The organism is Citrobacter amalonaticus, assembly GCF_018252635.1.
GTDB lineage: Bacteria > Pseudomonadota > Gammaproteobacteria > Enterobacterales > Enterobacteriaceae > Citrobacter_A > Citrobacter_A amalonaticus_E.
This window is the reverse complement of the sequence record NZ_JAGTXM010000005.1, coordinates 57672-115342: the sequence shown is the minus strand read 5'-3', so window position 1 is coordinate 115342 and position 57671 is coordinate 57672. Positions and strand designations below refer to the sequence as shown.

General features: G+C 53.2%; 57 protein-coding genes, 1 pseudogene and 1 other annotated feature (2 of these 59 cut by a window edge). Of the genes and pseudogenes, 19 read left to right on the top strand and 39 right to left on the bottom strand.

Annotated features, from left to right (window positions below):
• The 12 genes from KE671_RS16120 to KE671_RS16065 form a co-directional block, all read right to left on the bottom strand.
• Window positions 1–693, bottom strand: the start of a protein-coding gene (locus tag KE671_RS16120) for a fimbria/pilus outer membrane usher protein (RefSeq protein WP_206163791.1). 1869 nt of this gene lie to the left of the window's left edge; only the first 693 of its 2562 coding nucleotides appear in the window; its start codon is at window positions 691–693; the stop codon falls past the left edge of the window.
• Window positions 665–1411, bottom strand: coding sequence for a fimbrial biogenesis chaperone (locus KE671_RS16115; RefSeq protein ID WP_206163790.1), 747 nt, complete (start codon window positions 1409–1411; stop codon window positions 665–667). The genes KE671_RS16120 and KE671_RS16115 overlap by 29 nt, the downstream gene beginning before the upstream one ends.
• Window positions 1412–1463: 52 nt before the next feature.
• Window positions 1464–2021 (bottom strand): fimbrial protein, encoded by a 558-nt coding sequence (locus KE671_RS16110; RefSeq protein WP_206163789.1) that lies wholly within the window; start codon window positions 2019–2021, stop codon window positions 1464–1466.
• An 897-nt stretch (window positions 2022–2918) separates the two neighbouring features.
• A complete protein-coding gene (nlpA, locus tag KE671_RS16105) occupies window positions 2919–3737 on the bottom strand; it encodes a lipoprotein NlpA (RefSeq protein WP_206163788.1) in 819 nt (272 codons plus the stop codon).
• 167 nt (window positions 3738–3904) lie between these two features.
• The gene (gene dagF, locus KE671_RS16100) at window positions 3905–4648 is read right to left on the bottom strand and encodes a 2-dehydro-3-deoxy-phosphogluconate aldolase (RefSeq protein ID WP_206163787.1); all 744 of its coding nucleotides are present in this window, start codon (window positions 4646–4648) and stop codon (window positions 3905–3907) included.
• Complete coding sequence (gene dgaE / locus KE671_RS16095; RefSeq protein ID WP_206163786.1) at window positions 4635–5744, bottom strand: D-glucosaminate-6-phosphate ammonia lyase; 1110 nt, start codon at window positions 5742–5744, stop codon at window positions 4635–4637. Before dgaE ends, dagF begins: the two co-directional genes overlap by 14 nt.
• Before the next feature lie 3 nt (window positions 5745–5747).
• Window positions 5748–6608: a PTS system mannose/fructose/sorbose family transporter subunit IID gene (locus KE671_RS16090; RefSeq protein ID WP_161215577.1), complete on the bottom strand. Its 861-nt coding sequence runs from the start codon at window positions 6606–6608 to the stop codon at window positions 5748–5750.
• Complete coding sequence (locus KE671_RS16085; protein ID WP_042323417.1) at window positions 6605–7354, bottom strand: PTS mannose/fructose/sorbose/N-acetylgalactosamine transporter subunit IIC; 750 nt, start codon at window positions 7352–7354, stop codon at window positions 6605–6607. Before KE671_RS16085 ends, KE671_RS16090 begins: the two co-directional genes overlap by 4 nt.
• A 23-nt stretch (window positions 7355–7377) precedes the next feature.
• Entirely contained in the window at window positions 7378–7863 is a 486-nt protein-coding gene (locus KE671_RS16080; protein ID WP_042323421.1) for a PTS system mannose/fructose/N-acetylgalactosamine-transporter subunit IIB, read from the bottom strand.
• A gap of 11 nt (window positions 7864–7874) precedes the next feature.
• A complete protein-coding gene (locus KE671_RS16075) occupies window positions 7875–8300 on the bottom strand; it encodes a PTS sugar transporter subunit IIA (RefSeq protein WP_206163785.1) in 426 nt (141 codons plus the stop codon).
• 218 nt (window positions 8301–8518) lie between these two features.
• Window positions 8519–11317, bottom strand: coding sequence for a transcriptional regulator DagR (gene dagR, locus KE671_RS16070; RefSeq protein ID WP_206163784.1), 2799 nt, complete (start codon window positions 11315–11317; stop codon window positions 8519–8521).
• Window positions 11318–11420: 103 nt separating this feature from the next.
• Window positions 11421–11837 (bottom strand): GNAT family N-acetyltransferase, encoded by a 417-nt coding sequence (locus tag KE671_RS16065; RefSeq protein ID WP_206163783.1) that lies wholly within the window; start codon window positions 11835–11837, stop codon window positions 11421–11423.
• Window positions 11838–11966: 129 nt separating this feature from the next.
• On the opposite strand from KE671_RS16065, the gene KE671_RS16060 reads away from it, so the two are divergent.
• Window positions 11967–12260, top strand: coding sequence for a YicS family protein (locus tag KE671_RS16060; protein ID WP_206163782.1), 294 nt, complete (start codon window positions 11967–11969; stop codon window positions 12258–12260).
• A 35-nt stretch (window positions 12261–12295) separates the two neighbouring features.
• On the opposite strand, the gene KE671_RS16055 is transcribed toward KE671_RS16060, so the two are convergent.
• Window positions 12296–13252, bottom strand: a complete 957-nt coding sequence (locus KE671_RS16055) for a LacI family DNA-binding transcriptional regulator (RefSeq protein WP_206164036.1) — start codon at window positions 13250–13252, stop codon at window positions 12296–12298.
• 292 nt (window positions 13253–13544) lie between these two features.
• Between KE671_RS16055 and KE671_RS16050 the strand changes: the two genes are divergently transcribed.
• From KE671_RS16050 to KE671_RS16030, 5 genes are all read left to right on the top strand, one after another.
• The gene (locus tag KE671_RS16050; RefSeq protein ID WP_042323435.1) at window positions 13545–13859 is read left to right on the top strand and encodes a PTS sugar transporter subunit IIB; all 315 of its coding nucleotides are present in this window, start codon (window positions 13545–13547) and stop codon (window positions 13857–13859) included.
• A gap of 12 nt (window positions 13860–13871) precedes the next feature.
• Complete coding sequence (locus KE671_RS16045; RefSeq protein WP_206163781.1) at window positions 13872–15203, top strand: PTS sugar transporter subunit IIC; 1332 nt, start codon at window positions 13872–13874, stop codon at window positions 15201–15203.
• A 20-nt stretch (window positions 15204–15223) separates the two neighbouring features.
• A complete protein-coding gene (locus tag KE671_RS16040; protein ID WP_206163780.1) occupies window positions 15224–16606 on the top strand; it encodes a glycoside hydrolase family 1 protein in 1383 nt (460 codons plus the stop codon).
• Window positions 16607–16618: 12 nt separating this feature from the next.
• Window positions 16619–16921: a PTS lactose/cellobiose transporter subunit IIA gene (locus tag KE671_RS16035; protein ID WP_206163779.1), complete on the top strand. Its 303-nt coding sequence runs from the start codon at window positions 16619–16621 to the stop codon at window positions 16919–16921.
• A gap of 202 nt (window positions 16922–17123) precedes the next feature.
• Complete coding sequence (locus KE671_RS16030) at window positions 17124–18503, top strand: carbohydrate porin (RefSeq protein ID WP_206163778.1); 1380 nt, start codon at window positions 17124–17126, stop codon at window positions 18501–18503.
• A gap of 157 nt (window positions 18504–18660) precedes the next feature.
• On the opposite strand, the gene nepI is transcribed toward KE671_RS16030, so the two are convergent.
• Window positions 18661–19854, bottom strand: coding sequence for a purine ribonucleoside efflux pump NepI (nepI, locus tag KE671_RS16025; RefSeq protein ID WP_206163777.1), 1194 nt, complete (start codon window positions 19852–19854; stop codon window positions 18661–18663).
• 213 nt (window positions 19855–20067) lie between these two features.
• Here nepI and KE671_RS16020 point away from each other — a divergent pair, with 213 nt between their 5' ends.
• Both KE671_RS16020 and KE671_RS16015 read left to right on the top strand, forming a co-directional pair.
• Entirely contained in the window at window positions 20068–20427 is a 360-nt protein-coding gene (locus KE671_RS16020) for a type II toxin-antitoxin system RelE/ParE family toxin (RefSeq protein ID WP_206163776.1), read from the top strand.
• Window positions 20411–20734 carry a helix-turn-helix domain-containing protein gene (locus tag KE671_RS16015; protein ID WP_206163775.1) on the top strand — a complete coding sequence of 108 codons (324 nt, stop codon included), beginning with the start codon at window positions 20411–20413 and terminating at the stop codon, window positions 20732–20734. Before KE671_RS16020 ends, KE671_RS16015 begins: the two co-directional genes overlap by 17 nt.
• A gap of 68 nt (window positions 20735–20802) precedes the next feature.
• Here the strand turns inward: KE671_RS16015 and KE671_RS16010 are convergent, their stop codons facing one another.
• Together KE671_RS16010 and KE671_RS16005 are read right to left on the bottom strand one after the other, a co-directional pair.
• Window positions 20803–21255 carry a DUF1198 domain-containing protein gene (locus KE671_RS16010; RefSeq protein ID WP_206163774.1) on the bottom strand — a complete coding sequence of 151 codons (453 nt, stop codon included), beginning with the start codon at window positions 21253–21255 and terminating at the stop codon, window positions 20803–20805.
• 52 nt (window positions 21256–21307) lie between these two features.
• Entirely contained in the window at window positions 21308–22642 is a 1335-nt protein-coding gene (locus KE671_RS16005; RefSeq protein ID WP_206163773.1) for an NCS2 family permease, read from the bottom strand.
• 175 nt (window positions 22643–22817) lie between these two features.
• Here KE671_RS16005 and adeD point away from each other — a divergent pair, with 175 nt between their 5' ends.
• On the top strand, window positions 22818–24584 hold the full coding sequence (adeD, locus tag KE671_RS16000) for an adenine deaminase (protein ID WP_206163772.1): 1767 nt from the start codon (window positions 22818–22820) through the stop codon (window positions 24582–24584).
• Between the two features lie 77 nt (window positions 24585–24661).
• Here adeD and uhpT read toward each other — a convergent pair whose 3' ends face one another.
• From uhpT to uhpA, 4 genes are all read right to left on the bottom strand, one after another.
• The gene (uhpT, locus tag KE671_RS15995) at window positions 24662–26053 is read right to left on the bottom strand and encodes a hexose-6-phosphate:phosphate antiporter (RefSeq protein WP_206163771.1); all 1392 of its coding nucleotides are present in this window, start codon (window positions 26051–26053) and stop codon (window positions 24662–24664) included.
• A 142-nt stretch (window positions 26054–26195) separates the two neighbouring features.
• Window positions 26196–27524, bottom strand: a complete 1329-nt coding sequence (locus tag KE671_RS15990; protein WP_206163770.1) for an MFS transporter — start codon at window positions 27522–27524, stop codon at window positions 26196–26198.
• A 9-nt stretch (window positions 27525–27533) separates the two neighbouring features.
• Window positions 27534–29036: a signal transduction histidine-protein kinase/phosphatase UhpB gene (gene uhpB, locus KE671_RS15985; protein ID WP_206163769.1), complete on the bottom strand. Its 1503-nt coding sequence runs from the start codon at window positions 29034–29036 to the stop codon at window positions 27534–27536.
• Entirely contained in the window at window positions 29036–29626 is a 591-nt protein-coding gene (gene uhpA, locus KE671_RS15980) for a transcriptional regulator UhpA (RefSeq protein ID WP_206163768.1), read from the bottom strand. Before uhpA ends, uhpB begins: the two co-directional genes overlap by 1 nt.
• A 25-nt stretch (window positions 29627–29651) precedes the next feature.
• Between uhpA and KE671_RS22850 the strand changes: the two are divergent.
• Window positions 29652–29822 (top strand): annotated as a pseudogene (locus tag KE671_RS22850) (hypothetical protein); the annotation flags it as partial.
• On the opposite strand, the gene KE671_RS15975 reads toward KE671_RS22850, so the two are convergent.
• The 3 genes from KE671_RS15975 to rbsK are packed head-to-tail and all read right to left on the bottom strand — an operon-like array spanning window position 29780 to window position 33066.
• On the bottom strand, window positions 29780–30793 hold the full coding sequence (locus tag KE671_RS15975; protein ID WP_206163767.1) for an aldose 1-epimerase family protein: 1014 nt from the start codon (window positions 30791–30793) through the stop codon (window positions 29780–29782). The pseudogene KE671_RS22850 and the gene KE671_RS15975 overlap by 43 nt on opposite strands.
• An 11-nt stretch (window positions 30794–30804) precedes the next feature.
• Window positions 30805–32118: an L-fucose:H+ symporter permease gene (fucP, locus tag KE671_RS15970; RefSeq protein ID WP_195505778.1), complete on the bottom strand. Its 1314-nt coding sequence runs from the start codon at window positions 32116–32118 to the stop codon at window positions 30805–30807.
• A gap of 27 nt (window positions 32119–32145) precedes the next feature.
• On the bottom strand, window positions 32146–33066 hold the full coding sequence (gene rbsK / locus KE671_RS15965; RefSeq protein WP_206163766.1) for a ribokinase: 921 nt from the start codon (window positions 33064–33066) through the stop codon (window positions 32146–32148).
• Between the two features lie 326 nt (window positions 33067–33392).
• On the opposite strand from rbsK, the gene KE671_RS15960 reads away from it, so the two are divergent.
• The gene (locus KE671_RS15960) at window positions 33393–34178 is read left to right on the top strand and encodes a DeoR family transcriptional regulator (RefSeq protein WP_206163765.1); all 786 of its coding nucleotides are present in this window, start codon (window positions 33393–33395) and stop codon (window positions 34176–34178) included.
• 1 nt (window position 34179) lies between these two features.
• On the opposite strand, the gene ilvN is transcribed toward KE671_RS15960, so the two are convergent.
• From ilvN to ivbL, 3 genes are all read right to left on the bottom strand, one after another.
• Window positions 34180–34470, bottom strand: a complete 291-nt coding sequence (gene ilvN, locus KE671_RS15955; RefSeq protein WP_046492343.1) for an acetolactate synthase small subunit — start codon at window positions 34468–34470, stop codon at window positions 34180–34182.
• 3 nt (window positions 34471–34473) lie between these two features.
• On the bottom strand, window positions 34474–36168 hold the full coding sequence (gene ilvB, locus KE671_RS15950) for an acetolactate synthase large subunit (protein WP_206163764.1): 1695 nt from the start codon (window positions 36166–36168) through the stop codon (window positions 34474–34476).
• Window positions 36169–36275: 107 nt separating this feature from the next.
• Window positions 36276–36374: an ilvB operon leader peptide IvbL gene (gene ivbL, locus KE671_RS15945; RefSeq protein ID WP_061075844.1), complete on the bottom strand. Its 99-nt coding sequence runs from the start codon at window positions 36372–36374 to the stop codon at window positions 36276–36278.
• A 523-nt stretch (window positions 36375–36897) separates the two neighbouring features.
• Between ivbL and tisB the strand changes: the two genes are divergently transcribed.
• The 3 genes from tisB (at window position 36898) to emrD (ending at window position 39300) form a co-directional block, all read left to right on the top strand.
• Window positions 36898–36987 carry a type I toxin-antitoxin system toxin TisB gene (gene tisB / locus KE671_RS15940; RefSeq protein ID WP_042323479.1) on the top strand — a complete coding sequence of 30 codons (90 nt, stop codon included), beginning with the start codon at window positions 36898–36900 and terminating at the stop codon, window positions 36985–36987.
• Window positions 36988–37103: 116 nt separating this feature from the next.
• Window positions 37104–37937, top strand: a complete 834-nt coding sequence (locus KE671_RS15935; protein WP_206163763.1) for a DMT family transporter — start codon at window positions 37104–37106, stop codon at window positions 37935–37937.
• A 178-nt stretch (window positions 37938–38115) separates the two neighbouring features.
• Window positions 38116–39300, top strand: coding sequence for a multidrug efflux MFS transporter EmrD (gene emrD / locus KE671_RS15930; RefSeq protein ID WP_206163762.1), 1185 nt, complete (start codon window positions 38116–38118; stop codon window positions 39298–39300).
• Here the strand turns inward: emrD and KE671_RS15925 are convergent.
• Window positions 39227–40276 (bottom strand): cellulase family glycosylhydrolase, encoded by a 1050-nt coding sequence (locus tag KE671_RS15925; RefSeq protein WP_206163761.1) that lies wholly within the window; start codon window positions 40274–40276, stop codon window positions 39227–39229. The genes emrD and KE671_RS15925 overlap by 74 nt on opposite strands.
• A 56-nt stretch (window positions 40277–40332) precedes the next feature.
• On the bottom strand, window positions 40333–41289 hold the full coding sequence (gene dsdC / locus KE671_RS15920) for a DNA-binding transcriptional regulator DsdC (protein WP_206163760.1): 957 nt from the start codon (window positions 41287–41289) through the stop codon (window positions 40333–40335).
• A gap of 229 nt (window positions 41290–41518) precedes the next feature.
• Here dsdC and dsdX point away from each other — a divergent pair, with 229 nt between their 5' ends.
• Together dsdX and dsdA are read left to right on the top strand one after the other, a co-directional pair.
• A complete protein-coding gene (gene dsdX / locus KE671_RS15915; protein ID WP_206163759.1) occupies window positions 41519–42856 on the top strand; it encodes a D-serine transporter DsdX in 1338 nt (445 codons plus the stop codon).
• A gap of 17 nt (window positions 42857–42873) precedes the next feature.
• Window positions 42874–44196, top strand: coding sequence for a D-serine ammonia-lyase (gene dsdA, locus KE671_RS15910; protein WP_206163758.1), 1323 nt, complete (start codon window positions 42874–42876; stop codon window positions 44194–44196).
• On the opposite strand, the gene KE671_RS15905 is transcribed toward dsdA, so the two are convergent.
• From KE671_RS15905 to KE671_RS15885, 5 genes are all read right to left on the bottom strand, one after another.
• Window positions 44193–44678: a radical SAM protein gene (locus tag KE671_RS15905; protein WP_283093116.1), complete on the bottom strand. Its 486-nt coding sequence runs from the start codon at window positions 44676–44678 to the stop codon at window positions 44193–44195. The two genes, dsdA and KE671_RS15905, sit on opposite strands and share 4 nt — an antisense overlap.
• 89 nt (window positions 44679–44767) lie before the next feature.
• Window positions 44768–45130 (bottom strand): DUF202 domain-containing protein, encoded by a 363-nt coding sequence (locus tag KE671_RS15900; protein WP_206163757.1) that lies wholly within the window; start codon window positions 45128–45130, stop codon window positions 44768–44770.
• Window positions 45120–45467, bottom strand: a complete 348-nt coding sequence (locus tag KE671_RS15895) for a YidH family protein (RefSeq protein ID WP_206163756.1) — start codon at window positions 45465–45467, stop codon at window positions 45120–45122. Before KE671_RS15895 ends, KE671_RS15900 begins: the two co-directional genes overlap by 11 nt.
• Before the next feature lie 92 nt (window positions 45468–45559).
• Window positions 45560–46882, bottom strand: coding sequence for a 6-phospho-alpha-glucosidase (locus KE671_RS15890; protein ID WP_206163755.1), 1323 nt, complete (start codon window positions 46880–46882; stop codon window positions 45560–45562).
• The gene (locus KE671_RS15885) at window positions 46879–48501 is read right to left on the bottom strand and encodes an alpha-glucoside-specific PTS transporter subunit IIBC (RefSeq protein WP_206163754.1); all 1623 of its coding nucleotides are present in this window, start codon (window positions 48499–48501) and stop codon (window positions 46879–46881) included. Before KE671_RS15885 ends, KE671_RS15890 begins: the two co-directional genes overlap by 4 nt.
• Window positions 48502–48723: 222 nt before the next feature.
• On the opposite strand from KE671_RS15885, the gene KE671_RS15880 reads away from it, so the two are divergent.
• Window positions 48724–49440, top strand: coding sequence for a GntR family transcriptional regulator (locus KE671_RS15880; RefSeq protein ID WP_206163753.1), 717 nt, complete (start codon window positions 48724–48726; stop codon window positions 49438–49440).
• A 2-nt stretch (window positions 49441–49442) separates the two neighbouring features.
• Here the strand turns inward: KE671_RS15880 and KE671_RS15875 are convergent, their stop codons facing one another.
• The 3 genes from KE671_RS15875 to ibpA all read right to left on the bottom strand — a co-directional run bounded on the left by KE671_RS15875 (window position 49443) and on the right by ibpA (window position 52319).
• Window positions 49443–51104 carry a putative transporter gene (locus KE671_RS15875; RefSeq protein WP_206163752.1) on the bottom strand — a complete coding sequence of 554 codons (1662 nt, stop codon included), beginning with the start codon at window positions 51102–51104 and terminating at the stop codon, window positions 49443–49445.
• A 262-nt stretch (window positions 51105–51366) separates the two neighbouring features.
• The gene (gene ibpB, locus KE671_RS15870) at window positions 51367–51795 is read right to left on the bottom strand and encodes a small heat shock chaperone IbpB (protein ID WP_206163751.1); all 429 of its coding nucleotides are present in this window, start codon (window positions 51793–51795) and stop codon (window positions 51367–51369) included.
• 110 nt (window positions 51796–51905) lie between these two features.
• A complete protein-coding gene (gene ibpA, locus KE671_RS15865; RefSeq protein ID WP_042998723.1) occupies window positions 51906–52319 on the bottom strand; it encodes a small heat shock chaperone IbpA in 414 nt (137 codons plus the stop codon).
• Window positions 52313–52387 (bottom strand) — a sequence feature (ROSE (Repression Of Heat Shock gene Expression) occurs in the 5'-region of heat shock genes and acts as an RNA thermometer to modulate expression.). Its footprint overlaps the gene before it by 7 nt.
• A 242-nt stretch (window positions 52388–52629) precedes the next feature.
• Between ibpA and KE671_RS15860 the strand changes: the two genes are divergently transcribed.
• Window positions 52630–52962: a YceK/YidQ family lipoprotein gene (locus tag KE671_RS15860; protein ID WP_206163750.1), complete on the top strand. Its 333-nt coding sequence runs from the start codon at window positions 52630–52632 to the stop codon at window positions 52960–52962.
• On the opposite strand, the gene KE671_RS15855 is transcribed toward KE671_RS15860, so the two are convergent.
• Entirely contained in the window at window positions 52963–54189 is a 1227-nt protein-coding gene (locus tag KE671_RS15855) for a DUF3748 domain-containing protein (RefSeq protein WP_206163749.1), read from the bottom strand.
• A 100-nt stretch (window positions 54190–54289) separates the two neighbouring features.
• Here KE671_RS15855 and cbrA point away from each other — a divergent pair, with 100 nt between their 5' ends.
• Complete coding sequence (cbrA, locus tag KE671_RS15850) at window positions 54290–55396, top strand: colicin M resistance lipid reductase CbrA (RefSeq protein ID WP_206163748.1); 1107 nt, start codon at window positions 54290–54292, stop codon at window positions 55394–55396.
• Here the strand turns inward: cbrA and KE671_RS15845 are convergent.
• Together KE671_RS15845 and dgoD are read right to left on the bottom strand one after the other, a co-directional pair.
• Window positions 55393–56730, bottom strand: a complete 1338-nt coding sequence (locus tag KE671_RS15845) for an MFS transporter (protein WP_206163747.1) — start codon at window positions 56728–56730, stop codon at window positions 55393–55395. The genes cbrA and KE671_RS15845 overlap by 4 nt on opposite strands.
• 181 nt (window positions 56731–56911) lie before the next feature.
• Window positions 56912–57671 carry the 3' portion of a galactonate dehydratase gene (gene dgoD / locus KE671_RS15840; RefSeq protein ID WP_206163746.1) on the bottom strand. It continues 389 nt past the right edge of the window, so only the last 760 of its 1149 coding nucleotides appear in the window; its start codon lies beyond the right edge, outside the window; it ends in the stop codon at window positions 56912–56914.

Genomic DNA, 57671 nt, shown 5'->3' with positions numbered 1-57671 from the left:
CCAGCCCTTATCATTGTTCCAGTTAAAAATACCGCGATAGCGTAGGCGCCACGCATCCCAATTGAGCCCCCCCATCAAACCTAAATATTGGGCAGATGTGGAATCTGCCCCCGATCTATCGGCATGCCATGCGTTGTAATCATATTGCAGCGTCGCAGCAGGAATGCCGTTATCCCATAATTCCGGATTCACATAGCCGCGAACCTGACGAAGTAGCCATATCTGAGGCGCCTGCACATTAATACGCTGCGATGTTACATCGTAATAGGCTGTTAAATCGGGAGAAATATCATTTATTCTCACGCAGCCGTCATCATTTTTAAGCAACTGACGCAGTGCTGGATCAATTTTATCAATATCAATACCCAGCATGGATACTAACTTTAACGTAAAGCAGGGTCTGGCGACGAGAGTGTTACTTTTGTCATTTTCAAATTTAACTTCGCCGCGCCCTTTCCACCTGTCATTCACATAAAGATCAACATAATATTGTCCCTGCGGGACAGGATTCCCCCGTGAATAATTACTCACATCAATCGCTGAGCGCAAAAAATCACTATTAAATTGCACGTCATCAGTGTCAGCAAAGGCAACCTGAACAGATACGAAAGAAAAGATAATGAATTGAGCAACGCGGGTTAATCTCAGAGAACAAGAAATAGCATTATGGGCTATTTTGTAATTTATGCTCATTTGTTGTTTCTCCACCATAATCATTTATTACACTGTAAAAAAATGAAGCATCACTTAACCTCGCTGACTTTTTATTAGCGAGAGGGAAGACTATTTCACTTTTAGGATTGACCATCCGTTGCGGAAAGTTCTCTACAGATGCTAAGACTTCGGACTCTTTTGTCTTACGAATCTCAACTTTGCTAAAGGTGATGTAATAAGGAGAGTCGTTGACAACTTTAATATTGTTCCCTTGCAGGGATAGTTTTAGTTCTTTATATGACTGTAATGGTGTTGGCTGCAGATTATCCGGACGGTAGAACAATTTAATACGGGTACGAAATGCCAACTGCATATGTGTATTCCCCGATATCGCAGCCTGTGCTTTTGGCGGAATCTCCAGCATGTTAAACCAGAAGAGAGACTCTCTGTCCCGCGGCAATGCAGGATTTGTCGCCATGATTCGCACAGCCTGTCCTTTCGCTGGGTCAATCCGAACCACAGGCGGCGTAATGAGAAATGGAACCCTGGCTTCGCCAGGATTTGCCCGTGGGTCACCATCGTCCATCCATATTTGTAAAAGATAAGGATTATTCCCCCGGTTTTTTAGCTGTACTGTCGACTCCTTGTCTTTTGCATTAAAGACAATGCGTGTCCCATTAATAACAACATCAGCCATGACGTTCTGTGAGAACATAGAAAATAATAAAACCATTCCGGAAGATAATATCTTTAACATCTCGTTACCTCATAATCAGGAGTAAAGGATGTCCCCTTTACTCCTGTTTCTGTTACTCGTATACCATGGTGTAATCGACCTGAGTCGTTACAGAACCGGCAGTAGCTGTACCTGTTGCATAATATTGTGCAAAGTAATTCAGTGAACCGCTGCCAGACGAGATATCAACCGGGATATCATTCTGACCCGCCGTTACAGAAGCCCCTGCCACAATAGCATTACGATCGGCATTTAATAATTGAACCTGAACGAAAGTTGCTGCATCAGCCGCTGCAGTATCAATATTCAGACGACCGGTTGTGCTATCAACATAGGTACCGGGTTCAAAATAGGTGCTGGCATTATTCAACGCCGTACCTGAACAGTTGCTCAGTGAGATCGTAAATGGCGTCGCACCGGCTGTTGCCCCTGGTGTTGCGAGGGTAGAAGCAGAAACAGTTGGCAATGTAACCGTTGCATCATTACTGCCGCCATCGACAGAAATAGTACAAGTGGTATCAGTAATTTGTCCGTTAATTGTAATAGTACCATCAACTGCAAATGCCGAAGCAGTAAATGCAGAAGTGAAAACCATTGCTAATGCGGACAACGCAAAATTATACTTACGCATAATAAATTCCCTGTTGTGGTTGATATAAATGAACAGCCCATAGAATGTGATATTAAGATAAAACGATTACCGCCCCATTATGAATACGGGTACTTAATAACACTTTTCGGTTCCATTGACATGATATACGCAAAACTTTCATCCGCGATATTAGGATTTTTCAACCCAAAAAGATCAATCCAAATGCTTATAGGAAAATAAAGCGCTGCCTTCTATCTGTGCTATTCACCCTTATATATATATCGATTATTAGGTTTTTATAAGACAGCATCGGTTAAAAAAAGATATAATTTTATAAATCAGTTAAATTGATCCAGATCAATGCACAAAGAAAAGTGCACCAAAATAAAACCTCTACAGATCACCTTCAAAACAAAAAAACAAAATAATTAAAACAAAAAAGATACATTTATTGCTGCATTTTTAGTCATAAATATCTTTTTTCACGATTAAGAGAATAATCCTGATAAATCGGCTCAAGTACTTTACGCAATGCATTAATAACTAATAATTAATTGAGAATGAAACATTTTTTCATTTTCTTGTAAGAAAAATCTTAAACCCATAAAAAACGTAACCATCGTTAACCTGGTGTTGCAAAACCTGCCAATTCCAGGAATTTTCCCTGAACGATCTTTTCTTTTAGTCACACACTTTTTCTCAGCATATAAATCTATAGATTACTCATCACAACCTTACAAAAAAGGACAAATGACTATTAGAAACGGGGTTTTTGAGTACAAAAAAGAAGGGAAGAACTTTGTTGATTGAAAAATCTGAATACAAAGAAAAGAAAGGATAATCTTAATGTTCATTCAGCGATAAAGATCGCGTCGTACATTATCGCCAGAAGAACGCCTCTGGCGATAAAATTGATTTATCTGAATGTGTTACCGATCACCAACCCGGTACCGCGCCGCCGTTAAAGATCGTTTCTGCCGCTTTTGCGACTTCAGGTGACTGATAAGAGGCCAGAAATTCCTTCACGTTTTCCGCATCTTTGTTGTCCTCCCGAGTCACCAGGATATTCACATACGGGGAGTTCTTATCCTCAATGAAGACGCTGTCGTGCACCGGCGAAAGCCCGGTTTGTTGAATGTAGGTGGTGCTGATAATCGCCACGTCAACTTTCGGGTCATCCAGTACACGTGGCAGTTGTGCCCCTTCCAGCTCCATAATCTGTAAATGACGCGGGTTGGCGGTGATATCCAGCGCCGTCGGCAGCAAACCTTTTCCTTCTTTCAGGGTAATCAACTGCTCTTTTTGCAGCAGCAACAGCGCCCGCCCGAGATTTGTAGGATCGTTCGGGATCGCCACCGTCGAGCCATCTTTCAGTTGATCCACCGTTTTGATTTTTTTCGAATACCCGGCCATCGGGAAGACAAAGGTATTCCCCACCGCGACCAGCTTGTAGTTGTGTGCCTGATTATCCTGCTCCAGGAACGGACGATGCTGGAAAACGTTGGCATCCAGTTCACCGTGATTGGTGGCGTCATTCGGCAACAGCGAGCCGCTAAAACCGACCAGTTCGACATCAAGACCGTATTTCTCTTTCGCCACTTTTTTCGCCACTTCCGCCACATCCTGCTCGGCGCCGTTAATCACCCCGACTTTGATGTGCTTTGCATCGCTACTCTGCTGGTCGCAACCGATCAACAACAATCCCGCCAACAGTACCGCCGCCCCTGTCCGTAAATGAGGTATCGTCAATTTCACGTTTTTGTCCTTTTGAAATAACCGCCTGATGAGTAATGAAATGACTATAGCGGGAAGGCCGCTGCGGTTTAAAAAACGAAAAGGCATCAATAAGAAGAAAAAAGCATAACGGGGGAATAAATGAAAAACCGACGGCGCTGCGCAAACCACACGCAGCGCCATTCGGTTCAGACCAGCGCTTTGACAATCTCCATTAGACGGACGATATCTTCAGGTCGGGTATTGCCGGTTTGCGGGTCGATAATCGAACTGTACACATGCGGCATAACACGTGGCATCCCCGCTTCCAGGCAGGTTTGCAGTATGACGCCAACGTTATCCAGGTCGATTCCGCCGGTCGGTTCAATCAACGTCATGCCGTTGCGGGCGGCAGTGGTTGCCAGTACATACAGCTCAGGAAGGGATTTTTCGCCCCCCATTGGGAAGAATTTCGCCGCATGCGCCCCCATATCTTGCATCATACGGATTGCAGCATCGCAGGAAATACGCGCCGGTGTTCCCTGGCTGCTACTGACGCCGGTAGAGATCAGTACCTCACCCGGCGTACCTGTCGGGCTAACCAGCGCGTTAATATGGGTCTTCTCACCCCCCGTCGCCGCCAGCGCACCGGCGGCAAAACCACTGCCGGTAAAGGTCTGGTTGACGTGAGCAGGGTGGACCTTTGATGCAATCATCGCCGCCTTGTAATACTGCGCCGGATCGCCCGCCCCCAGGCCCACGGAAACCGAGGGAACGTCCGCCATCCAGCGTTTTACCTCCTGAACACCTTCATCGACTGACGAAAACTGCGCGGACAGGATGCCAATAACCGCGTGTCCCTCAGCGGCGTCATAGATTTCCCTGGCGTTAGCGATATCTTTCGCCAACACGTTAATCGCCACACGTTGACGATAGAAATTAATTTGCTGCATGTTCTGCTATCTCCTTGAGTCGCGCCACAATCAACGCCATTTCCCCCTCAGCGACCGTGCGTGGGTCGAGGCTGAATACGCCCTGATGGAGGTTATAGCGCCGTGCGTAAATGGCGATATCGCCACCCCGCAGTTGGGCTTCGACTTCACGCGCGTCCAGACCGAGCGTCTGCGCATCAACCCGAACGCGAATGCGCCAGATGGCGCGCCCGGCTTCATCCTGCTCAATATCGGCGGTCAGCCCGCGAATGGCCGAAATCGCCTCCGCCGTCGGTTGCAACTGTTCGGCGGTCACCACGGTCTGTCCCTGGTGATAATTTTCCAGCGCATATACCAGCCCGACCATGTTCTCTTTGCCTATCTTCATCGCTCTGGCAATCCCGTGATGTTGCGCTTTACAGGCGGCAATCCACGGTTTCTTGCCGGTGATAAACCCGGAGGTTGGCGCATTGAAGGCTTTCGCCCCGCTGTAGACCACCATATCTGCTCCGCTCGCCACCCAGGCGTGCAAATCCTCTTCAGCGGCGGCATCGACAATCAGCGGCAGGTTGTGGATCTGCGCAACCTGCACAAAGTCATCAATGCTGAGCATGCCCTTTTGCACGCAGTGGTGCGATTTTACATACAGCAGCGCGGCGGTCTCATCGGTAATGGCGCTCTCCAGCTGCCAGCGCGCCGCAAGGTTACTCGAACCGACTTCCACAACGCGTCCACCGCCCAGACGAATGGCGCTGGTAATCGGTGCGCCGTAGTCCACGTTATGTCCGCGCAGCATCACCACCTCGTTGGCCATGCCGCTGCTGTCCGGCATCAGCGCCACACGCGCCCGATCGCCGCGGGTAATGGCAGCCGCCACAGCAATAGCGATCCCCGCCGACGCACAGGAGGTCACATAGCTGTCCTGCGCGCCGGTAAAGCGAGAAACCAGTTCACCGGTTCGGTCCACCAGCTTATCGATTTCGACAAAGGCGGAGGCCGCCCGCGCAGTGGCCTGCATCACCTGGGGCGCGACGCTGGAGACGCCAAGAATCGTCATCTTGCCGCAGGCGTTAATCACCGGTTTTAGCCCCAGCTGTTGATAGATATTCTGTGTCATGACTTACAACACTCCCAGCAGCGAACAGACCACGCTAAGCGCCACAATCGACAGCAGAATGGTGGTGTATCGCGGCCCTTTCTTCACCAGAAAGATGTAGATGGCAAATACCGCCGCCAGCGGCAACAATCCCGGTGCAATGGAGTCGAGGATCTGCTGTACGACCACTTCAGATCCCTTCAGGGCGCTGATTTTCAACGGCGTGGTGATCTTGACGTAGCTTGCAGATAGCGCCCCCATCATGATCAACCCCAGCACGTTCGCGCCGTAGATCAGCTCTTTGATTCGCCCCCCTTGCAGTAACCCGACGATAGAATCACGCCCCAGGGTGTAGCCTTTGTGGATCAGGCCGTAGCTGATCGCCAGCGTGATCGCCGGATAAAGGATCAGCGGCGCAATACCGCCAAACGCGCTGCCATTAGCGGCAAAAGGAATGAAAATCGCGATAAGCAGCGGCATGACGGCGGCCCAGACGATGGAGTCGCCCATCCCAGCCAGCGGGCCCATCAGACCGGTTTTAATACCGGTAATCGAGGCATCGCTGATCGGCTCGCCGCGCGTTTTCTGCTCTTCCATGGCAATGGAAATCCCCTGGATCACCGCGCCAAAAGTTTGTTCGGAGTTGAAGAAGTTGAGGTGACGTTTTAGCGCCTCCACCTGCTCCTCTTTTTGTGGGTAGAGCTTTTTGATGATCGGCGTCATCGAGGCGCAGAAAATCAGGCTTTGCAGACGTTCATAAGAGTTAGATACCTCCGCGCCCAGCCAGTAGATAAACCATGCTTTGGTGATGTCCGCTTTGGTCAACGCCCCGGTCGTGCGTGCGCGCTCAACCAGTTCATGCTGCATTACGTCGCTACTCATCATGCTGCTCCTTCATTTTTCGCCAGACCTTTAATCAGGAAGGCCACACAGGTACCGAAGATCGCCATCGCCATGATGTCCACCTTGAGGTACAGCACCGCGAAGAATCCGCCGATAAACCACGGCAGCAGGCTCTTTTTACCGATCACCATAATGGTGATGGCAAAGCCCAGCGCCGGCAGGATCCCGCCCATGATTTCAAAAGAATGGGTCAGCCAGTGCGGCATCAGCTTGAGGAAACTTTCCACCACGTCCTGGCCGAAGTAGTTCGCGGCAAACACCACCGGGAAACGCAGCGCCAGCCCGAGCAGCGCCGGGTAGAGGAACGCACAGCGCATAATGCCCGACATGTTCGCCGTCTCCGCGTGCTTATCAGCCATATGCACCCAGGCCGCGTTCAGGGTACGACGCAGCTGGTCGAGGAAAACGCCAATCACGCCGAAGGGGATCGCCAGCGCAATGGCCAGGTTCGGATCCATCCCGGCTTTCACCGCAATGGGAATCGAGATACAGGCTGCCAGCGCCGGATCTGACGGCACGTTACCGCCAGGCGTTGAGGTCACGCCGAGATAAACGAGCTGCATCCCCGCACCGATAATCATCGCGGTCTGCATGTTGCCAAGCAGCAGCCCGACGAAGACAGCCACCACCACCGGCTGGAGCAGCATGGCAGAGAAGGTGTAGCCAAGGCGTAAGCGGGCAAACCAGTAATACAACCCCATGAGGCTTGCAAAAACTAAGGTATCCATAGTGTTATCCCATTATCAGAGAATTAGAATTTTTTCAGGATATCGTCCAGCGACTGCGGTTTATCTTCCGGGATAGTCTGGAAGAACACCTGAATCCCACGACTTTTCAGGTCGTTAAGAATGCCAACGTCTTTTTCATCGAGCGTAATATTCTGAAACACCGCTTTGCGGTTTGGCCCACCGCCCAGGCCGCCAACCTGAATGGTCGTGACATCAAATCCCTGTTGTACGGCCTGTTGAATCGCCGCGAGGGAAGGGAACAGCACCAGCACATTGCCATCGCCCAGTTGATTCTCTTTCCACGAGGCCGCAAAGCTCTGGTTGCTATAGCAATCCACTTTGATGTTCGGCGGCGCGGCCATCAGGTAGATGTTTTTCATAAATGGATCGGCGTCCAGTTCATCGCTGACCACTGCGATACGGTTGGCCTGGGACTGCCCTACCCACTTCGTCACCACCTGTCCGTGGATCAGCCGGCTGTCGATACGACATAACACGATGTTTGCCATGATGATTTTCCTTATTGTGATTGTTGTAATTGACGGACGTGAGCGACAACGTCCAGGCAACTGCTGCGTCCGGCTTCCACCAGTTCGCTGACGCAGGCGGTCAACGAACCGTGTTCACGTTTGTCCAGCGCTTCCAGCAGCAGCGATGCGTTCAACCCGGAAATGACCGCCACCGGATAATCCGCGCTCAGCCGTGCCGCCACATTCGACGTCGTGCCACCAATAAAATCGGTCAGAATCAGTGAGCCATCCGGCATGGTTTTCACCACGTCTTCGACACGCTGGTAAAACTCGCCCAACGTATCGACGGGCATCAGCGCAATTTCCGTCACGCCTTTAATTTCGCCCATCACCATGCGCAGGCTGTTACAGAGCTGTTGTCCCCAACCGCCATGTGTGAGCAGCAGAATTTCGGGCAACGATTGAGTGGTAGTCAAAATGGCCTCCTGGCGCATCTACGTTTATATGAGACTTACAACGCCTGATGGCGCTTCGCTTATCAGGCCTACGGATAATGCTTTTGTAGGCCGGATAAGGCGATTACGCCGCCATCCGGCAAAACTCACCAGAGGAGGAGCAAAGGCTGTGCCAGTATTTGTGTCACGCGAGGGGGAAAAGAGAGCGGGCAAGGCGCAACGCCTCGCCCGTTAAGGGATCAGCTATAAAGCAGTTCGTAGATATAAAAATATTCCGCATCCGATAAACGGATGGCATAGGCCTCTTCAATGGGCAGAAACGCAGATTTAATGACACTAAACGCGCGGGGATCGAGATTCGGTTTGTTTTCCAGCGCCATCTGTAACGGTTTACGGTTGATCACGATACGCTCAACCATACAACAGCAGTGGATCAGGAAGCGTAGTGTCACCTGGCGACTCGGTTTCAGGGAAAGCGTGGACGTCAGTTGGTTAAGCACGCCCTCCATCTCCTTGAGAATACGCTGCGGATTGAGCACCGAAATATGGTTGATGATGCTCTCCATGGTCAGCGCGCTGATAAAGCGCATGGCGCTGCGCTCCATCTCCAGACGGCGTTCGGCGCTGGAGAGATCCGGCGTCAGCAGGCTTAACACCAGTTCAGGCCCCTGCTCAGAGAACAGTTCTTCCAGCGAGATAAACGGAATATCCGGCAGCCCCGGCTGGAAAGTACCGACAATTCCCGCCAGCCGCTCATTGGCATGCAGCGCCTGCTGAACGCGTTCGAGGCTGCGCACGTCGTTGTAATCAAGGATCACCATTCGCGTGTCCTGCGACATCAGTTCGCCGAAGCTCTCCTCGAGCACTTTTTTAATTTTTTCCGCTGTCCCCATGCCGGTAATGCAGGAAACAACCAGCACTTTACCGCCGTTTTCCTGCTGCGGCGTACACAGCTGGCAGGGGATATTTTTGCTCTGCATGAGCGCCGCAAGCTGAGGTAAATCACTGGTTTCGTAACTTAAATCCAGCCCAATTTCCAGTAGGCTGGTCAGCGTGATGTTGGGCATCAGCAGCACGTCTATCTGAAATAACTTGCTGATCGTACTGCCGAAATGCACCAGTGAACCAATATCGACCATCAGAATCAGCCGCTGATAGCGTTGGGTCTGAATAATCTGGGTCAGCGTTTCCAGCGTGTCATGCACCGACTGCTCAAACGGCATGTCGACCGCACTGAACAGATCGCGTTCCAGTACGCGGTTGACGTACTGCGCCATGCTGGTCGCGGTGGTGGCGCCGTGCGCGACCAGAATCACTCCGCAATCCGGGCTGGCATCAATGCGCTGGCGGTAGTGACGACACTCTTTCAGGAACAGGCACAACCAGACCACTTCCGTCGCCGGGCACTGAATATGCAGCAGTTCATTGATTTTGCGGCACAGCAGCGTGGCGTTATCGTATTCATCCTTGCAGCGGTCGAGGATCAGACTGGATGAATAGAGCTGCGGAATCAGCCCGCGCTGGACATAGCCAATCAGTGCCAGGAAGTGCTTGCGCAGTGGATTCACCAGATTTTCCGGCAGCGTAAAACCCAAGACCTGTTCGACACAGCCGATCAACAGCGTCACGCGCTCTTCGATTTGATCGCCATAACGCGGCGGATGCGCCACGCTATCGCGACTATAGAGGCCATATTCGAAGATCGAACTGAGCTTGTTTTTCAGGATAGCCAGCGTTTCCGCCGGCGGGACGTTACTGTTGCGCAGATTGACATATTCACGGGTCAGGAAGCTGTAAAACAGATCGCTCTCTTCGATTTCCGCCCCGGTCGCCAGCGACGTTTTCAACGCCGGCAACGTACGCGCATCAATATTCAGCCGCTCTTTTCCTTCAAACAACGCGTCGACCAGCAGGCGTTGTTCCGGCGTGGCATGGAACGGTATCTCCGCCAGCCGTTTATCCAGCTGTAGCGTGTCATTATGTTCCGTCATCCCCGACGCCCACGCCTGGGCGCACAGGAACTGGATATCGCTCTTCAACTGACCAATGTTGCCCTCCAGCGGTTTGTTCAACAGCCAGAGCAATAGCGTTTTGTCGATGCTGACCGTGCGCTCGATTTTGCGACTTTCACGCTGGAGAAAACCGACGATCAGCTCCACCTGTTCCTCAATCGATCGCTGACGAATACCTGGCAAATCAATGCTCACCTGAATTCGTCGCTGGAAGGTACGCAACAGTGATGAACTCGCCGGTTCCGTGGTCGCGCAAATTAGTCGTACCGCGATCGGACGCGCCTTGCTGCTATCCCCCAGCGGGCGGTACTCACCCTTATCGAGAATGGAAAACAGTTTTTCCTGACCTTCGTAGGGCAGACGGTGCACTTCATCGAGCAGCAAATAGCCGCCGTCCGCCTGCTCAACCAGACCGGGTTTATTCTCATTCGCGCCGGTAAAGGCCCCCTGACGATGACCAAACAGATGTGAAGAGAGCAGTTCCGGGTTATGGGCGTACTCGGCGCAGTTGAAGTAGACCAGCGGCGGCGGGGAAGCGGCGGCTTTTTCGCAGGCAAAGCGGTGCATCAGTTCGGCAAAAAAGGTTTTCCCCACGCCGGACGGGCCAGTCAACAGCACATGCAAACCCTGCGGATAGAGCACGGCGGCGCGGCCTTTTTCAACCGCATCACGCAGGCTGCGGTCGTAGCCAATCAGGCCGGTAAAAGGATCGTCGTCACCCGTATTTTCCACTTGCGGAAGCAGGTCAGCTACCGAGCGCACCTCGCGCTCGCTACTCTCCAGTTTGCGCCCCAGCAATGTCTCCAGCGTCTGGCGGTGCAGGAAGAACACCGGACGCCCCCGGCTTTTAATCGCCAGACCGTCGTTCCAAAGTTGATTGAGATCTTTACTGACCGAGTTGCGCGCCAGCCCCAGGTTGAAGCCAATCGCCTCCGCGGTGAACGCCGTCTCCTGCGCCAAATCGGCACGATCCAGTCCACGCGTCAGCCTTTCAAGCTCTCCCAGTACGATCTCGATCCGTCTCATCTCTTTACCGCTTAAGAATTAAATGATTGTTCAGAACATACACTATTCTGCTGTGCAGGACAGTGAATCGACGTCCAGACGTTACGGAGAATGCCTCCGGTCATCAAAATGTTTTCGTTAAATAATGCCGGGCGGCCCCTTTTTCCGGGAAGTCATCAAGCGTCAGTTGTAGTTGATAACCGTTCTTCTGGTAGAACGGCAGCGCCTGAAAACTCAGGGTGTCGACCAGCGCATGGAGACAGCCTCTTTCACGAGCGGCGTGCTCTGCGGCCTGGATCAACTGGCTACCGTAACCACCTTTACGCAGGGATTCATGCATCCATAAAAAATCAATACTCAGCCATTCCCCTTTGATTTTGCCAATTAGCCCGCCGCAGATTTTCTGTTGCTCATCACGCCAATAAACCGCCAGATCGCCAAAATTTCTCGTTTTCAGGAACTGAAAATTGTAGGCACGCAACCCGGTGAGCAGCGCGTTTTGATCGTCTTCGGTAATGGTATCGGTAATCTGTATCTGCATTCTATCCTCCTGAAAAAATACAACTTTTGGCTGAAACGTTTTTCGACATTCGCACATGCTGCTGAAGGAGTCGTACACCGTCTACACTTACTCTTGAAATGATGCGCATCGACTACAAGGATTATTACCATGAAACGAGCCGTTTTACCGATCATTGCCACCCTTTTCTTGCTGCCGGCTCTGGCGAAGGCCGACTCGCCTTACGGCGCACTGCAATCCGCGCACGAAAAAAATACGATACTCAAAGATTTACGCAAAATTTGTACGCCGAAAGGTTCGCCTTCAGACGAGGCGTGGGAAAAAACGATCATAGCGAATGAAGGCAATCAGCAGCACATCCGCGAGGCGGCAGTGGCGATGGAAAGGAATAATCAGAGTAACTACTGGGAAGCGCTCGGCAAAGTGGAATGCCCTGACATGTAAGCGTGAAGCCCGCGCTTCACGCCCGATGATGAACTTTACCGCTGGCGAACATCCGGAATGATTAAGTCTCCGCGCAGCACATACGATCCCAACATGCTTTGCGTTTTTTCATTCAGCCAGCTGACAATCCGCGCCGCCATCGCATCCATGGAGTATTCGATTGCCGGTATGGTCGGGATCCCCGGCAGATGTAGCGAACCGGCGAGGCTAAAGATCATAATGTCTTCCGGAACCGACTTATTAAACGCCTGCAATTGTGGGATGACCCGCTGAGCCTGCTGCTCATCCGCCACCAGCAGCGCGTTAAAGTTGAGTGTGGAGGCGTTATTCAATAACTCCTGCAACGCTACCGAGGAAGAGGTGGCTTCCATAAACACCAGGTTGCGGTTAAAGGGCAGGAAATTCTTTTCCAGCGCATGTTTGTAACCGAGCAGCACCTGTTCGGAGAACCCCATGCCTTCAGGATGGATGAGAGCAATCTGCCGACGATTTTGACTAATCAGATAGTTACAGGCGGTTTCGGTAGCAAAGGTGTGGTCAAACTGAATGCTGGTCACATCGTCGCCCGCTTCCAGACAGTCCACCAGAATGACGTTTTCCTGGCTGATATTCAGTGGAAAACGCGCCCCAATAATCAGCACATCGTCACACAATCCGCAGCTTAATTCATCGAGGGCGCTCATCACCTCTGCTTTGGTGTTGGCGAAGCGAAGCAACAAATGTTTTTGATGCTGACTCAGATGTTTTTCCAGTGCGTAAAGGTACCCCGTCGTCTGGTTGATGTTGTCCTGTGCGCAAATCACGCCTATGCAGCCGGTGCTCTGGCTAAGTAGCGACTGGGCAATCACATTCGGACGATAGTTCAGCTCATCCACCGCCTTTAACACGGCAAGGCGGCTGGCTTCCTTCACACCACGCGATCCGCTCAACACGCGCGACACCGTGGCTTTAGACACGCCAGCCAAACGCGATACATCGTTGATAGTAGACATCATTCTCCCCTGACAGAGCCTGCCTGGCTCCTTCAATCCTGAATTAAACATTGGCTCAAATATTCACCACCCGCAGTATAGCGGTTTCCGTTTTTCATGGAAACCGATTTTCCGTTTCCACTCAAAAAGCGTGAAATAGCACCAAAACCGTGAGCCAAATCCAAATAATTAGCCTTATAAGAATAAGATCTTGACGGTTGTCACAGTTCCGTTTGCTTCATATGGAAACCGGTTTCCGTATGATATCAAATCAGTCTCGCAATAAGTTTTTACATTTTGAGGATGGTTAATAATGTTCAGGATTATGTTGTGTTGCTCTGCAGGGATGTCCACCAGTCTGCTGGTTCGTAAAATGGTCGAAGCCGCAGAAGAGCGGAAGCTGCCAGTCCAAATTGATGCATATGGCGTTTCCGAATTTGACATTCAGTTTCCAAATTACCAGGTGGTGCTACTTGGCCCCCAGGTAAAATACATGCTTAACACGCTCTCAGAGAAGGCTGCCACCCAAAACATCCCCGTAAAGGCCATTGATATGCAGGATTACGGAATGCAACGCGGTGACAAGGTGCTGGATTTTGCTCTGTCGCTGATTGAAGCGGCACACTAGAAAGGTGTCATTATGAGTTCGTTATATCAGTCAATGGTTGCTGTCATAGAACAATCCATCACGCCTCTTGCCGGTAAACTGGGCCAGCAGAAATACGTGATTGCGATTCGTGATGGTTTTACCGCGGCGCTGCCGTTTATGATCATCGGCTCGTTCATGCTGGTGTTTATTTTTCCGCCGTTCTCTGCCGAAACCACCAACAGCTTTGCCCGTGGCTGGCTCGATTTTTCCGCCACATACCGTGAACAGTTGATGCTGCCGTTTAACCTCAGCATGGGCGTTATGACGTTCTTCATCTCCGTAGGCATTGGCGCCAGTCTGGGTCGTCAGTTTAATCTCGATCCGATTATGTCTGGTCTGCTGGCGTTTATGGCCTTTTTACTCGTCGCCGCGCCGTATGCCGACGGGAAAATCTCCACGCAGTACCTTTCCGGTCAGGGGATTTTTACCGCGCTGATCACCGCCATCTATTCCACCCGCGTCTATGCCTGGTTAAAGCAGCACAACATCACGATCCGTCTGCCGAAAGAGGTTCCGACCGGCGTTGCCCGCTCGTTTGAGATCCTCATCCCGGTTCTGGTGGTCATCGCGACGTTACATCCGCTGAACCTGTTTATTGAAACGCAGACCGGCATGATTATTCCGCAGGCGATTATGCACCTGCTGGCGCCGCTGGTTTCCGCGTCTGACTCCCTGCCAGCAATTCTGCTGTCGGTCCTGATGTGCCAGATTTTCTGGTTCGCCGGAATTCACGGTTCGCTGATCGTCACAGGCATTATGAACCCGTTCTGGATGGCAAACCTGTCGGCAAACCAGGCTGCTCTTGCGGCGGGTGTTGCACTGCCGCACGTTTATCTACAAGGTTTCTGGGATCACTACCTGCTGATTGGCGGCGTAGGCTCGACTTTACCACTGGCCTTCCTGCTGCTGCGTAGTCGCGTTACCCATCTGCGTACCATCGGCAAAATGGGCATTGTCCCTAGCTTCTTCAACATCAATGAGCCTATTCTGTTCGGTGCGCCGATCATCATGAACCCGATGCTGTTTATCCCGTTTGTTTTCGTGCCGATGATCAACGCCGTACTGGCTTATACCGCAACCCGTCTGGGCTGGCTGGATCAGGTGGTGTCACTAACGCCGTGGACCACGCCCGCCCCGATTGGCGCATCCTGGGCGGCGAACTGGGCTTTTAGTCCGGTAGTGATGTGCCTGATCTGTATGGTGATGTCAGCGTTGATTTACCTCCCGTTCCTGCGTGCATACGAACGCTCCCTGATAAAAACAGAAGAGCAAAAAGCCCAGGATGCCGTTTCCGTGGCGAACGCGGCCCGTAGCAACTCATAATGAATCAAGGAGTCAGAACAATGAGATACCGTTTTCCTGAAAACTTCTGGTGGGGCAGTGCCTGCTCAGCGCTGCAAACCGAAGGGGATAGCCTGAACGGCGGCAAAAGCCAGACCACATGGGATGTGTGGTTCGACCGCCAGCCAGGTCGTTTCCATCAGGGGGTTGGCCCGGCGAACACCTCGACGTTTTATCAGCACTGGAAACAGGACATCGCGCTGCTGAAGCAGTTGAAACATAACAGCTTCCGCACCTCGTTAAGCTGGTCGCGCCTGATTCCTGACGGCACGGGTGAGGTGAATCCTGAGGCGGTGGCGTTCTATAACCATGTTATTGACGAACTGCTGGCGCAGGGCATCACGCCGTTCATCACGCTGTTTCACTTCGACATGCCGATGGTGATGCAGGAGAAAGGCGGCTGGGAAAACCGGGACGTGGTGGAGGCGTTTGGCCGCTACGCACAGACCTGTTTCGAATTGTTCGGCAACCGCGTTAAGCACTGGTTTACCTTCAACGAGCCGATTGTGCTGGTGGAAGGCGGCTATCTGTATGACTTCCATTACCCGAACGTGGTGGATTTCAGACGCGCTGCCACCGTGGCGTATCACACCGTGCTGGCGCACTCGACGGCGGTTCGCGCTTATCGTGCAGGCAACAACGATGGCGACATTGGCGTGGTGCTCAACCTGACGCCTTCCTATCCACGCTCGCAGCACCCGGCGGACGTGAAAGCCGCGCACTATGCGGATCTGCTGTTTAACCGCAGCTTCCTCGATCCGGTGCTGAAAGGGGAATATCCGGCGGATCTGGTGGCATTGCTGAAGGAGTACGATCAGTTGCCAGCCTGTCAGCCGGGTGACGCACAGCTGATTGCCGATGGCAAAATCGACCTGCTGGGGATTAACTACTACCAGCCGCGTCGGGTGAAATGCCGGGATACCGCAGTCAATCTGAATGCGCCCTTTATGCCGGAGTGGTTATTCGATTACTACGAAATGCCAGGCCGCAAAATGAACCCTTATCGCGGGTGGGAAATTTATGAGCCAGGTATTTACGATATTATTACGAACCTGCGTGATAATTACGGCAATCCGCGCTGCTTTATTTCTGAAAACGGGATGGGCGTAGAAAACGAACAGCGTTTTATTCAGAATGGGCAAATTAACGACACCTACCGTATTGAGTTTGTTTCTGAACATCTAAAATGGCTACATAAAGGAATTAACGAAGGTTGTAATTGCCTGGGCTACCATATGTGGACTTTTATTGATAACTGGTCATGGCTCAACGGCTATAAAAACCGTTATGGCTTTGTGCAGTTAGATTTAGACACGCAAAAACGTACGGTGAAAAAGAGCGGCGAGTGGTTCGCCAATACCGCCGAACATAACGGATTCGATTAAGAGATACAGACAATGATTGCATTAGAAGAAGCAGTAATGGAAATTATCGTCAATGCCGGGCAGTCACGCAGCCTGTGCTTTGAAGCGCTGCACGCCGCGCGTGCTGGCAACCTTGACGAGGCGAAAAGCCTGCTTCGGGAGGCTGACGGCTACGCCCGTCAGGCTCACCACATGCAAACCAAATTGATCGAACAGGATGCCGGGGAAGCCCGGCAGCCCATGACGTTAATTATGGTGCATGCGCAGGATCACTTAATGACGTCGCTGTTAGCCCGCGAACTGTCAGAAGAAATTATTCATCTCTATCAACGCTAATTTAACTTAAATAATAAACGGAGACGTCACTACGATTAAATAAATACTATCTGTACCTCTATCTATAAATAACAGATCAACTTGTTTTGGTGATAGCGAATTACACCGAGGCGGGATGGTTATTATCTTAAAATAAATTAATGCGCACATCTATTCAGAATGCTTAATGCAAACTGAAGGATAAAACGTAAATGAGATAACCATGAACATGATAAAAAAACTTCCATTAGCCATGGCGGTCGTGGCCGCGCTTTGCCCGATTTCTGTACTTGCACAGGAATTTACTCAGGAACAAATCGACGCCATCGTCGCCAAAGCCGTAGATAAAGCCCTTGCGGAACGTCAGGCGAAAATGGACGCTGCTGTAGCGAAAAAAACCGATGTGATTGTTGAACCGCAAAGCGCCGCACAGTCACCCGACATGGCCATCCCGTTCGGTGTGAAATTCAGCGGCTATGCGCGATATGGCGCGCAGTTCCAGAGTGGCGATCAAAAATACGTGGGCGTTGATGGTTCCTATAACGGCGCGTCCGCCATTGGTCGTCTGGGTAACGAAGGCAACGGCGGCGAATTCCAGCTTTCCAAAGCGTTTAAAGGCGACAATGGCGCGATCTGGGATATCAACGTGATGATTGACCACTGGGGTGACGAGGTGAACCTCAAAAAAGCCTACGCGGGAGTGACCAACGTTCTGGAATCCAACCCGAATGCTTATATCTGGGCCGGTCGTGACTTCCACCAGCGTCCGCAACAGGGGATCAACGACTACTTCTGGATGAACCACGACGGCCAGGGCGCCGGGGTGAAGAACTTCGATATTGGCGGCGTGCAGTTTGACGTAGCGACCGTGGCCGCCGTTGAATCGTGCAGTCCGGAAGTGATGGAAGATGAAGCCAACCCGTCACGCATCACCTGTACCGGCGGTTCCGGCACCGGTGACAAAGGTAACTACGCCGTTACCTCAAAAATTCACGGTATGAAGCTCGGTCCGTTGGATTTGGAAATCTATGCTAACTATGGCTTTGACTCGAAGGCCGTCGATACCGACGACCGCCTGAAAGCCTGGCAGGGCGCTTTTGTGGTGAGCCATACCAATGACAGCGGCGTCAACAAAGTGATTGCTCGTTATTCCGATAACTCCGACAACAGCGTGTACAACAAAACCGACGATCTGACAGCGATTTACGCCAGCTTCGAAGGCAGTCATAAGTTTACGCAGCAGGCGCAGGTTGAATACCTGCTGGCATTCCATGACTACGATAACAGCGCCGATCAGAGTGAAAATCGCAAGAACTACGGCGCCATTGTGCGTCCAATGTACTTCTGGAACGACGTGCACTCTACCTGGCTGGAAGCAGGCTATCAGCGTGTTGATTATGACAACGGCGGCGATAACAAAGGCTGGAAGCTGACGCTGTCGCAAAACATGTCGATTGCAATGGGTCCGGAATTCCGTCCGATGCTGCGTTTCTATGTCACCGGCGGGAAGGTGGATAACGACCGCACCGCCCGCGTAAACGGCACGGATGATGAGACGCTGGACGATTTCAACGTCGGAGCGATGTGGGAAGCGTGGTTCTGACAGGCAATATTGCGTTATGCCGGATGGCGGCATAAATGCCTTATCCGGCCTACAGTCACGTAGGCCCGGTAAGCAACGCGCCACCGGGCATAATGCCGGATGGCGGCGTTAACGCCTTATCCGGCCTACGTGAAGGAACCCTCAATGAGGGTTGAGGTCATTGCATACCCTTTATGCGAACTTTCGCTGCCACCAGAAGCGCCGTCAGCAGCATCAGGCTGCCGGAGAGCATCAGGGGCGACAGCAGGCCAAGGTTATCGAGTGCATAGCCTCCCACCGCAGCCCCACAGGTATTGGCAAGCTGGATCACGGCGACCTGGACGGATCCAGCCTTTTCTGCCTGATCGGCAAGCGATCGGGTGATCCACGTCGACCATCCTACCGGCACCAGCGCAAACGCCAGCCCCCAGATAATTGCAATGCTGGCCGCCACAATCTTGTCGCTGCCCCACAGCATCAGCACCAGTGCGCTCAGCGCCAGCACCAGCGGCGCACCGGCTAATGCCAGCTTGACCGAGCGTTTGAGAATCACGGACGACAGCGAAGTGCCGACAAAACTGGCAATACCAAAGCTCAACAGCACCAGCGTCAGGCCATCGACATCAAAGCCCGCCAGATTCATATAAACCGGACGGATATAGGTGAAGAACGCAAACTGTCCGGCAAAGGACATAAAGATGGCAATCATCCCCGCCATCACTCCCGGACGATTTAGCAGGCTGAACATGTTTTGCTTCTGATGCGAAGGCTCACCAGGCAGCGACGGCAGTGATTTCACCACCCAGACAATACACAGCACGCCCATAACCGCCGCTGCGTTAAAGACGTTTCGCCAGCCGATGAGCCCGCCCAGAAAACTCCCCAGCGGAGCCGCAATCACCAGCGCGATGGAAACCGCACCGAAAATCACCGACAGCGCCTTCGGCACCGTACGCGGTGGAACCAGCCGCATGGTCAGCGAAGCCGACATCGCCCAGAATCCACCTAACGCCAGCCCCAGACAGGCGCGTCCCACCAGCAACAACGCAAACGAATTGGCAAAAGAGACCAGCAGGCAGGAGAGGGTCAGCAGCACAGAAAAGAGTATCACCACATAGCGACGGTCTGTGGCCTGAATGATCTGAGTTATAAACAGGCTGGCAAACATGGCGACAAACGCGGTGACGGTCACCGACTGTCCGGCGACACCTTCAGAAATCCCCAGATCTTGCGCCATTGGCGTCAACAGACTGACGGGTAAAAACTCGACGGTAATCAGGCAAGCAACACAGAACGCCACGGCAAAAACCGCCGACCAGTTCGGGCGGGCGACAACGTCAGCACGGGTTTTCTCTTCGATACATTCACTCATTTATGCGACCTGCGTGGTGTTCTTGTGGAAAATTCACGCAGTGTAACATTTTTAATGTGACGAATTTAACGTTTTGGCAACTTTCGTCGTTTGCATTGCCGTTTTCGAGGCGATTCGCAGAGATGAAATATCTGCCGAAGGGTTATTTAGCATCGTTTTTGAAACGCATAGTATGCCACCAAGTGCTATACTTACGGTCACAGGATGTCTCCGATGCGAGTATTCAAAACCAAATGGTTTTCCAGGGAAGCAAAATCCCATGCCATCAAAGATGATGAGTTATTTCAGGCAATTGCAGCCACCCAGCAGGGGAAGGCAGACGATCTGGGAGGCGGCGTATTTAAAAAGCGTCTGAACCAGAACCGTGACCGCGCAATTATCCTCGCGAGGGGTGGCAACCACTGGTTTTACACGTTTTTGTATGCCAAACAGGACATGACAAATATCACGATCAACGAACTGGCGGGCTTTCGTGAGTTAGCAAAACATTACGCTCGTCTGACTGATGACAACATTACAGCATTGATTAAGAGTAAAGAACTGGTGGAGGTCTGCGATGAGTATAAAAAATAACTTTAAAAGCCCAGCCTTCGAAGCCATCCACAGCGCAGCATCCGGGTTATATAACGTTGAGGCAATCCCTCAGGAAACGATGCGCAATTTCGACAAAGCTTGTCTTGGCGAGGTTAACGAGCTCCTGCCGCTTGAAATTAAAGCACTACGGGAGAAATTCAATGTTAGCCAACCCGTATTCGCACACTATCTGAATACCAGCGTGTCCACCGTGCAAAAATGGGAAAGCGGTGCGAAACGCCCCAGCGGAATGTCTCTCAAACTACTGAGCATCGTCCAGAAGCATGGGTTAAAAGTTCTGGTGTGAAGGCGAATGAGATAGTTCATGATCAATATCGCCAGCTCAGTTAACGAAATTCATCATCCATATTGCTCTTAGTGCAGCCAGTGCACACCGTCTTCGGGCTGAAAAAAAGCGTTGTAACGCATCTGGAAGGCATGGATGTCCTGCATATCCGGATCAACCTCGCGTAAGAAACCGAGCGCCAGACGCACCTGCACGTCGGTGATTGGCGTAGCCAGCCGGGCCTTTTGCAGCAGGCGATGCCACTGCAACAGGTTCTGCTCGCTGCCGTCCACAATGACACTCTGCCAAATCAACAGAACCTGCGCGGCGTTTTGCAGATGCGACTCGTCGGGGCGATGGAGATACTGCATAAATGCCTCCCCCTGCGCTTTTCCCATCTGATCGATCATTGATTCTACGGCCACCACATCAATATTCAGGCGCTCGCTCAAACGGCGAATCGCCCGTCGGGATCCGGATGTGAGTATCCGAAACCCGATTACAAACACCACCGCCAGTGTGGCCAGCATTATCCAGATCATGCGTTCTCCTGCTTCATCAGCGCTCATGATATCTGGAAACGGCCCGCGAATACTAATCCACCAGAATGATTTTCAGCGTGAAAAGCACCGCAACCGTAATGACGCAGAGGTTTAGCTCACGCCAGCGTCCGGTAAACACTTTCATGATGCAGTACGACATAAAGCCAAGCGCAATCCCCTCAGTAATGGAGAAACTAAAGGGCATCATCACCGTGGTGATAAATGCAGGTACCGACTCGGTTAAATCGTCCCAGTTAACGCGGGAAAGGCTGGAGGTCATCAGCACACCGACAAAGATCAGTGCGCCTGCCGTTGCATACGCGGGAACCATACTCACCAGCGGAGAAAAAAACATAACCAACAGGAAGAGTACGCCCACCACCACCGCCGTCAGACCGGTGCGCCCGCCAACCGCCACGCCAGAGGTACTCTCAATATAGGCCGTCACGGAAGAGGTACCGATAAACGCGCCGGCAACCGAGCTCAGACTGTCGACATACAGTGCCCGCTTCATACCAGGAAATTTACCGTCGCTACCGACTAAACCGGCTTTATCCGTCACACCAATTAATGTTCCTGATGAATCAAACAAATTGATGAGCATGAATGAAAATATAATTCCGGCCAGATTCAGTGATAATGAACCACTTAAATCAACCTCGCCCATCACCCCGCTAATACTGGGTGGCACTGAATAGACGCCACTAAAATGGACATCGCCGAAAAATACTCCACAACAGGAGGTGATGACTATCGAAACCAGCACCGCTGCATGAAAACGGCGTGATGACAGCACGGTAATAATAAAGAAACCTAAAATACCCAGTAATACGCTGTGGGAGCTTAAGTTACCAATGGTCACCAGGGTGTCTTTATTCGCAACAATGACGCCCGAGTTTTTTAATCCCATCAACGCAATAAATAAACCTATACCGCTGGTGATGCCGATACGTAAATTAATCGGGATGTTGGAAATCATCCAATAACGAATGCGAAAAAGAGTCAGTAAAAATAGTCCGACCGCCCCCCAGAAGATAGCCCCCATTCCCGTCTGCCAGCTTACGCCCATCGCGCCCACCACCACAAAGGCAAAAAACGCGTTTAATCCCATCGCTGGCGCTAATGCAACGGGAAGGTTAGCGACGAGTCCCATCGCGATACTGCCAATACCGGCGATCAGGCAGGTGGTGACGAACACCACTTTAGGATCCATCTGCGCGGCTCCGAGTATTTGCGGGTTAACAAAAACAATGTACACCATCGTTAAAAATGTCGTCATCCCGGCAATGGTTTCGGTACGTACGTTGGTGCCATGCTGGCGTAGTTTAAATAATCGCGAAAGATGATTTGAATCATGCTGCATGCCATCACTGGTATCATTATTCATTTTTCTCATCCACTCATGAAGATATAAGCAGGCCTCATTTAAAACATCTCCAGACTTTAATTCAGTGATTGCAATCACAATGCAAATGTCCGTTAATCGATAAACTTTAAATAATTACACGGCATTTCTTAATGATAAATAATAATCAAATTGATAAAATCAAAATGAGAAAAATATGAATAATGCTTTAAGCCATAAATTTCATTATATTAGCCGTCAGGAACGGCAGGAATTGTTAGCCGTCACGCGTGGTGACGCGGTTGCTGATTATATTATTGATAATGTCATCCTTCTCGATATTATCAATGGCGGAGAAATGGCCGGCCCCATTGTGATCAAAGGACGGCATATCGCGGGCATCGGTTCGGAGTACCGCGACGCCCCGGCATTACGGCGCATCGACGCCCACGGCGCAACGGCGGTACCCGGCTTTATCGACGCTCATCTGCACATTGAATCCAGCATGATGACGCCTGTGACCTTTGAAACCGCGACGCTGCCGCGCGGGCTCACCACCGTCATTTGCGATCCCCATGAAATCGTCAATGTGATGGGCGAAAAAGGATTTGCCTGGTTTATCCGCTGCGCCGAACAGGCGAAGCAAAATCAGTATCTGCAGGTGAGTTCCTGCGTTCCGGCTCTGGAGGGGTGTGATGTGAATGGCGCACATTTCTCCCTCGACCAGATGCTGGCCTGGCGCGATCACCCGCTGGTCGCCGGACTGGCCGAAGTGATGGATTACCCAGGCGTCATTGCCGGACAGAATACGCTGCTCGATAAAATGGACGCCTTTCGCCATCTGACGCTGGACGGCCACTGTCCAGGGCTGAGCGGTAAGGCGCTCAACGCCTATATCGCCGCTGGAATCGAGAACTGCCATGAGAGCTACACACTGGAAGAGGGACACCGCAAGCTGCAACGCGGGATGGCGCTGATGATCCGTGAAGGCTCCGCCGCCCGCAACCTCGACGCGCTGGCACCGCTGATCAACGACTTCAACAGCCCACAGTGTCTGCTCTGCACCGACGACCGTAACCCGTGGGAGATCGCTCATGAAGGGCATATCGACGCCCTGATTCGCCGGCTGATTTTGCAGCATAATGTCCCGCTACACGTCGCTTATCGCATCGCCAGTTGGTCCGCCGCTCATCATTTTGGCCTGCGCCATCTTGGCTTACTGGCCCCCGGAAAACAGGCGGATATTGTCCTGCTCAGCGATGCCCGCAACGTGACGGTACAGCAGGTGTTTGTCAAAGGAGAACCCGTTGACACCGAACGTCTGAAAGCCGAAGAACCAGCAAGGCTGGCGCAAACCGTTCCGCCGTATGGCAATACCATTGCGCGCCACCCCGTTTGCGCCAATGACTTCCCGCTGTATTTCACCCCCGGCAAACGCTATCGGGTGATCGATGTTATCCCTAACGAGCTGGTGACGGGCGCCAGTGACTGCGAGTACACCGCGGAGGGCTTCGATCGTCATGATATTTGCTATATCGCCGTGCTTGAACGCTACGGTCGCCAGTCGCCCACGGCCTGCTGTTTATTAAGCGGATTCGGGCTGCGTGAAGGCGCGCTGGCGTCGACGGTCAGCCATGACAGCCATAATATTGTAGCGATCGGTCGCAGCGCGGAAGAGATGGCGCTTGCGGTTAATCAGGTGATTGACGATGGTGGCGGGCTTTGCGTCGTCCGCAGCGGGCAGGTGCAATGCAATTTGCCGCTGCCGATTGCCGGATTAATGAGCACCGACACCGCCGACGCTCTGGCGGAGCAGATCGATGCGCTAAAAGCGGCGGGTCGCGAGTGCGGCTCTCTGCCTGATGAGCCGTTTATTCAGATGGCGTTTCTCTCCCTGCCGGTGATCCCCGCGCTAAAACTCACCAGCCAGGGGCTGTTTGACGGTGAAACATTTACCTTCACCTCCCATGAAATCGCTGACTGATTTCAGTCAACCATCGCCAGAAACAGGCGTAAAAAAGCCCAGCGCACAGGCTGGGCAACATGTTACCAACTACACACTTAAGCGGTTCTTAACTGCTGAATTTTTCTTTCCCGGCGGATTTTGCGCTCTTCCATCACCGCAACCATCGCCATCAGGCAGATGCAGCCGATCGCGGCTGCGTCCAGCGCGGCGAAGGTACCCGCCCAACCGGTCAGACCAAACACCGGCGTCCCGTCGGCAATCATCCCCAGACCTAACTTGGCAAAGCTATCACCGATCAGATACGCAAAGGTGCCCTTGATACCGTCCGCCGCACCAATGGCTTTTTTCGGGACAAAACCTACCGCCGCCACGCCAATCAGCAGCTGCGGGCCAAACACCAGGAAACCGAGCGCAAACAGTGACGCAAGATAGACATACTGATTGCTGGCATGTTGATAGACGCCCAGCGTCGCGATGATCAGCGCCAGCGCCACACAGGCCACCAGCGCACGGCGACCGTTCGCCAGATCCGAGAGCCAGCCCCACAGCAGCGTCCCCACCAGCGCGCCTACCTCAAACAAGGTAAAGCCCTGAATCGCCACCTCTTTGGACAGTTTCAGCTCCTGGAAAGCGTACACGGTAGACCACTGATCGATGCCGATACGCACCACGTACAGGAAGATGTTGGAGAAACACAGCAGCCAGATCACTTTGTTTTTCAGCACATACTCAACAAAGATCTGCCATTTGGTCATGTCATTTTCTTCGGTCTCTTTATCCTCTTCGCTGATCTCTTCACCGAACAGCTCTTCGGCTTTACCGAGACCGTAAGATTCTGGCGAATCGCTACCGAAGCGCAGACCGATAAAGCCAACAATCAGAGCGATAATCGACGGGAAAATAAACATCCCAATCACGTGTCCGTCGAACAGCACGTTCGCACCGAACAGCGCCACGCCTGCCGCGCCTGCGCCGCCAAGATTATGAGAAATATTCCAGAAGCCAAGGAAAGTACCGCGCTTACGACGAGGCGTCCATTTGGTGATAGTGGAATAGCTGCACGAACCACCGGTGCTCTGGAAGAATCCACTCAGGGCATAGAAAGCAATCATCAGAAACAGGCTTACGGAGCCGGTCCCCATGCTGGCGCTGAAACCGAGCATACAAATCGCAGAGAGGATCAGCATAAACGGCAGGAACTGCTTGGTGTTTTTGCCGTCAGCGTAATAGGAAACCAGCGTTTTACCCACGCCGTAGGTGATGGAGAACCCCAGACCAATCATCCCCAGTTGCGTCATGCTCAATCCGTAGGTGGAAATCATATCGTTCTGGGCGATGTTAAAGTTCTTGCGGATCAAATACATGGTCAGATAGCCGATGAAGACCACCAGATAAGACTGCATGAACGGTTTGAACCACATCTTGCGCCGCACATCGAGCGGCAGATCCAGGGTCGGTTTACGCACCTGGTTTAGAAAGGTCAGCATAGGAGACTCCCGAGCGAATTTTTATACCTGCGAATGGCAGGCATTGTAAAAATCAGTCGGGAAACCCGCCTGAGACAGCGTCCAGGCGAAACCGGGAAAATTTCTTAGTTTTTCCCCACTCGCGATAAAAAAGTGAGCTGCATCACGCTTCGCTGGCCTCACGTGGAGCCTGTGCGTTGAGGAACGGCAGTAACAACAGGGCGGAGATGCCTGCTGCGATAGCAATAACGACAAAAAATCCCGTCCAGTGCCAGATTTCCAGCACCTGCGCCAACGGCCAGCCGGAAAGCGATGCGCCGAGATAGGCGAACAGTCCCACAAACCCGGTTGCTGCGCCTGCCGCCTCTTTGTGCGAGCACTCCGCCGCCGCCATCCCGATCAGCATCTGCGGGCCAAAGACAAAGAATCCGGTGGTGAAGAAGCAGGCCGCCTGCATCACATAGCTGGCAAACGGCATCAGCCACAGTGACCCCACCGAAAGCAAAATTCCGGCGGCAAAAATCAGATTCATTGGCCCACGGTTGCCGTTGAACAATTTGTCCGACCCCCAGCCCGCCACCAGCGCGCCGATAAATCCGCCCAACTCGAACATCGTCACCGCCATGTTGGCGGACACCAGATCGACGCCCAGCGTCTCGGACATATACAGATTGCCCCAGTCGTTGATAGCCGCGCGCACCACGTACACCAGCACATAACAGAGCGACAGCAGCCAGATGTAAGGGTTGAGCAGTACGTATTTCGTGAGGATCTCTTTACGGCTCAGTCCCGCGCCCTCCTGCTGTTGGGCGATTTCCAGCGCATCGTGCTGCCAGTCCCCCACCGGTGGCAACCCCACGGCCTGCGGACGGTCACGCAGTCGCCAGCAAAGAAAAAAACCGACAACAATTGCCAGCGTTCCGGCCATCATCATCCCGGCACGCCAGCCATAATGCAGTGCCGCAGCAGCCATGACGATCGGGATCAGCGCGCCGCCAACGTTGTGCGCGGTATTCCAGATAGCCCACCAGCCGCCGCGTTCGTTGCGGGAGTACCATGCCGTCAGCAGACGTGCGCACACCGGCGCGCCCCATCCCTGGAAGAAGGCGTTCAGCGCCCACAGCAGGGCAAATGCCCAGAGTGAAGTGGAGAAACCAAACAGAATGTTGACAATGCCGGTGGCAATCAGCCCTGTTCCCATGAAATAGCGGGCGTTGGAACGGTCACTGACAATGCCAGAAACGAATTTCGACACCCCATAAGTGATGTAAAACAGCGTCGCCAGCAGGCCAATATCGCTACGGGTTAACACACCGCTGTCGAGAATATCCGGCACGGCGGCGTTAAAACTTTTACGGGTGAAATAGAACAAGGCGTAGCCCAGCCAGATAGTCAGCAGGATATGGCGACGCCAGTAGCGGTAGCGTTCGTCGATCTCACGTTTGTCGGTTAACGGTGGCGCATTCGCCGGTGCGTTGAAAAAAGTCAGCATCACCGCTCCTTAAACGTAACGCAGGGGCAGCGAGACGCTGACTCGCGTGCCGTAGGTGCAGGAAATCGTCAGCGAGCCGCCGAGCGCCGTCACGCGCTCGCGCATCCCGGTCAGGCCAAACCCCTGCTGACCGGAGCCCGGCGGCAGACCGCTGCCGTCATCCTCAATCACCAGCATCAGTCGCTCGTCCTGCTGCCAGCCCTGCAGCGTTACCGCGCTGGCATTGGCATGTTTCACGATATTATTAAGCCCTTCCTGACAGACACGAAACAGCGTCACCCGCAGGCCCTCGCTGAGCGCCATCTCGTCGATCCGCCAGTCGAGATGGCTGACAATGCCGCGACGTTCCAGCTCCATTTCCCGCATCAGCGAGCGGATCGCCTGTTGCAGCGTTAAATCGTCCAACTGGCGTGGACGCAGGCGTCCCAGCAGGCGGCGCACAGAATCATAGACGCCCAGCGACAGCTGTTCGATAAGCTGCCCGCTCTGCTTCACGCTGCCGTTTTCAACCGCCAGCCGCTGTACAATTCCGGCCTGGGTACGGATGGCGGTGATGGTCTGCCCAATATCGTCGTGTAACTCACGCGCCACGTCGCGGCGTACGCTCTCTTCCGTTTCCAGCAGGCGCTCTGCCAACCGGTGATTGCGCGCCAGTTCGTTTTGCAACGACTGATTCAACTCACGCAGACGCTGAATGCCCGCGCCAAGCAGTAGCCCGGTCAGGCTTTGCGCCAACAGGGAGAGTAATAAATCCACGGGGTGATCGTGCCATGTCTGGCTGGCAATCAGCGCGATAGCGTTCATCAGCGTTGCGATCAGCGCCCCCTGCCAGCCGTAATGCCAGGCCAGCGCGATAATCGGCAGCGCCAGACAGAAGGGGGTAAATCGCGAAAGCTCAGCAGGTAATCCCAACTGGAGCCACAGGCTGACGCTGAACAGCAGCAGATACCAGATCAGGTGCCGACCGCGCCAGTTCACTGGTTGCGACACCAGCGCCGGGCCCAGCGGCAGCCAGGTAGTGCTGGTCATATAGTGCCAGAACACCAGGCAGATCGGTGCCAACGTCAATCCGCCGGTGAGGGTCAGCAGCAGCGCATTCCACGCCTCTTCCCCTTGTCCAAGCCAGGGCAGAGATTGCAACAGCGCCGCCGCCGTCAACGCAGCCCCCTGAAGCAACAACGTCCGCCAGTCGCGCTGATGGCGATAACGGGAGATCAGCGCCACAGGCAGCAACGTCAACAGACTGCCGATCAGCAAAAGGGGAAGATGCGCCAGCGCCACCTCCTGCGCCAGCCAGAAAGTCAACAGCCATTCCGCGCCCAGCAACACCGGCCAATAGCCACGCGGGCATTGCAGCATCAGTCCCAGGCGTAAACCAAACGGGAACAGCAGTACCGCCAGTTCCGGGCGCTCAACCAGATGCAGGCTAATGCTCCACAGACAAAACCAGGCGGCAGAGAAGATAAAAAAGCAGGCGAGAACGGTGATTAACCGTGAGAACAGGGTTTTCATTACCAGCCGTCAAACATGCGCCGCGCCAGTTCAACGTCATTGCTGACGCCCAGTTTTTCCATCAGGTTAGCGCGATGGACGTGTACCGTTTTCGGCGAGAGTCCCAGCTCGACGGCAATCTCTTTTACCGCCATCCCCTGCGCCAGCTTTTCCGCCACCTGGCGCTCGCGTCGGGTCAGCGGATCCTGGCGTCCGGCCGCCAGTTTGACGGCAATTTCTGGCGTCAAATAACAGCCGCCGGTTGCCACGGTATGTACCGCGGCAATCAGTTCATCCGGGCTGCAGCGTTTGGAGAGAAAACCACGCGCCCCGGCGTTCAGCGCCTGTTCCACCAGCGCCGGGCTGTCGTGTACCGAGAGCATGATGGTCGCCATCCCTTTCGGCAACTGGCTCAACAGTTCCAGACCGGAGATATCCGGCATCGAGATGTCGCAAATACACACCTGAACACCGCGTCCCGGCAATCCCGTCAGCGCCTCACGCCCCGAGCCAAACTCGGCGACCACCTGCAAATCGGCCTCCAGCCCCAGCAGTTGGGCAAAGCCGGAGCGAACGATAAGGTGGTCGTCTATAAGGGCAATGGTGATCATGGGGTCATCCTGGCGCTAAAGCAAGCCGGATGGCGCTGCGCTTATCCGTCCTACGGGCGAGTACCGATGTAGGCCGGATAAGGCGTTTACGCCGCCATCTGGCGAAAGCGCTTACCTTAACGATAAGCGCGTTGCTGTTCAAGCCTTGAGCGATCAGGCGATGCCGGTGGTGACCGTAAATGTCCGGGTTTGCTGAGGATGAACCTCAAGCAACGTGCCGTTTCGCTGGGCGGCGAGAAATCCTTCCGGGCGGCAGGTGGCAGGCAGAGCGAATGCCGCGACCTGCTGATCGCCATTGTACAGGATCCAGCGTGTCACGTAGTTGAGCTCCGAACTGGCGAAACGAGTGACAAACGTGGTGCCATCCGGGGCGATCATGCGGAATTCGGGTTTATCCGTATACCTGTCCAGTTTGTCAGCAAAGAAGACGATTTCCGGATCGTAGAAGTTGGGTTCATTCAGCTTCGCCAGCGACGCTTCGCCTTGTAAGATCCGCTGATTAAACGCCAGCCACTGTTCGGTGGGTTTCACATGCGCCGGGACCGATTCACGAAGCCGCAGCGCCGTATCCGGGATATTCTGGCTGAAAGTCGCCTCCGGCACATAGGCATAGTTCATATGGCACATGTACTGCAACGGCATTACGACAGACGCCAGGTTCGTCACCGCCATCTGAATATCAAACAGCGCGCTCGCTTTTCGCATCACCACCGCAGGCTGCGCCTGATAATGATGACCGAATCCCATCACATACTCGTAGCGCCCGGTGACGCGAAGACTGTCTCTATCCAGCTCCAGCCAGGCCTCATCCATTGCGGCACAGGCCATTTCACCGTGCAACGGGTGCGTATCTTCCGGCGACGGGCAACCATTGGCCAGCAGCCCGGAATGAAAGGCAAAACAACCATAGGTCGCCACCACTTCCGTCGCGGGTTTTGGCTGGCGGAACATGTTGCGCATGGTCAGATCGTGGCCGTCGAACTGCGCGTCCCAGATCATCTGCCCCATCCAGGGCAGAATCACCAGATAACCACGACTGTTCTGCACCTTCAGCCCTTCCACACCGCTGGCATAACGAAAGGCGGTAACGGTGAAATCACTGTTCTCCAGTAGGGTTTGCGGATGTTCATTAAAGAGCGTCCGCCACAGCGTGATACGTGTTGTCATCATCATTCTCCTCAGGATGCGGTCGCTTCAGCCAGGCTGCGCACTTTGCTTTCGCGCCAGAAATAGATCCCCACGTAAACGAAGCACAGCATGGAGACGAGGAATGAGAGTTGCAGCGAGTGGAACATATCGGCGACATAGCCCTGAATCGCCGGGACCACCGCGGCCCCCACAATGGCCATCACGATCACCGCGCCCGCCATTTCAGTATGTTCGTTATCAACCGTATCCAGCGTGCCGGCATAAATGGTCGCCCAGCAAGGCCCAAACAGAACGCTCACCAGCACCGCGACATATACCGCGCTAAAGCTCGGTGCCAGCGACACATAGGCAAGGAACAGCGCACCGATAATGGAGTAAAGGATCAGCACTTTTTCCGGATTAAAACGGGTCATCAGGATGTTGGCGATAAACTTGCCGATAAAGAAGCAGGCAAAGCTATACACCATAAAGTTAGAAGCATCACGCTCGTTGATATCACCCAGTTCCAGCGCCAGACGGATGGTGAATGACCATACGGCCACCTGCATCCCTACATACAGGAACTGCGCCACAATGCCTCGACGGAAGCGGGCATTGCTCGCCAGATAGCGCAACGTGTCCATCGCCGACGGGCGTTTATGGTTGGCGGTTTGCGCCACTTTGCAGGTCGGGAAACGGGTCAGCAGGAACAGCACCATCACCACCACCAGAACCATAATCATGTACTTATACGGCTCAAGGGTATTTTCCAGCATCAACACTTTAAAGTTATGGATCTGCTCGGCATTCATTCCTGCCATCTGTTTTTCCAGACTGTCGCCTTCGGAAAAGACCAGATATTTACCGAGCAAAATGCCGGATGCCGCGCCAATCGGGTAGAAAGTCTGACTGATATTCAGCCGTAAGGTGGCATAGGCTTTTGGACCAATCATCGAACTGTAGGTGTTCGCCGCGGTTTCCAGGAAGCTCAGACCAATCGCAATCGCGAAGATCGCCGCAAGGAACATGGTGTAGGTTGCCATGTGCGAGGCCGGGAAAAAGAGCGTACAGCCGACGATATACAGCGTCAGACCGATTAAAATCGCCACTTTATAGCTGGTCTTTTTAATCACCAGAGATGCCGGGATCGCAATTAAAAAATAGCCGCCATAAAAGGCGCTCTGCACTAATGCTGAGGCAAAGTTGCTGAGTGAGAATACGCTTTTAAATTGCGTAATCAGAATATCATTTAATGCGGCTGCGCATCCCCATAATGGGAATAAACAGGATAACAAAATAAACTGGAACAGAGGGGTCTTATTCAGATACCCATCGGGCATCTGAATGATGTTTTTATCGTTCATAGTGCTACCTTTTACAGTGCAGGAGTATTATTCGTTTAGGGTAAGAAATTCATTAAATTGTTCGATACTCGGATAAGAGGATTGTGTGCCTTTCCCGGTGACGCTAAACGCAGCGAAAAGGGCGGCTTTCTTCATTGCGGCTTCGACATCTCCGCTCTGGACATAATAATGGGCAAAGCAACCGATAAAAGCGTCACCTGCGCCACTGGTATCAACCGCATTCACGCGAAACGCCGGGACATGCACTTCCTGATCGCGCGTCATCCATAGCGCACCTTTCTCACCCATGGTCACAATAATATTGTTTAACCCTTTATCTACGAGGGAACGGGCGGCGGCACGAATATGGTCATACGACTCCACTGGCATACCGGTTAATATTTCCAGTTCAGTTTCATTTGGTACAAAGAAATCACATTTACAGGCATAAGACATATCTAATTCCCGTAATGCCGGCGCGGGATTTAATAACACTTCAATGCCATGCTTTTTGCCGAACTCAATAGCGTGATAAACCGTCTCCAGCTGAACTTCCAGCTGCAGGACAATAAGCTGACATTTTTTTAAATCTTCCGCAGCGCGATCGATATCTTCCGGGGAGAGGAACTTGTTCGCCCCTTTAATAATAAGAATGCTGTTACTGGAGTTCGCATTCACAAAAATCGGTGCCACGCCGCTACTGGTACACGGGACCTTTTCGACATAGGTAGTATTGATGCCCCAGGATTCGAGATTGCGAATGGTGTTATCTGCAAAGATATCGTCGCCGACTTTGGTCAGCATCAGCACTTTGGAGTTGAGCTTCGCCGCCGCAACGGCCTGATTCGCGCCTTTACCACCACAGCCGATTTTAAACGCCGGCGCTTCCAGGGTTTCGCCTTCTTTGGGCATCTGGTTGGTATAAGTGATGAGATCCACCATGTTGGAGCCAATAACCGCGATATCCATTTTACACCCTCTCAGAAACAATCACATAACAATGATAATAAAATAACATTATCATGTTACTTCCGTATCATTTGTGACTAGGATCGCGATTGGAAGATCATTTCTCTGTTTATTTTTTGCACACTCCAGGAATTACTGTTACCTGTCAATAGTGGCAAAACTATTACAATTAACTGAAATCAAACCAGTTACAATCAAAAAAACGCGAACAAACGCGCTTTTAATTCCCGCCAGCCGGACGTATAGTAATGCAGCAATATGATGTTCCGACAGACACAAAAATGTTACTCATGGAACATACGCAACATGAATCGCGGAGAAGGTGAATGGAAACCAAGCAAAAAGAACGTATTCGACGTCTGATGGAACTGTTGAAGAAAACCGATCGCATCCATCTGAAAGACGCCGCGCGGATGCTGGAAGTTTCCGTGATGACCATTCGCCGGGATCTCAGCCAGGATGACGAGCCGCTGCCCTTGACGCTGCTCGGCGGCTATATTGTGATGGTCAGTAAACCCGCCGCGCCAGCCGGTGCTCCCTTGCTGGCCAAAAAGCCTCATCATCGCGACGATTTGCCCGTCGCTATCCTGGCAGCCGGCCTGGTAAGCGAAAACGATCTGATCTTTTTTGATAATGGTCCGGAGATGCCGTTGGTGATCAGTATGATCCCGGATGAGATCGCTTTTACCGGGATCTGCTACTCGCACCAGGTCTTTATCGCGCTCAATGAAAAATCCAACGCCACGGCGATCCTCTGCGGTGGAACGTACCGGGCGAAGAGCGATGCATTTTACGATGCGAATAACCCGTCACCGCTGGATTCCCTGAATCCGCGAAAAGTCTTTATCTCCGCCAGCGGCGTACACGAGCACTTCGGCGTCAGTTGGTTTAACCCGGACGACCTCGCCACCAAGCGCAAAGCGATGGAGCGCGGACTGCGTAAAATTTTACTGACGCGTTACGCCCTGTTCGATGAGGTCGCTCCCGCCAGCATTGGTCCGCTTTCCACCTTTGATGTCCTGATATGCGATCGTCCGCTACCGGCAGATTATGCCACCCACTGCCGGAACGGTTCCGTCAAGGTGATTACCCCTGATTCAGACGGCGATTAAGTTACTCAAAGAACACGGCAATTTTGTTGAACATTGTAGGGTCTGACTGGTTACGCACCACTTTCACCACATCTTCCAGCTTATCGATTTGGCTAATCATCTGCTCCAGACGCTGATCGTCGTTGACCAGTAGCCAGATGCGGCTCTGGTCGCTGCTCTGAATCGGTAGACAGAGGATGCCCTCGACGTTAAATGCACGACGGGCGAATAGCCCGCAAACGTGGGTCATTACGCCTGGGTGATTGCGGACGGTGAGTTCCAGAATGACGTTCTCATATGATTGTTTCTGCATGGCTTATTCCCCCACCATCTCAGTATTTGCCGCGCCTGGCGGTACCATTGGATACACTTTTTCTTCCGCATCAATGCGGACATGGATCAGCGCCGGCCCCGGTTGGCTGATAATCTCCTGCAATGCGGCCTGCGGGTCAGCTTCGTTATTCAGGTCGCAGGTCTGTAAACCAAACCCGGCAGCAATCTGCATAAAGTTGATGGTCCCCGGATATGTCGCAGCAAAAACGCCCTGCTTGTAGAACAGGCTTTGCTGCTGATGCACCAGCCCCAGCGCTTCGTTGTTCATCAGGATGATTTTCACATCTAACTGGTTTTCGCTGGCGGTCGCCATCTCCTGAATGTTCATCATCAGACTGCCGTCGCCGGAGAAGCACAGCACTTTCTTATCCGGGTTCGCCAGCGCCGCGCCAATCGCCGCCGGCAGACCAAACCCCATCGTGCCCAGGCCGCCAGAGGTCAGCCACTGACGAGGACGGTTCAGTGGATAGGCCTGCGCTGCCCACATCTGATGCTGACCCACGTCGGTGGTGATAATCGCGTTATCATCCACGCAGGCTGCCACCGCGTTGATCAAGCCATAATGGCACAGCGGATCGCTCCCCTGCGGAATGGCACACGGGAACTCACGTTGCAAATCGCTGACCAACTGGAGCCATTCTGTGCGCGGGTTCGCGTCAATTTGCGGAATTAACTGGGTCAGCACGTCATCCACATCAGCCTGAATAGCGATGTGCGGCTGCTTGATTTTGCCCAGCTCCGCGCGGTCGATATCGACGTGGATGATTTTGGCGTTCGGGCAGAACTGCTCGGTTTTGCCTATCGCCCGGTCATCAAAACGCGCGCCCAGCACGATCAGCAGATCCGCCTCTTGCAGGATGAAGTTAGTGCTGCGCGCACCGTGCATCCCTAACATGCCTAACGACAGCGGATGCGCCTTCGGCAGCATTCCCAGCGCCATCAACGTCATGGTGGTGGGCAACTGCGCCTTTTCCGCCAGTTCACGCACCCGCTGTGGCGCATTAATCACCCCGCCACCGAGGTACAGCACCGGGCGCTGTGCGGCGTTAATCATCGCGGCAGCATCGCGAATGCTGTCGGCGCTGAATTCCGGCGTCGCCATTTTCTGTGCCGGTTCTGGCATCTCGTCAATCTCGAGGATCGCCATCTGGATATCCTTAGGTATGTCTATCCACACCGGGCCAGGACGTCCAGACTGAGCGAGACGAAATGCGTCACTCATCACCTGCGGGAGTTCATCAATATGTCTGACCAGATAGTTATGTTTTGTGATGGGGATAGAGATGCCGTAGGTGTCCACTTCCTGGAAGGCGTCGGTGCCGATCATGGAGGCCGGAACCTGTCCGGTGATACACACCATGGGGATAGAATCCAGGCGCGCATCGGCGATAGCGGTCACCAGATTGGTCGCGCCCGGCCCGCTACAGGCCATGCACACCGCCGGTTTACCGTCGGTTCGCGCCATACCCTGCGCAATGAACCCCGCCCCCTGCTCGTGACGCGCCAGTATATGGCGAATTTGTGTGCTCTGACTTAAGGCATCATAGACGGGGAGAATCGATCCGCCCGGAATACCAGTGACAATCTTAATACCCTGACGTTCCAGAAAATGAACGATGAATTCAGCGCCCGTAAAACGCGTACGCTGGGATGTTGTTGTTGTGCCCGAACTTGCCATACTCCAGTCCTTTTGTTCTGGGCCGACGCTCCGGGCAGGTCTCTTAAACGAAAAACCCCGCCCGGTTTGCGCCGGCGGGGTTTTGGAATCGTGTGTTGTTCCGGACCCTACGGCGCATTGCCGACGACCACCACCACACGCACGACGACCGCTGCGCGAGATGGCGCAGTGTTTAGTAGGGTCGACGTCAGCATGGAAGGGTTCATTAGGGACCTTGTCTGTTTAATGATTAACAGGATTTATACAAGCACAGCTTTCATAAGCTGACAACGGAAAAATTTTCATCTGCGTAAAAATGCGTCGACGATCACGTTTCCTCGATAAAAAACGCCTAAAACAAAAAACCCCGCCGGAGCGAGGTTTTTTCAGCGTTATGCGGTTGGTTGCCGCAAAGCACACTGTGTTATGTCAACAGCAAAAGTATACGCGTTCTGCGAAGAACACGCAATTTCGGCACGGATTTTGACGCTTTTGAGTATGGCTCAGAAGTTAGGTACTGTCCACAAATACCTGTTCATTCATACAGTATTTATCTATAATATCTCCGTACGCAATGTGTTAGGTGGGGCCGCATCGTAAACCGGCGCAACAAAGTCCTGGCTGAAACGGGTGGTGCCGTCAGCGCCTTAACCCCCCGGTGAGCACACTGTGTTATGTCAACGAAGGTGCTGGTAACAGGCGGCGGAAAGGTACGTCAGCACCGTGCTCCTTTGCCAAAAGGAGAAGCGTATGAGCCTCGTGGATATCGCTATTCTTATCCTGAAACTCATCGTTGCAGCCATGCAACTGCTTGATGCTGTTCTGAAATACCTCAAGTAATTCAGATTCAAGTCGCACCAAAGGGGAGCGGGCAACCGCTCCCCTTTTACATCGCAGATGCGTGTGTGACGATGATATGTTACGTTTTTATGACATTCCCTGATGACGCCCGTGCTATGACCCTTTCCGTTTTCTGCATTTTGCTGTTCGCCGCGCTGCTGCACGCCAGCTGGAACGCCATTGTGAAAGCCGGGAACGACAAGCTCTACGCCGCCATCAGCGTCAGCGGTTCCGCCGCCGTTATAGCGCTCCTGTGCCTGCCCTTTGCGCCACAACCCTCAATCGCCAGCATCCCGTTTTTAGCGGCCTCGACCGCCTTACAGGTGGTCTACACCGTCCTGGTCGCCAGAACGTATACCGTTTCCGATATGAGTCAGACCTACCCGCTGATGCGCGGGACGGCACCGCTACTAGTGGCCATCATCAGCGTACTGTTTCTCGGCGACAGCCTGTCAGCGCTGGCGTGGACGGGTATCGCGGTGATCTGCGCCGCAATCCTTGGTATGGCTTTTAACGGTCGGGCCCGTTCGCAGCAAGGTATTGTGCTCGCGCTGATTAACGCCTGTTTCATCGCCGGATATACGCTGGTTGATGGCACTGGCGTCAGGCTCTCGGAAACCGCGCTGGGATACACGCTCTGGACCTTCTTTTTAAACGGATCCTGCCTGCTGGGATGGGCGATGATGGCCCGTCGCCGTGAGGCATTGCGCTATCTGATGCAACACAGGAAGAAAGGCATTTTTGGCGGCATTGCCACGATGGGCTCTTACGGACTGGCATTGTGGGCGATGACGCTCGCCCCGTTGGCGGTGGTCGCTGCGCTGCGTGAAACCTCAATCCTGTTCGGCGCGTTGATTGCCTGGCTGCTGCTGAAGGAACGCGTAGCGGGATTGCGCCTCCTGGCTGCTGGCGGAATTGCCGCCGGGGCCATTCTGTTACGCCTGTCCTAACACACATACTCGGCAACATTTGTTGCCGCTTTTGTTTACATATCCTGCCGTTCAGTCCCTTTCCATTCCCGCTCGCCATCTGGCCTTCTTTTTTTAGTGTGGTAGATTTCACCTGCATTTATGGGAATGCGTAGCACCTTATTCTTATTTTTTCTCTTTTTGAAAAGTATTCAGCGAAATGAAAAGGCAGAGAAACGTCAATTTGTTGTTGATGTTGGTATTACTTGTGGCTGTAGGTCAGATGGCGCAAACCATATATATCCCAGCCATTGCCGACATGGCACGTGAGCTAAACGTTCGCGAAGGGGCCGTGCAAAGCGTTATGGCTGCCTATCTGCTGACTTATGGCGTATCACAACTATTTTATGGCCCCCTGTCCGACCGCGTCGGACGCCGCCCGGTGATCCTCGTTGGGATGTCGATTTTTATGCTCGCCACGCTGGCCGCAATTACGACTCACAGCCTGACGGTACTGATCGCCGCCAGCGCATTGCAGGGAATGGGAACCGGCGTCGGCGGGGTGATGGCACGGACCTTGCCGCGCGATTTATACGAAGGTACGCAGTTGCGCCACGCCAACAGCCTGCTGAACATGGGTATTCTGGTCAGTCCGTTGTTGGCGCCGCTCATTGGCGGCCTACTGGATACGATGTGGAACTGGCGCGCCTGCTACGTTTTCCTGCTTGTGCTTTGCGCAGGCGTTACCTTCAGCATGGCGCGCTGGATGCCAGAAACACGACCTGCTGGCGCACCACGCACGCGACTGATCACCAGCTATAAAACCCTGTTTGGCAACGGCGCATTTAACTGCTATCTGCTGATGCTGATTGGTGGACTGGCTGGCATTGCGGTGTTCGAAGCCTGTTCAGGCGTGCTAATGGGCGCGGTGTTAGGACTGAGCAGCATGGTGGTGAGTATCCTGTTTATCCTGCCGATCCCGGCGGCGTTTTTCGGCGCATGGTTTGCCGGTCGCCCGAATAAGCGCTTCTCTACGCTGATGTGGCAGTCGGTAGTGAGCTGCCTGCTGGCCGGGCTGATGATGTGGATCCCCGGCTGGTTTGGCGTGATGAACGTCTGGACCCTGCTGATCCCCGCCGCGCTGTTCTTCTTCGGCGCCGGGATGCTGTTCCCGCTGGCAACCAGCGGCGCAATGGAGCCGTTCCCGTTCCTCGCCGGTACAGCCGGCGCGCTGGTGGGCGGTCTACAAAATATCGGTTCCGGCGTGCTCGCCTGGCTTTCCGCTATGCTGCCGCAAACCGGGCAGGGCAGCCTCGGCCTGCTGATGACGCTTATGGGGTTGCTGATTTTACTGTGCTGGCTGCCGCTGGCGGCGCGTTTTTCACATCAGGGGCAGGCGATTTAACCCCCGTATGGCCGGACGTTCCGCAGTCCGGCGCAATCATCGCCATTAACAGCGGCTCCTGCGCGGGCCGCCATGCACCCTCTTCCCCATCATAAAACAGCGTATCGGCGTTGAGCGCATAGGGAATTTTCGCTTTTTTCAGTTCGCAGGCCATGAACGTGGCAAAAGCAAGCTGCGAAGAGGACGGGGGATTCTCGCGGGTTTCACCCGTAGCCCAACCGCCAACCCAACTGACATGTCCGCTTTTTTGCTGCCAGTGCACGGCAGTAGTAATACGCGTGCGAATCGCCGATTTCTCTGTCGCCGTCCCTGATGTCCACGGGTATTTACCGTTATTTTTTACCGGTCCCCACGGGAAGATATGCCATTCCGCCAGAACGTAGTTCTGGCTCTGCGGCGGCAGTCGCAAATTCAGCAGATCTTCCGGTGCGGCACGCAGACGCGGCGCGACAAAGATCATCCGTTGCGGATCGATGGCATGGATAGTACGAATGGATTTGTCATACACCCGGTTCAGTGAAGCCAGATCGTGATTCAGTTTACCGCCAGGTTCGTAGATCAGGTCAAACCCCAGCAGTGGCGCGCTTCGGGAAAAATAGTGCGCGACCGCCACCCACCAGTTGATCACCTCTTTTTCGTTACTCACGCTGGGGTCATTTTTATACTCATCCGCCTGATAGGCGATAATCGGAATGACACCGTACTGCTCGCAAGCCTCCACCAGTTTGCGTAGATGGATGAGTCGCGCCTCGGTAGGTTCTCCCGCTACCCGAATGCGCACATGGCTTATCCCTTTCGCGTGGAAATCCCGCACCACCAGCGGGTCGAACTCCCGGATACCTTGTTCGGTACGCGCCCAGTCGACGTCCATCCCTACACCGAGCTGCTGCGCATAATGTGTCGCTGTCAGCGGCGGTTGCGCCGCCCCAAGGGCGAAGCTGACCAACACGACGAGCGAGACGAGCGGTTTAATCACGATGATCCTCAGTAACGTTGCAGGCGCACTATCACGTATGTAGCACGCTTTTTTAGTTATCGTGTAGCAGTTTCGCTTTGGGAAAACGACGTCGCCTGCTCACGCAGCCAGTTGATAAAGGCTTCAATTTTCGGCCATTGCCTGCCGGGTAGCGTCGTTATGTAGTAATGCTGGTGGCAGGTTAGTGCCATTTCACCAAAGGGCGCGACCAGCTCGCCGCTTTCCAGACGCTTTTGTACCAGCCGTTTACGACCCATTGCGACCCCGATGTGATTCATGGCGGCAATCACCGCCAAATCGGAGCGATCAAAACCAATTCCCGACGATGTTGGCAAGTTCACCCCAAAGTGCTGCGCCCAGCTATGCCATTCATCGGTTCCAGAATCATTGCTCCAGGCCTGGCGATCGTGCAGCAGCGTGCAATGCGGCAGATTCACCAGCGAGTCCATTAAATCAAAACGCCGGGCATAATCCGGGCTACAAACGGGGAGAATCGCTTCGTCCATTAAGAAGTGATGCTCCAGTTGCGCCGACGGCGCATCGTCAAAATAGAGCGCCAGATCGACCCCGGCTCGCTGCAGGTTTATGTTGTCGTTGCCGGTTAATATGGTGAGCGAAATCGACGGGTAGCGACGGGTAAAATCCCCCAGCGCAGGCACCAGCCAACATTGTGCGATAGACGGACGAGAATAGACGGTCAGCGTCCCGGAGAGTTCCTGATTTTTGATGTCGAGGATCTCCTGATTCAACGTATCCAGTGACGATTTCAACGCCCAGAATACCCGTTTACCTTCATGGGTCAGCTCCACTTTACGATGCGATCGAACAAAAAGCTGGATCCCTAACTCTTCTTCCAGTTGGTTAATACGATGGCTGACGGCGCTGGGGCTCAGCGATAATTCGTCTGCGGCCATCGCAAACGACTGGTGTCGGGCAGCCACTTCAAACGTATAGAGTTTAGATAATTGCCAGCCGTTGAGAAGATGATTTCTGACTTCGCGAAGGGGTTCCATAAAGACCTCAATAACGTCAATGTCGTCCGTCGAAGTGTAAAAAAAATTGCAGAAAAAATCCGCAGTAAGATGAATGAGAGTGAACCATATCTCAAAATTACGCGATTATCGGATGCAAATCACCTCTTTGGTTCAATCTGATTCATGTGAAAGAGGATTTATATCGTTTGTCAGCCCACGCTGAATTTTTGTCCAATAGGGACAGGTTAATCACAGGGCAAGGTGAGATATGCACTCTCAAATCTGGGTTGTGAGCACGCTGCTAATTAGCATTGTGTTAATTGTATTGACCATCGTGAAATTCAAATTCCACCCGTTCCTGGCGCTGCTGCTCGCCAGTTTCTTTGTGGGAGCCATGATGGGCATGGGGCCGCTGGATATGGTTAACGCCATTGAGAGCGGAATTGGCGGAACGCTGGGTTTTCTCGCTGCCGTCATTGGTCTGGGTACCATTCTCGGCAAAATGATGGAGGTTTCCGGCGCGGCAGAACGCATCGGTTTAACGCTCCAGCGCTGTCGCTGGCTCTCCGCTGACGTCATTATGGTGCTGGTTGGGCTGATTTGCGGGATCACGCTGTTCGTTGAAGTGGGCGTGGTGCTGTTAATTCCGCTGGCGTTCTCCATCGCCAAAAAGACCAATACGTCGTTGCTGAAACTGGCGATCCCGCTCTGTACCGCGCTGATGGCCGTGCACTGCGTCGTGCCGCCGCATCCGGCTGCGCTGTTTGTCGCCAATAAACTGGGGGCAGATATTGGTTCGGTGATCGTCTACGGCCTGTTGGTTGGCCTGATGGCATCACTGATCGGCGGTCCACTGTTTCTTAAATTCCTCGGTAATCGCCTGCCGTTTAAACCGGTACCCGCTGAGTTTGCGGATCTCAAAGTGCGCGAGGAAAGCACGCTGCCCTCACTGGGCGCCACGCTGTTTACCGTTCTGCTGCCGATCGGTTTGATGCTGGTGAAAACCGTAGCTGAACTGAACATGACTAAGGGTGGCACGCTGTATACGTTCCTGGAGTTTATCGGTAACCCGATTACCGCCATGTTTATCGCCGTCTTCGTGGCCTACTACATTCTCGGTCTGCGCCAACATATCGGCATGAGTACACTGCTCACCCATACCGAAAACGGTTTTGGTTCTATCGCCAATATTCTGCTGATTATCGGGGCGGGCGGGGCGTTCAACGCCATCCTCAAGAGCAGCGGCCTGGCAGACACGCTGGCGGTGATCCTCTCTAATATGGATATGCACCCGATTCTGCTGGCCTGGCTGGTAGCGCTAATTCTGCACGCGGCGGTCGGTTCAGCCACTGTGGCGATGATGGGGGCGACGGCGATAGTTGCACCTATGCTGCCGCTTTATCCCAACGTCAGTCCGGAGATTATCGCCATTGCCATCGGTTCCGGCGCTATTGGCTGCACGATCGTCACCGACTCCCTCTTCTGGCTGGTTAAGCAGTACTGCGGTGCCACCCTGAATGAGACGTTCAAATACTATACGACCGCGACATTTATCGCCTCGGTCATTGCACTGGCTTGCACATTCCTGCTTTCCTTTATCATCTAAGCGCAAAGAGACGTCCTATGGAAAACATGCAAAAACTTATCACTCAGTATCCTTTGGTAGAGGATCTGATGGCACTGAAAGAAACAACCTGGTTTAACCCAGGGACCACCTCTCTGGCGGAAGGGTTACCTTATGTGGGGCTGACGGAACAAGACGTTAAGGGTGCCCACGCCCGTCTGGCGCGTTTCGCACCCTATCTGGCTAAAGCCTTCCCTGAAACTGCCGTAACCGGGGGAATGATCGAATCTGAAATTGTCGCTATTCCGGCGATGCAAAAACGGCTGGAAAAACAGTTCGGGCAAACAATCAGCGGCGAAATTCTGCTGAAAAAAGACAGCCATTTACCGATTTCAGGATCGATCAAAGCACGCGGTGGCATTTATGAAGTGCTGGCTCATGCCGAAAAACTGGCGCTGGAAGCCGGAAAGCTAAGCATTGAAGATGACTACAGCATTCTGCTTTCTCCGGAGTTCAAAGCTTTCTTTAGCCAGTACAGCATCGCGGTAGGGTCAACCGGTAACCTGGGGCTGTCTATCGGCATCATGAGCGCCTGCATTGGCTTTAATGTCACCGTACATATGTCCGCCGATGCCCGCGAATGGAAAAAAGCCAAACTGCGCAGTCATGGTGTGACGGTAGTTGAATACGAAGACGATTACGGCGTGGCGGTTGAACAGGGCCGTAAGGCGGCGGAGTCCGATCCAAACTGCTTCTTTATCGACGATGAAAACTCGCGCACGCTATTTTTAGGCTATGCAGTTGCCGGGCAGCGTCTGAAAACGCAGTTTGAACAACAGGGCCGCGTGGTGGATGCCGATCATCCGCTGTTTGTGTATCTTCCGTGCGGCGTGGGCGGCGGACCGGGTGGAGTGGCGTTTGGCCTGAAACTGGCGTTCGGCGATAACGTGCACTGTTTCTTCGCCGAACCAACGCACTCCCCCTGCATGTTACTGGGCGTTTACACCGGATTGCATGATGGCATTTCCGTGCAGGATATCGGTATCGATAACCTGACCGCAGCAGATGGATTAGCCGTCGGTCGCGCCTCGGGTTTTGTGGGCAGGGCCATGGAACGCCTGCTGGATGGACTTTACACCCTCGACGATCAGACGATGTACGACATGCTGGGCTGGCTGGCGCAGGAAGAAAACATTCGTCTGGAACCCTCAGCGCTGGCGGGAATGGCCGGACCTCAACGCGTCTGCGCATCCACTGACTATCAGCAGATGCAAGGTATTAGCGCTGAGCAACTCCATCATGCAACACACCTGGTCTGGGCGACAGGCGGCGGCATGGTGCCAGAGGCAGAAATGGCGCAATATCTGGCGAAAGGGCGCTAACGCCCGTCACGCAGCATCGCCATCAGCTCTGCTGGTGAGCGATGCTGCCTGATGAGATCGCGCATCACGCGCATGTGCGGCGCGGAATAATCGATAAAAGCCTTGTAACCAGCACAGAGCACGCTTTTCCCACTCTCGTCACGATGGTCCGGACAATCCCCATGGCAAAAACGTAAAACCGAACAGTTCAGACAGACGGAACTGAGCGTAGATTCGTCCACGTGCAACACAGTTCCGCACCACGCTTCCATCATCGAATCAAAAATCCGGATATGCACACGACCAATATCGTTGCGCACCCAGAGATCAAATACCGCACAAAGAAACTGTGCCCATGTCTGCGAATCCACCGATTCCGTGGTCAGCTTTCCCTGCGCATCCCGCTGCACGAGCGGAATAAATTGCAACGAGGAGGCGTCACTCTGGCGAAGTTGCTGATAAAACTTTCTGGGCTGCTGGCTGTTCTGACGATTGACCGTCACGGAGAGGGAAGACTTGTCATTGTAAAAGCAGTGACGACACTCCAGGTGACAACATGAACCGACCCTCCTGGATATAATCTGACATCCTGTCATGCAAAATTCCCGCAAAATACGATAAGTTGGCGAATGTGCGTTACAGCAAACAGTATTGCGAGAGATAACACCGCGAGGGAGATCATAAATTTGTCACGAACCACACGAGATTGCGAAAAATCTGAATGCGTGACATCCATCAGATTACGATTGCGGGTATAGCGCCAGAGGATCAGCGCCACGATAGCCAGCACCATCAGAGAGACCCAGAACAGATATCCCGCATGATGCCAGTGATGTTTCACCGCCAGCGCCATCAGCGCGCCATAGCCCAGCAATGTACGAAACCAGGCCAGCGAGGTGCGCTCTGGCTGTAGGCCGGGATCGGCCATGCGGCGAGCCTTACGGCTATCCGGCATATAGCACCAGTAACATCACAACGGCCGCCACCACCATCAGCAGCAGACTGATAATCAGCAGACTGTGGGTATACGGTAAATCGTCCTTCAGACGCATCGCCTTTTCATTGTGTAGCCAGCGCAGATAACCATAAATCGCCAGACCTCCGGCAAACAAGCACAGCAGCAGCGCCAGCAGTTCACGAATGACCGGCGTCGCAAAATCCGGCGCCAGTTGATCAAGACCCACGCCCGCCGCAAGAAAACCCAGCGCGGTGCGGATCCAGGCTAAAAATGTCCGCTCATTGGCCAGAGAGAAGCGATAGTCCGGCGCTTCGCCGAGGCGAGAAAGTTTCATGAATATTCCTTGTCGGGCTACAAGCAGACTCCAGAATAGCCTAAATCGACAGGAACGAGGAGACCGGCATCGGATGATGCCGGTCCGAAGGCTTAGTGTAATTCCGGCCAGTAATCTTTATTGGCTGCAATCAAATCATCGAGAATGGCTTTCGCCACGGACGCGCTGGGTACCGTTTTCGATAAGGTGATCGCCTGCCAGAGTTTCTGATACGAACGCTGTTCCCAGGCATCCACCACCAGTTTTTCAACCGCCACCTGCTGACTCATCAACCCTTTCTGAAAGTGTGGAATATCGCCTACGGTCAGCGGTTCCGGGCCGTTATGTCCCACCAGACATGGAATTTCCACCATTGCCGTCTCATCAAAGTTATGAATCGCCCCGTTGTTCGGCACAATCAACAACATTCGCTCCTGGGTATTGAAAGCGATAGCCGCCGCCAGATCGACAATGTAGGAAGCATGTTCATCAATTTCCAGTTCACCCGCAGAAGAATGACCCGCATTGACGATCGCCCGACATGAACTGAAAACATGCTTCTCACGGTGATCCATCACTTCGTTGGCACGGGTGCGCTCCGGATTGGAGTGCGCCACCACATAGTCCGGGAAGAGATAATATTTCAGGTACGTGTTGGGCATGGTTTCTGGATCGAGCGCCTGCACATCTTTGGCCTTAGCAAAGGTGTCATTCCAGCTTGCTTCGGTGTGCGCATCGTCAGAAGGCGGCACATAGCCATTTTTCGCTACATATTCACGTAATTTTGGCATCAGATCGTTTCCATCCAGATCTTCAATCGATGTCCACCAGCCAAAATGGTTCAGGCCATAGTATCGAACGCGCATCTGTTTACGATCGTTGAGACCAACAATTTGCGCCATGCGCCCTTCAATCCCGATCGGCATATCGCAGATATTGAGAATTTTGGCATTCGGTCGCAAGCGGCGGGTCGCTTCCGCCACAATCGCCGCCGGGTTGGAGTAATTCAGCATCCAGGCGTTGGGCGAGTATTTTTCCATATAGTCCACCAGTTCCAGCACACCGCCGATGGAGCGCATGCCATAGGCGATCCCGCCAGGACCACAGGTTTCCTGGCCCAAAACGCCATGGCGCAGTGGGATTTTCTCGTCTTTTTCGCGCATCGGGTATTTGCCCACGCGGATATGCGCCATCACGAAATCCACATCGGTAAAAGCGGCTTCGGGATCGGTGGTGTAACTAAACTCAATCTCCGGCGCCTGCTCTTGAAGAATGATTTTGCACGCCTCGGCAATCACCTCCTGGCGCGCCCCGTCGTTGTCATAGAATTTCAGCGAACGCAGGGGAAACCGCTCCTGATTAGCAAGTAACATCAGTACGATGCCTGGCGTAAAAGTACTCCCGCCGCCCGCGATTACCACCGAGAATTTTTTCATGATACTGCCTCCGTCATGGGGATCTGTTCGTTTGATAAAGAAGATTTCATTAGCGTTTCGAGTTGGTCGCGAACCTGAGGAACATGCAGACCGACAATCACCTGAATACCGTTACCGCGACGCACAACACCATGTGCGCCGAGCGCTTTGAAGACGTCATCACTTTGGGTTTTTGCCATATCAATCAGGGCAATACGCAATCGGGTGGCGCAGTTGTTGATACTGTCGATGTTGGCAGCGCCGCCGAGCGCCTGGAGCAAACCGGCAGCCTGACCTGCCTGGGTATCAGAAGCGGCTGCAGCGCGGGTTTTACCGCGTGCGGCCTGGTAATCTGCTTTGCTGTAGAGTTTGATTTCACTCTCTTCACGGCCTGGCGTATTCAGGTTGAAACGCAGGATTAGCGCGCGAAAGATGACGAAGTAGAGGCCCGTAAAACAGACGCCAACGGCAATCTGGATAAACATCATCGACGCATGGTTGTGGAACATCGGTATCCAGTTCTGTGGCAGGAACTGATCCAGCAGACCACCGCCAAAGTTGCCCACCACGCCGCACAGGTACATCACGGTCGCCATTGAGGCTGCCAGTACCGCGTGCACGGCAAAAAGCAACGGTGAGATAAACAGGAAGGTAAATTCCAGCGGTTCGGTAATCCCCACCAGCATGGCTGTTAACGTTGCCGGAATCAGCAAACCGGCCACTTTTACACGGTTTTCCGGGGCGGCAGTAAAATAGAGCGCCAGCGCAATACCCACCGAGCCAAAGACTTTGGAATTACCGTGAAGCGCAAAACCGCCTTCAGGGAACAGGACTTTCAGGGGCTCAGTGCTCTGGCTAAATTCCTGCAGGTGCTGTGCCCAGTAAACCTGAATGCCACTTTCCACCACCGCCGGGCCAAAAATGAACGGACCATAGACAAAGTGGTGTAAACCGGTTGGGATCAGAATACGTTCGAGAAAAATATAGACCCATACGCCCAGGGCGCCGGCAGAGCGCAAAAACGCCTGTAATGATTCGATACCCATTTGTACTTTTGGCCACCCCAGCAGAGTGAGCCAGGCACAGGGAATCATCACCAGGAAGGCAATAATGACCACAAACGACGATCCCTGGAAAATCCCCAGAAAAACCGGCAGCGGTTTATCGAAAAAACGGTTATGAAGCGCGGTGACAATGCCTGAAATGGCAATAGCGCCGATAATGCTGGTATCCAGCGTTTTAATCCCGGCCATCATGGTCAAACCGCTGCCCGCGGTCGGGTCTACGCTGAAATCGACACCAAAGAAATGACCCCAGGCCATCCCCATCGCATTGATAAAATAATTCCAGGTCAGGAAGCTCACCAGTACGGCGAGGCAGGCGCGTCCCTGAGCCTGTTTTGCCAGGCCAATGGGCAAGCCCACCGCAAAAATCAACGGCATATTGCGGAACACCGCCCAACCGCCGTCTTCAATAATTGTCACGATTTGCGCGAACAAACTGTTGGGATCGGTAAGCGCTTCACCCACAAAAAGCGGGTTACGGAGCATGATTGCGATCCCCACCACAATACCGGCAAAGGGAAAGAGCAGTACCGGGGTGAACATCGCACCACCAAAGCGTTGTATTTGACTGAGCATATTCACATCCTCATAGAACAACCAGTAGGGAGAGGCCTTTTTTGTAGTGATTGCTGGCCTGATACGAGAATAGGAAGTTGCGATCGCCGGGACATGACATGCCGCTGCGATTCGTGATCGCATTCATGGTTTTAATTTCACCAATGAGGTCTACTTTTTTAATAAAAATTAGACATCTATGGGTTTTAATAGCGATTATTGACGGGAAAAAGAGGTCTGGTAGTGATCTACAAATCGATAGCAGAACGGCTACGAATTCGTCTGAACTCTTCCGATTACAACATCGGCAGCCCGTTGCCGGGTGAAAAAAAGCTCGCCGTCGAGTTTGCGGTCTCGCGAATGACGATCCGTAAAGCGATAGACGTGCTGGTGGAGTGGGGCTTAGTTGTGCGTCGTCACGGTAGCGGAACCTACGTGGCGCGCAAAGATGTTCATCATGAAACCACCAACCTGACCGGGCTGGCGGAAGTACTGAAACGACAAGGGAAAGAGGTGACCAGTCAGGTACTGGTTTTCGAAGTCATGCCTGCGCCCCCGGCGATTGCCAGCCAGCTACGTATCCAGATTAACGAACGCATCTATTTTTCTCGCCGCGTACGCTATGTTGATGGTAAGCCTTTAATGCTGGAAGACAGTTATATGCCGGTAAAACTCTTTCGTAATCTCTCGCTTGCCCATCTTGAGGGGTCAAAGTTCGATTACATTGAGAAAGAGTGCGGAATAACGATCAGCGGTAATTATGAAAGCCTGTCACCCGTACTGGCGGATAAACAGCTTTCCACCCAAATGAATGTCCCGGAGCAGACACCGCTGTTACGCATTACGTCACTGTCCTACAGCGACAGCGGGGAGTTTTTGAATTACTCGGTGATGTTCAGAAATGCCAGCGAGTATCAGGTGGACTACCATTTACGGCGAGTCCACCCGGACTCTGACTGAGATTATCCTATTCCCCAGAAAATCACCGCCAGCAATTGCGGGGTGATAATACGCAGGAACATTACCAACGGATACACCGTCGCATAGGACAGCGCTGCTGCGCCGCTGGTGGCATGCAGGTTGTTAGCGAATGCCAGCGCCGGCGGATCGGTCATCGAGCCGGCCAACATTCCGCATAACGTCAGATAGTTCATTTTGGCAAAAATACGGGCCAGTAAACCTACGGTGATAAGCGGGATGGCGGTGATAAAAATACCGTAGCCTACCCAGCTCAAACCATCCCCCTGAGTCAGCGTATCGATAAAGTCACCGCCCGATTTCAGTCCCACCACGGCAAGAAACAGCACTATCCCCAGCTCACGCAGCGCCAGGTTCGCGCTCGGCGGCATAAACCAGTACAGCTTACCAATGCTACCAATACGGCCCAGTATCAATGCCATAATCAGCGGCCCGCCCGCCAGCCCCAGTTTTAACGCTACCGGAAAGCCGGGAACAAAGAGCGGAATTGACCCAAGCAGTACACCCAAACCGATACCGATGAACACCGGCAGCATCTGCACCTGCTGCAGTTTTTGCTGGGCGTTACCCACCACATTGGCAACGGCATCAATTGAGGAAGGGCGTCCCACCAGATTGAGGATATCACCAAATTGTAAACTGGCATCGCTGCTGGCCACCAGTTCAACGCCCGCACGGTTCAGACGAGAAATGACTACGTCGTAACGTTCTTTAAAATGCAAATCGCGGATGCGTTTGCCGAGCACTTTTTCGTTGGTGACCACGACGCGTTCGACGCGTAAATCGGTACCCCGGGTAGACAGTGAAGTATCCACCTCCTGCCCGATCACCAGTCGCGCGTTATGCAGATCGCCAGGCTGCCCAACCAGGTGCAGCAAATCGCCCAGTTGAATCACGGTTCCCGGTGACGGTACCATCAGCGTCTCTTCACGTTTCAGGCGCGAACAGATAATTTTATCGCTGTTTAGGATCGGCACATCCTGAATCGCCATATTGTTGAGGTTTGGGTTCTCAACGCGGATGTTAATCGTCTGAATCAACGAATGCCCGTTAGTGAGCGTCGATTCATGCTGTTTTGCTTCCGCTTCGACATTGACGCGGAATATCATGCGCATCAACCACATAGTCAGCAAAATGCCGCAAATCCCAAAGGGATACGCCATCGCGTAGCTCATCCCCATCTGATCCACCAGCTCCATTGGCGTACCCAGATCGCGCAGGATTTGTTGTCCGGCCCCCAGCGCCGGAGTATTGGTGACCGCACCAGAGAATATCCCCAGCACGACCGGCAGCGGAATGGCAAAAACTTTATGCAGGATGGCAGTGACCAGCCCCCCCATGATGACGATCAGAATCGCAAACAGATTGAGACGCAAGCCAGAAACCCGTAGCGAGGCGAAGAACCCCGGCCCCACCTGAATCCCGATGGTGTAAACGAACAGAATCAGGCCAAATTCCTGGATGAAGTGCAGCATATCGCCGCTCAGCGTCACCCCAGCCTGATCAACGAAGTGGCCGACAATAATGCCGCCGAACAACACACCGCCGATGCCAAAGCCGACCCCCCGCACCTTGATATTGCCGATCCATAATCCGACAACCGCCACCAACGCCAGAACGCTGACCGTCAATGCTATATCACTCATTTTTTGTTCCCTGTGAATAACATTTCTATTTAAGTGGATTATGACTGAACCGTTCAGGCATATATGCAGGGTGGCGCACATTCTGATGCTGAAACGACGCTAAAGCGCCCTAATGATGGGCGTTTCCACCTCTTTTTTCTCATCACAACCTGAAGTTGCTGAATGCTTTCTTCAGGTAATGGTCTCTCTCCCAAAATCCGGTGTTGTTTTCGCGCACAAAAAAGCCCCGTCATTTCTGGCGGGGCAAAGGCAAGGAGCTAAATTAGCTCGTTAACGCGGGACGTTCGCTGATGGCGATACGTTGCGGAGCAACGGCTTCCGGGACATTACGGGTTAAATCGATATGCAACAACCCGTTGGTAAATGTCGCGCCGGATACTTCCATGTTTTCAGCCAAGGTAAAGCTCAGGCTGAACGACTGGGTGACCAGTCCCTGATGCAACCATTTGGTCTCTTTTTCAGGCTGCTGCGGCGTACCTTTAACGGTCAGGCGTGTGCCTTCCAGTTGAATATCCAGGTCTTCCTGACGGAAACCAGCTAACGCGAGGGTGATGCGATAGTGGTTATCGTCGCTTTTTTCAATGTTATAGGGTGGGAAGCTCTGGCTTTCAGCGGTGTTTTGTAACGCGTTGGCCAGTTTGTCAAAACCGATCCATTGACGCAGCAGTGGGGATAAATCGTAGTTACGCATAATCATAATCTCCTTCTAAGAAGCGAGTGATATCAGCAAATCCGTAGATTCGCATAGGCTCCCTGTCGGCGAGCCCGGGATAACAGGCCGCGCAGCGCGGCCCGACAGAATTAATTGATTTCGATACGGCGCGGTTTGTTCGCTTCCGGAATCACACGCTCGAGATCGATGTACAGCAGACCATTGACCAGATTCGCACCGCGAACATGGATGTTCTCAGCTAACTGGAACTTACGCTCAAAGTTGCGTTCCGCAATGCCCTGGTAAAGGTAAGTCCGTTCTTTTTGCTCGTCCGCATGCGCACCTTTCACCACCAGCAGGTTGTCCTGTGCGGTAATTTCCAGCTCGCTTTCTGCGAAACCGGCAACGGCGATGGCAATGCGGTAATGGTTTTCATCTACCAGCTCAACGTTATAGGGAGGGTAGCCGCCATTACTCTGACTCTGATTGCTTTCCAGCAGGTTAAACAGGCGGTCGAAACCAATAGCAGAACGATACAGCGGGGATAAATCAAAGTTACGCATAATCAATAGCTCCTGAAATCAGCGAGAAGTGTAATGACCTTCCATCATGGACAGGCCGGGTAGTCAGAACACCCATCAGGCGTGCTCTTCATTTGTCTACACCATCAAAATGGGTCTGATTACAAACTTTTCAAGCATACCAGCCTGACTTTTTTTGCAGTTTGCTGTCTATTGCATAGACTGGGTGGGGAAAGCACTAAACGTTAAAGTGCGATAGCCGCCACAGTGCGACGTGATGAGGATGTTATTTCTGGCAAGGGATCGCTATAACTCATCATGCAAACACCGATGATCAATAGATGAATAAATCATGATAAGAAATGTGTTGTTAACGCTGATGATGTGCAGTGGGATGGTTTTACTGAGTGGTTGCTCAAGCGTAATGTCACATACCGGTGGTAAAGAGGGAACTTATCCTGGCACCCGCGCCAGCGCCACGATGATAGGTGACGATGAGACAAACTGGGGTACCAAATCGCTGGCGATACTGGATATGCCCTTTACGGCAGTCATGGACACTATCCTGTTGCCGTGGGATCTGTTCCGCAAAGACAATTCGGTCAGATCGCGTGTTGAAAGAAGCGAGGAGAGAACACAGGTAACCAACTCCGTTATCCCTCCGGCGAAAATGCCCGCGCCCTGATTACCGCCCGGTTTCTGTCATCCACAGCTGATGGAAACCGTTTACCTCTTCCATCCACGCCACAAACTGACCATCAGGCGAGAAAACCACGGCATCCCCAGAAGGCGGAGTGCCGTGATTGCGCGTTAAAAACGTGATCTCTCCGCTGAGCGCATCACAGCAGGCAATGCGGTTATCCAGCACACATCCCAGCCATTTACCCGACGGATGCCAGTTAAACGCGGACTGAACGCCCGTCGCGTGACGGGTCAACTGGCGAGGCTGCCCACCCTGCGGCGAAATTAGCCACAGTTGCACGATACCCACCTCATCACGCATCAGGAATGCAATCTCTGTGGCCTGCGGATTGCTGCGAACCCAGTGACGCGGAACATTCACCAGACCGGGAAAACGACGCGAATGTGTGAATGTGAGACGGCGCTGTACCACGCCTTTCGGCGGTGCGGGCAGCGTGGAATCCGTTCCTTCCAGCGGTGCCTCACCTGACGTTTTCCAGCCTGCCTCCGTTCGCGGAAGTTCAACCAGAAACAACTCCGGCACTTTCTCACCGTTATCAGACAGCGTGTCGCCGATAAACGCCAGCGCATGATTTCCCACCCAGCCCTCTTCGTAGGCGCGAGAGATCTCATCGCTGCCCGGCGTGGGTTCAGGCGTCGTCTGGCTGACCAGCACACACCAGTGACTGCCGCTATATTCTCTTGGATGCTGCGCCGACACCGTCACCGGCCCATAAGGCGCCGCGATGCCCACGTTGCGTAAGTCCAGCGCCAGATCGCGTTCATGCATGACATGGTCGTTATAGGTGAAGCTGACAAACTCACCGTTTGGGCTAAAAACATGAACATGGCTACCACCGCGCAGTGCGCCCGGCGTATAAGGTGACGTGATATCCATCGCATCCAGATTCGTCACTTTTCCGTGTTCGGCAATCACGCCGCGACGATGATGAAAGTCGTATTGCCACCTCGCATCCGGGTTTTCAGGCCCATGAATAAACACATATTTCTCTGCCTGCGGATGCACCGTGACTACGCCGACATGCGCTCCCTGCATCGCGCGATAAATCAGCTCCCGCTCACCGGTATGGACATTCACCCGCTCAATGGTTTCTCCGGTGAAAGAAGCCCCAGACGGACGGACATCGAAAACTAGCCAGCGGCTGTCCGGCGTCCAGGTCCGGGTATTGGTAAGCTGATGATTACGCGGCGTAAAGGTGATTTGCTTCATGGGATGCTCAGGTCGGGGATTATTTCATTAATCATACTTCACAAGGACTTCACTTTCAGGCATTAGCGTAATGCCATCTTCATTTTTTACGGACAAAAAGATGGAACATTTCGACGTAGCGATTATCGGTCTCGGCCCGGCTGGCGCAACGCTGGCGCGTAAATTGAGCGGTAAAATGCGCGTGCTTGCGCTGGATAAAAAACGCCACTGCGGTAACGAGGGTTTCACCAAGCCCTGCGGCGGTTTACTGGCACCGGATGCACAGCGTTCATTTATTCGCGACGGGATCACGCTGCCGGTGGCCGTCATCGCTAACCCACAAATTTTCAGCGTAAAAACCGTGGATGTCGACACCTCGCTGACGTGCAACTACCAGCGCAGTTATATCAATATTAACCGTCATGCCTTTGATTTATGGATGAAGTCGCTGATCCCGCATGAGGTAGAGGTGTACCACGACAGCCTGTGTCGAAAAATCTGGCGAGAAGAGGGGAAGTGGCACGTTATTTTTCGCGCCGACGGATGGGAGCAGCAGATTACCGCCCGCTATCTGGTGGGGGCCGACGGGGCAAACTCACTGGTGCGTCGCTATCTTTATCCGGAACATCAGATTCGCAAATATGTCGCCATCCAACAGTGGTTCGCAGAAAGTCATCCGGTCCCTTTTTACTCCTGCATTTTCGATAGTGCCGCGACGGACTGTTACTCCTGGAGCATCAGCAAAGACGGCTATTTCATCTTTGGTGGTGCGTATCCCATGAAGGATGGCCAGGCGCGATTCGAAGCGCTGAAAGAGAAAATGGCGGCTTTTCAGTTCCGCTTCGGCACGCCGGTGAAAAGCGAGAAATGTACCGTTCTCTTTCCGTCGCGCTGGGCGGATTTCGTCTGCGGCGAAGAGAACGCGTTTCTGATTGGCGAGGCGGCCGGATTTATCAGCGCCAGCTCACTGGAGGGGATAAGCTACGCCATGGATAGCGCGGAGATCCTCAAGTCCGTACTGATGAAGAATGCCCCGGAGATGAACCGCGCTTACCGGAAAGCCACCCGCAAACTGCGCTGCAAGCTAAATGGTAAGATCCTGAAAAGTCGCTGTTTGACTGCGCCCGTATTGCGAAACGCGATTATGCGAAGCGGCATCGCGCATATCCCACTGAGCCAGGATGACCAGCCCACCACAACGTCTGGCGGGCTGATAAAGGAGTATTAACCTACGCGTTTTACATCACCCACCAGCAGGATGTAAGAGAGCGCGCCAATCAGGGCAACGGCTGAGATATAGACCAGTGCGGGACCAAAGCCGTAGTCCTGCGCAAGGTAGCCAATCACCAGCGGTACGGTGATGCCGCCCAGCCCACCGACAAAGTTAAACACGCCGCCCGTCAGGCCGATGAGGCGCATCGGCGCCAGCGAAGAGACCAGCGACCAGGTGATGGAAGCAAAGCCGTTGCCGAAGAACGCCACCGCCATCAGCGTCATAATCCACACCGGATCGTTAGTGTAGTTTGCGCCCATGATGCAGGTAGAGATTAACAGACCACAGATAATCGGCGTTTTACGCGCCACGCCCAGCGAGAAGCCTTTTTTCACCAGCTTATCCGCCAACCATCCGGAAAGCAGTACACCAAAGAACGCCGCGAGGAACGGAACGGTGGTCATAAAGCCCGCCTTCAGCGCGGTAATGCCTTTCTCCTGCGTCAGGTAGTTCGGGAACCACGTCAGAAAGAACCACAGTGTAGAGGTGACGGCAAACTGGCCCAGATAAACGCCCACCAGCTTGCGGTGGAACACCAGTTTCCAGTCCGCTTTGGTCAGCGGCTGACGCGCCTCTTTCTTAACGGGCGCATCGCCATCGACCAGGCCGCCACCGTCACGAATATAGTCTAGTTCCGCTTTGGTGATACTTTTGGTCAGACGGGGCGGTTGGTACACCTTAAACCAGACCAGCGACCAGATAATGCCGATCCCCCCGGTGACAATGAACACCCAGTGCCAGCTCAGCATCTCCTGGATCCAGATCAACAGTGGGGTCAGGAATGCCAGACCGACAAACTGTCCGGACGTATAAAAACCAACGGCGGAGGCGCGTTCTTGCTCGGGGAACCAACTCGTCACCATGCGGTTATTGGTCGGGAACGCCGGAGCTTCGAATATCCCGGTAATGGCACGCAGACCAATTAATGACATCAACCCGGTGGCGAATCCCTGAAAGAGGGTTGCTACCGACCAGCCAAATATCGCGATAAAATAGGTCAGACGGGAGCCGACACGGTCAAGGAACCACCCCCCCGGGATCTGGCATAGCGTATACAGCCAGGCAAAGGCCGAGAACACGTAGCCCATTTCCGCTTTCGTAATGCCAAACTCTTCCTGAATATGCGCCGACGCCACCGCAAGGTTGGCGCGGTCGACATAACAGATGACCACGGTAATAAAGATCATAACCAGCGTCAGGTAACGGCGACGCCCGGTTTTTGCAGCAGTAACTGGAATATCCATCGCAATCTGTCTCCAGATTTTGGGCATAGCGAAGCCGCTCACCATGCCCTGTCATTTACAGAGGGTGTTTGTTTTATTTTTGAAATATAAAAATTACGCTAATGCGCTAAATAATTCGTGCTGGGGGAAGGCGGCAAGTTTTCGCATCCCCGGGAGCATACAAAAGTATGTGACCGGGGTAAGAAAACGCAGCCAACGCACCACCAGCGCGAAGTATGACGCGCATTTACCACTCGGCGACCGAACCGTCTTCATGACGCCACAGCGGATTACGCCAGTCCGGCGCATTTTTACTGAGCTCAATGACTTTGGCTTCATCAATATCCACGCCAAGGCCCGGCTTCATCAACGGTTTAAAGAACCCGCCTTCCATGTTGAAATCGTCTTTGTTTTTCACAAAGTCGAGCAGTTCCGCGCCCTTGTTATAGTGGATGCCCATGCTTTGTTCCTGGAACACGGCGTTGCGTGAAACAAAGTCGACGTGCAGACACGCTGCCAGCGCAATCGGTCCCAGCGGGCAGTGCGGGGCCAGCGCCACGTCATAAGCTTCCGCCATCGCGGCAATTTTGTAGCACTCGGTAATACCGCCAGCATGTGACAGATCCGGCTGCAAAATCGCCAGTCCGCCCGCTTCCAGCACCCGTTTAAACTCGAAGCGCGAGAACATACGTTCACCCGCCGCGATCGGAATATGGGTCTGTTCCGCCAGTTTCGGATAGTACTCTGCCTGCTCCGCCAGCACCGGCTCTTCAATAAACAGCGGGCGATAAGGCTCCAGCTCTTTAATCAGCACTTTCGCCATCGGCGCGCTGACGCGTCCGTGGAAATCCAGACCAAACTCAATTTCATTGCCAAAGGCTTCGCGGATTTGCGCCACAGTGTTTACCGCCCGATCGACTGCCCGCGAGTTATCAATTACCCCCATCTCTTCGCAGCCGTTGAGCTTAAAGGTATCAAAACCGATATTGCGCAGTTGTTTAATGCCG

Coding starts and splice junctions, on each gene's coding strand:
- KE671_RS16115 (WP_206163790.1), bottom strand. CDS start 1,411: ATGTTAAAGATATTATCTTCCGGAATGGTTTTATTATTTTCTATGTTC.
- KE671_RS16110 (WP_206163789.1), bottom strand. CDS start 2,021: ATGCGTAAGTATAATTTTGCGTTGTCCGCATTAGCAATGGTTTTCACT.
- dagF (WP_206163787.1), bottom strand. CDS start 4,648: ATGCAGCAAATTAATTTCTATCGTCAACGTGTGGCGATTAACGTGTTG.
- dgaE (WP_206163786.1), bottom strand. CDS start 5,744: ATGACACAGAATATCTATCAACAGCTGGGGCTAAAACCGGTGATTAAC.
- KE671_RS16090 (WP_161215577.1), bottom strand. CDS start 6,608: ATGATGAGTAGCGACGTAATGCAGCATGAACTGGTTGAGCGCGCACGC.
- KE671_RS16085 (WP_042323417.1), bottom strand. CDS start 7,354: ATGGATACCTTAGTTTTTGCAAGCCTCATGGGGTTGTATTACTGGTTT.
- KE671_RS16080 (WP_042323421.1), bottom strand. CDS start 7,863: ATGGCAAACATCGTGTTATGTCGTATCGACAGCCGGCTGATCCACGGA.
- dagR (WP_206163784.1), bottom strand. CDS start 11,317: ATGAGACGGATCGAGATCGTACTGGGAGAGCTTGAAAGGCTGACGCGT.
- KE671_RS16065 (WP_206163783.1), bottom strand. CDS start 11,837: ATGCAGATACAGATTACCGATACCATTACCGAAGACGATCAAAACGCG.
- KE671_RS16060 (WP_206163782.1), top strand. CDS start 11,967: ATGAAACGAGCCGTTTTACCGATCATTGCCACCCTTTTCTTGCTGCCG.
- KE671_RS16055 (WP_206164036.1), bottom strand. CDS start 13,252: ATGTCTACTATCAACGATGTATCGCGTTTGGCTGGCGTGTCTAAAGCC.
- KE671_RS16050 (WP_042323435.1), top strand. CDS start 13,545: ATGTTCAGGATTATGTTGTGTTGCTCTGCAGGGATGTCCACCAGTCTG.
- KE671_RS16045 (WP_206163781.1), top strand. CDS start 13,872: ATGAGTTCGTTATATCAGTCAATGGTTGCTGTCATAGAACAATCCATC.
- KE671_RS16040 (WP_206163780.1), top strand. CDS start 15,224: ATGAGATACCGTTTTCCTGAAAACTTCTGGTGGGGCAGTGCCTGCTCA.
- KE671_RS16035 (WP_206163779.1), top strand. CDS start 16,619: ATGATTGCATTAGAAGAAGCAGTAATGGAAATTATCGTCAATGCCGGG.
- KE671_RS16030 (WP_206163778.1), top strand. CDS start 17,124: ATGAACATGATAAAAAAACTTCCATTAGCCATGGCGGTCGTGGCCGCG.
- nepI (WP_206163777.1), bottom strand. CDS start 19,854: ATGAGTGAATGTATCGAAGAGAAAACCCGTGCTGACGTTGTCGCCCGC.
- KE671_RS16020 (WP_206163776.1), top strand. CDS start 20,068: ATGCGAGTATTCAAAACCAAATGGTTTTCCAGGGAAGCAAAATCCCAT.
- KE671_RS16015 (WP_206163775.1), top strand. CDS start 20,411: ATGAGTATAAAAAATAACTTTAAAAGCCCAGCCTTCGAAGCCATCCAC.
- KE671_RS16010 (WP_206163774.1), bottom strand. CDS start 21,255: ATGATCTGGATAATGCTGGCCACACTGGCGGTGGTGTTTGTAATCGGG.
- KE671_RS16005 (WP_206163773.1), bottom strand. CDS start 22,642: ATGAATAATGATACCAGTGATGGCATGCAGCATGATTCAAATCATCTT.
- adeD (WP_206163772.1), top strand. CDS start 22,818: ATGAATAATGCTTTAAGCCATAAATTTCATTATATTAGCCGTCAGGAA.
- uhpT (WP_206163771.1), bottom strand. CDS start 26,053: ATGCTGACCTTTCTAAACCAGGTGCGTAAACCGACCCTGGATCTGCCG.
- KE671_RS15990 (WP_206163770.1), bottom strand. CDS start 27,524: ATGCTGACTTTTTTCAACGCACCGGCGAATGCGCCACCGTTAACCGAC.
- uhpB (WP_206163769.1), bottom strand. CDS start 29,036: ATGAAAACCCTGTTCTCACGGTTAATCACCGTTCTCGCCTGCTTTTTT.
- uhpA (WP_206163768.1), bottom strand. CDS start 29,626: ATGATCACCATTGCCCTTATAGACGACCACCTTATCGTTCGCTCCGGC.
- KE671_RS15975 (WP_206163767.1), bottom strand. CDS start 30,793: ATGACAACACGTATCACGCTGTGGCGGACGCTCTTTAATGAACATCCG.
- fucP (WP_195505778.1), bottom strand. CDS start 32,118: ATGAACGATAAAAACATCATTCAGATGCCCGATGGGTATCTGAATAAG.
- rbsK (WP_206163766.1), bottom strand. CDS start 33,066: ATGGATATCGCGGTTATTGGCTCCAACATGGTGGATCTCATCACTTAT.
- KE671_RS15960 (WP_206163765.1), top strand. CDS start 33,393: ATGGAAACCAAGCAAAAAGAACGTATTCGACGTCTGATGGAACTGTTG.
- ilvN (WP_046492343.1), bottom strand. CDS start 34,470: ATGCAGAAACAATCATATGAGAACGTCATTCTGGAACTCACCGTCCGC.
- ilvB (WP_206163764.1), bottom strand. CDS start 36,168: ATGGCAAGTTCGGGCACAACAACAACATCCCAGCGTACGCGTTTTACG.
- ivbL (WP_061075844.1), bottom strand. CDS start 36,374: ATGAACCCTTCCATGCTGACGTCGACCCTACTAAACACTGCGCCATCT.
- tisB (WP_042323479.1), top strand. CDS start 36,898: ATGAGCCTCGTGGATATCGCTATTCTTATCCTGAAACTCATCGTTGCA.
- KE671_RS15935 (WP_206163763.1), top strand. CDS start 37,104: ATGACCCTTTCCGTTTTCTGCATTTTGCTGTTCGCCGCGCTGCTGCAC.
- emrD (WP_206163762.1), top strand. CDS start 38,116: ATGAAAAGGCAGAGAAACGTCAATTTGTTGTTGATGTTGGTATTACTT.
- dsdC (WP_206163760.1), bottom strand. CDS start 41,289: ATGGAACCCCTTCGCGAAGTCAGAAATCATCTTCTCAACGGCTGGCAA.
- dsdX (WP_206163759.1), top strand. CDS start 41,519: ATGCACTCTCAAATCTGGGTTGTGAGCACGCTGCTAATTAGCATTGTG.
- dsdA (WP_206163758.1), top strand. CDS start 42,874: ATGGAAAACATGCAAAAACTTATCACTCAGTATCCTTTGGTAGAGGAT.
- KE671_RS15900 (WP_206163757.1), bottom strand. CDS start 45,130: ATGCCGGATAGCCGTAAGGCTCGCCGCATGGCCGATCCCGGCCTACAG.
- KE671_RS15895 (WP_206163756.1), bottom strand. CDS start 45,467: ATGAAACTTTCTCGCCTCGGCGAAGCGCCGGACTATCGCTTCTCTCTG.
- KE671_RS15890 (WP_206163755.1), bottom strand. CDS start 46,882: ATGAAAAAATTCTCGGTGGTAATCGCGGGCGGCGGGAGTACTTTTACG.
- KE671_RS15885 (WP_206163754.1), bottom strand. CDS start 48,501: ATGCTCAGTCAAATACAACGCTTTGGTGGTGCGATGTTCACCCCGGTA.
- KE671_RS15875 (WP_206163752.1), bottom strand. CDS start 51,104: ATGAGTGATATAGCATTGACGGTCAGCGTTCTGGCGTTGGTGGCGGTT.
- ibpB (WP_206163751.1), bottom strand. CDS start 51,795: ATGCGTAACTACGATTTATCCCCACTGCTGCGTCAATGGATCGGTTTT.
- ibpA (WP_042998723.1), bottom strand. CDS start 52,319: ATGCGTAACTTTGATTTATCCCCGCTGTATCGTTCTGCTATTGGTTTC.
- KE671_RS15860 (WP_206163750.1), top strand. CDS start 52,630: ATGATAAGAAATGTGTTGTTAACGCTGATGATGTGCAGTGGGATGGTT.
- KE671_RS15855 (WP_206163749.1), bottom strand. CDS start 54,189: ATGAAGCAAATCACCTTTACGCCGCGTAATCATCAGCTTACCAATACC.
- cbrA (WP_206163748.1), top strand. CDS start 54,290: ATGGAACATTTCGACGTAGCGATTATCGGTCTCGGCCCGGCTGGCGCA.
- KE671_RS15845 (WP_206163747.1), bottom strand. CDS start 56,730: ATGGTGAGCGGCTTCGCTATGCCCAAAATCTGGAGACAGATTGCGATG.